The following is a 55,975-nucleotide window of genomic DNA, read 5'->3' as shown; positions in this document are numbered from 1 at the left end:
CTTGGTCACAGTGATCCGGAAGACGGGGTGCTTGTGCGCCGCGGCGAGCAACTCCTCGTCCGTGGACTTGGCGTTGACGTCGCCGAAGAACCGGCCGACCTCCCATCCCCAGCGCTCGAGGTAGGTGCGCAGTAGTGTGGGCTTCTCTTCGTCGGTCAACTCCACCGCGGTGAACTGCTGGGTCTTGCGGCCTACTTGGAGCTGCCCGCCGCCCGCGGCGCGCAGATTGCGGACCCACTGGGAGTGGCCGCGGGCGGAGATCAGATACGGGCCGCCCTCGTAGGGGAGCGGGTTGACCGGGATGCGTCGCCACTCGCCGCTGGTGCGGCCGCGCACGGAGAGCTCCGCGGTGCCCATCAGACTGACGCCGCGGCGGGCCAGCCAGCCGATGGCGCCGTTGACGATGTTGTCGAAGCGGCCGGGTTTCACGTAGTGCGCCTGCGTCATGGTGATCTCCACTGGTCGAGAGAGTCGTTGAGAGAGCAGTGCTCTCGCTTGAGAGCAGTGTGCCTCTGATCGGTGATCCAAAGCAAGAGCACTGCTCTCGTTGTTGGTCAGTGCTCCGAAACGTGAAAGACTGCACCCCATGACCACGATCCGTGGGGCCAGGGAACGTGCCCGTATCGAAGTCACCGCAGCCATCAAGGACGAGGCTCGCAGGCAGCTCGCCGCCGAGGGCGCGGCGAAGCTCTCCCTGCGCGCCGTCGCCCGGGAGCTCGGCATGGTGTCCTCGGCCCTCTACCGCTACTTCCCGAGCCGTGACGATCTGCTGACCGCCCTCATCGTCGATGCCTACGACGCGGTCGGCGCCGCGGCCGAGGCCGCCCTCGCCGCTGCCCGGGACCCCCACGACCACCCCGCCCGCTGGACCGCCATCTGTTCGGCCGTACGCATCTGGGCCCTCGCCCACCCCCATGAGTACGCCTTGATCTACGGCTCTCCGGTACCCGGCTACACCGCGCCCCAGGACACCGTCGGACCCGCCTCCCGCGTCGGCCTCGCGCTGATCTCCGTCAGCCGCGACGCCCACCGCTCGGGCGGCCTCGCGCTACCGCCGCTCGCCGAGGAACTGCGCCCCGAAGCGCACCGGCTCACCGCCGATATCGCTCCCGACCTGCCGCCGGCCGTCGTGGTGGCTCTGGTGGCCGCCTGGTCCCAGCTCTTCGGCCTCATCTCCTTCGAGCTCTTCGGCCAGTTCAACCGGGTCGTCGAGGATCGGGACGCCTTCTTCGGCCAGGCCGCCGCCCGCCTCGCGCACGAGGTCGGCCTGCGGCACCGCTGAGGTCACCGCCGCGGCCGGAATCCCCTCCCTCACCTTCGCCGTGTACGCAACGGTGGCCATGCGCGTCGCGGGCCGCGCCGACCGGTGGGCGCCCGGACCGCAGCGGCGGCTGCACTCCCGCGTCGGGCTCCGGAGGCGCCGGCTTCCGACGCCGTACTGCGCAGGGAGTACGCGTGATCGCCACGCCTGGCTGACGCCCACCGCCCCGGCCCCGGTTTAGCGTTGCCGTATGGAAGAGCAGCGCACCCGAAACTGCGGTGGTCCCCCCTGGCCGCGCGGCGGACCACCGCCGCTGCGTCACTGGGAGGAACGGCGGAACAACGCAAGGGTGCCCTGGCCCTCGACCCTCGTGCTGGCCGTGTTCGTGCTGGTGGGGTCGAATTTCGCCGCTCACGGCCAGCACCGTGAGCCGCTCGACGCCTTCGCGCAGGTGTTGCTGCTCGCGGGGCCGGCGTTCCTGCTGCTGCGCAACCGGTGGCCCGTCGTCGCCGTCTTCGGCACGGCCGCGACAGCGCTGGTCTACTTCGCCGCGGGCTATCCGTACGGTCCGGTCTTCCTCACCGTCGCGGTCGGGGCTTTCGCCGCCATCACCTCCGGGCACCGGCATGCCGCCTGGTGGGCCGTCGGTGGCCTCTGGGTGGGGCATCTGCTGATCGCCCACTGGCTTTACGCCGATCTGCCGCCGCACGGCGACAAAGCCGCGCCCTGGGGGCAGGAATTGGTCGTCGCCGCCTGGGTGGTGGCCGTCCTCGCGGCCTCGGAGCTCGTACGCATCCGACGCGAGGTCTGGGCCCGTGAGCGCGTCGAGCGCGCCGCCGCCGAGAAACGCCGCACCGACGAGGAGCGACTGCGGATCGCCCGCGAGCTGCACGACGTCCTCGCGCACTCCATCTCGGTCATCAACGTCCAGGCGGGCGTGGGCCTCGCGCTGCTCGACAGCAACCCCGAGCAGGCCCGCACCGCGCTCACCACCATCAAGGCGGCCAGCAAGGAGGCGCTGGGCGAAGTGCGGCAGGTCCTCGACACGCTGCGTACGCCGGGGGACGCCCCACGCGCGCCCGCGCCCGGCCTCGACCGGCTGCCCGAACTCGTCGAACAGGCCGCGGGCGCCGGACTGAGCGTCGAGGTCGAGACGGACGGCGACCGGATCGCGCTCCCGCCCGGCACGGATCTCGCCGCCTTCCGGATTGTCCAGGAGGCACTGACCAACGTCGTACGGCACTCGGGCTCGCGCACCGCACGGGTACGGATCGGCTATGCGCCCGGCCGCCTCGACCTCCGGATCGACGACGAAGGGCCGGCCACCGGCTCGGACGCGGACGGCAGCGGCAACGGCCTCGTCGGAATGCGGGAGCGTGCCGCAGCCCTCGGTGGCACGATCGAGGCGGGTCCGCGCCCTGACGGCGGCTTCGGGGTACGAGCCGACCTCCCTGTGCAGCCGAAGGAGACGATGTGATCCGCGTACTGCTCGCCGATGACCAGCTGCTGGTCAGGGCAGGATTCCGGGCGTTGCTCGACGCTCAGCCGGACATTGTTGTGGCGGGCGAGGCCGCTGATGGCGAGGAGGCGGTGCGGCTGGTGCGCGAACTGAGCCCCGATGTGGTGCTGATGGACATCCGTATGCCAGTGCTCGACGGTCTCGCCGCCACCCGCCGGATCACCGAGGACGAGCGGCTGAACGGGGTGAAGGTGGTCATGCTCACCACCTTCGAGCTCGACGAGTACGTCTTCGAGGCCATCCGCTCCGGTGCTTCGGGCTTCCTGGTCAAGGACACGGAGCCGGAGGAACTGCTGCGGGCGGTACGGGCAGTGGTGCACGGGGACGCGTTGCTGTCGCCGGGAGTGACGCGGCGTCTGATCGCGGAGTTCGCGGCCCGCTCCAAAGCGCCCACGGACGCCGCGGGCCTCGCCGAACTCACCGAAAGGGAGCGGGAGGTGATGGCCCTGGTGGGCATCGGCCTCTCCAACGAGGAGATCGCACGCCGGCTCGTCGTCAGCCCGCTCACCGCCAAGACGCATGTGAGCCGCACGATGGTGAAGCTCGGCGCTCGTGACCGGGCCCAACTCGTCGTGCTGGCTTATGAGTCGGGGCTGGTACGGCCCGGCTGGCTCGGCTGAGGCGGCGTACGCGGAAAGCGCCACAGCACAGTAACGACGCGCGCTACGAAGGCGACCGCGGCCGCCGCGGCGCCCGCGATGAGCAGCCCGCGCTCGGCGGCGTACGGCATGGCGAACATCAGCTTCGGTCCCGCGACCACTCCGAAAGCGACCGCGGCGACCAGGACCGCGCTGATGAGCGCGTATCCGGTCTCGATGGTCAAGGCGTCCCGCTCCGCCTGTGTACGTCGCCCCATGTCCGAAGTGTCACAGTGCGGCGGCCGGCGGGCAAGGAGCCCGCCGGCCGCCGTCCCCCTGGAGAGAGCCGCTGTGGGTCAGTCTCCGACCGCCACCGGCTCGGGCTCTTCCCGAACCGGCAGTCCGGCGGACTTCGCGACCAGGACGCTCGGCACCGCACGGCGGGCGCGCAGCCCGGTCAGCGTGATCAGCAGTCCTGCTGCCGCGACCGCGGTCACCACCACCAGGCCCGGCCGGAAGCTGTCGAGCACCTCCTGCGGTGAGCGGCCCGTGTCACCGCCCGCTGTGATCACCGCGGTGACGACCGCCAGGAAGATCGCGCCCCCGACCTGGATCGAGGTGTTGAGCAGGCCGGAGACCATGCCCTGCTCGTGGTCCTCCACCCCGTTGGTGGCCTGGATGTTGAGCGAGGGGAAGATCAGCGCGCAGGCCGCGCCGAGCAGCAGCATCGACGGCAGGATCACAGCGGCGTAGCTCGGCGTGAGGTCGATCTGGACGAAGAGCGCGTACCCGATCACCAGCAGCGTGAAGCCGGCGGCTATCACGCGCGGCGTGCCGAACCGGTCCACGACCGAGCCGATCTTCGTCGAGGAGAGCGCCACCAGAGCGCCCGCCGGAAGGAAGGCCAGCGCCGTTTGGAGCGCCGACCAGCCGAGCAGGGACTGCATGTACTGCGTGACGAGGAACTGGAAGCCGACGTACGAGCCGAAGAAGAAGGCCGCGCCGAGGTTGGCGCGGATCTGGCTGCCCGAGCGCAGCACACCCAGCCGGATCAGCGGGTGCGAGCTGCGCCGTTCGATGGTGACGAACACGGTGAGCAGCACGGCGACAGCGAGGAAGGAGAGCAGGGTGCGCGCCGAGGCCCAGCCCACCTCGGGGGCCTGGACGACGGTGAAGACGAGCAGCAGCATCGAGGCCGTGCCGGTGACGGCGCCCGGCAGGTCGTACCCCTTCCCCGAGTCCTCACGGCTGCTCCGCGGGATGAGCCTGATGCCGGCCAGCAGCGCGATCAGGGCGATGGGCGCCGGCAGCAGCATGGTCAGGCGCCAGCTCACCTCGGTGAGCAGTCCGGAGAGGACCAGGCCCATCGAGAAGCCGGTGGCGGCGCAGGTGGTGTAGATCGCCAGCGCACGGTTGCGCTGAGGGCCTTCCTTGAAGGTCGTCGTGATGATGGAGAGCCCGGCGGGCGCGGTGAACGCGGCACTCAGCCCCTTGATGAAGCGGCTGGCGATCAGCAGCGGACCGGAGTCGACCAGCCCGCCGAGCAGTGAGGCGAGCGCGAAGACGGCGAGCGCGATCAGGAAGACCTGGCGCCGGCCGAGGAGGTCGGCCGCACGGCCGCCGAGGAGCAGCAGGCCGCCGTAGCCGAGGATGTAGCCGCTGACGATCCACTGCAGGGTCGAGGTGGTCAGATGGAGGTCGGTCGCGATCGAGGGCAGGGCGACGCCGACCATCGAGACGTCGAGGGCGTCGAGGAACATCGCGGCACAGAGCACCAGGAGAGTGCCCCACAGCCGCGGGCTCCAGCGCTCCTGCACTACGGGGACGTTGAGCGGAGAGGTCATGAGCAGGACAATACATGCACACGCATTGAGTGCAAGTGCATTTAATTCCGGTGCAACAAAGTGCGGCTTCTCTGCTAACGTGCGGTCATGGCGGCGAAGAAGTCCGAGCGAGTGCTCGTCGAGGAGTGGCGGGACGTCCTTGCGCTGCATGCCCGTACGATCTGCGAGCTCGACCGCGAGCTGCATCAGCACGGGCTCGGCGCCAGTGACTTCGAGGTCCTCGACGTACTCGCCGAAGAGACGTCGGACGGCGGTGACTGTTCCTTCCGCGTCCAGGAGCTGGCGTCCCGGGTCCACCTGAGCCAGAGCGCGCTGTCGCGCCTGGTGGCGCGGCTGGAGAAGGACGGGCTTGTCACCCGCGGGATGTGCAGCGAGGACCGGCGGGGAGTGCGGGTAGCGCTCACCGACGCCGGCCGTGCCCGCCATGCCGAGGTGCAGCCGCTGCAGCGCGCGGTGCTCTCCAGAATGCTGTCGGGCCCGTCCAGGTAGATCTCCGTGGGCCCCGTATGTCGTGGCCTCCGTATGCCGTGGGCCTCCGCAGGGAGTGGCTAGGACCAGGTGATGGCGGACAGCTCGCGCCACAGCCGCGCGAGCTCCGCGTCGCCGGTGACGGACACGGTGGTGAGCGGCAGCCGGTTCCACAGCGTCAGATAGAGCTGCTCCGCCGTGCCGCTCAACTCACAGTCCGCAGGGCCTTCTTCGGTGCGCTCCGTGCGCGGAGCGTCGGCCGACAGCCGTACGGTCCACACCTCGTCCGTGTCGATCGTCCGTACGCGCAGGACACGCGGCTCCTCGGTGCGCACCCGGCTCCGGGAGCGGGCGTGAAAAGCGCCGAGCAGCTCGTCGATGCCGTCCAGCGCGAAGTCCGCGGCGACCGGCCCCGGCTTCCCGCCGAGCGCCGACTCGGCGTCCGCGCGGTGGACAGCCGTCTCGTGTGCCTGCCGCCTGGCCCAGAACGCCACCGGCGAGGGCGCGGGCAGAAAGGTCCAGCACTCCACATCCGCGGGTGCCTCGCTCAGCGCGGCCACCAGCAGACCGTGTCCCTCCCGGAACCACTCCAGCAACTCGTCTCCGTCGAGCTCGGGCTGGTCGTCGGCGGGATGGAAGCGTGTGTGGCCCTCGGTGATGAAGGCGGTCGCCCAGCGGTGAACCACGCCGACGTGCCGGAGCAGGTCCCGCACCTGCCAGCCGGGGCAGGTCGGCACGGTCGCCGCAGGGCCCGCCCCGGCGGCGGCCGCGGCCAGCAATTGACCCTCACGGACAAGGGACTTGATCAGCTCAGCGGTCTCCATGCGGGAGATTGTGCCAGCGCGGCCCGACCGGCGGCAGATCCGCCCGCGTACGGGTGCTCAGTCGCCTCGGGGTACGGAGGCGTTCCGGGCCGAGTAGCCGATGAGCGCCGCGCCACCCGCCAGCGCCGCCACCGTCGTCAGCGCCACCGGCAGCGAGAACCAGTCGGCGAGGAACCCGATCGTCGGGGGCCCCAGCAGCATCCCGCCGTAGCCGAGCGTCGACGCGGCTGCGACTCCGCCCGGACCGGCGAGCGCGCCCGCCCTGGCCACCGCCACCGGGAAGATGTTCGCGAGCCCCAGACCGGCCACGGCGAAGCCGAGCAGCGCGAGCCACGCCGTCGGGGCGAGCGCGCCGAGCAGCATGCCGGCCGCCGCCGTCGTACCGCCCGCGACGAGCGTGCGGGTCTGGCCGAGCCGCTCCAGCAGGGCCGTACCGGAGAGCCGGCCGGCCGTCATGGCCAGGGCGAAGAGGGAGTACCCGGCGGCGGCGATGCCCGGGTGGGCGTGCAGATCCTGCTCGAGATGGAGCGCTCCCCAGTCGGCCATCGCCCCTTCGCCGTACGCCGTGCAGAGCGCGATCACGCCGAAGAGAACGACGAGTTGGCGGGTGCGGCCCTGAAGGCGGCGCGGGCCGGGCGCCGTCGCGGTGCGCCCGGTGACGGGTGCGGCATGGCGCAGCAGCACGCGCCCGGCGGCTGCCGTGACCAGCAGGCCGATGCCGGTGAGGCCGAGCAGGTGCGCGGTGGGGGAGAGGCCGCCGGCGACCAGGCCGCCGAGGCCCGCGCCGATCATCCCGCCGAGGCTGAAGGCGGCGTGGAAGCTGGGCATCACCGGCCGCCGCATCGCCGCGACCAGATCGACCGCGGCGCTGTTCATGGCGACATTGATCCCGCCGTACGCCGCACCGAAGGCCAGCAGCACAAGGCCGAGGGTGAGCGCCGAATGCGTCAGTGGCGGGAGCGCGATGCTCAGCGCCAGCAGTGCGCCACTGGCGACCGTCACCGGATGGCTGCCGAAGCGGCGGCAGAGCCGGCCGGTGAGCGTCATCGTCACCACCGCGCCCGCCGAGACTCCGAGCAGAGCGAGGCCCAGATCGCTCGCGGACGAGCCGGTCTGCTCCTTGATGGCGGGGATGCGGACCACCCAGCCGGCGAAGATGAAGCCGTCGAGGGCGAAGAACAGGGTCAGCGCGGCACGGAGGGGGGACAGGGAGGGCGGGGCGGTGTTTCCGCCAGGTCCCCCCGGTACGGCCGTCCGTAGTTTGTTTAGAAGCGGCACAAACTCAGGATAGGGGTCGGCCCCGATCCGTACAAGACGGCAGCTCAGCCTCCGGATCATGGGAGACTCGCCAGCATGAACGGCAAGGCGATGACCATCAGGACGAGGCTGGAGAGAGGTCGCAGCGCGCTCGGCCCCGCGCTGGAACTGGTTCATACGGGCCGGGCGCCCACCCGCGCCGTGCTCACCGCGGAACTCGGAGTCACCCGCGCCACCGCCGGCGCGGTGGCCGCCGAACTCGAAGCGCTCGGGCTGATCCGGGTCGACTCGCGCCCGGGCGCCGCCGCCGGCTCGCAGGGTCGGCCCTCGCATCGCCTCTCCGTCGACGACACGGGCCCCGTCGTCCTCGCCGCGCAGGTGCACGCCGACGGGTTCCGGGCCGCGCTCGTCGGGCTCGGTGGCCGCACCGTCGCGACCGCGCCCGGCTGCGTCACCGTCTCCGAAGACCCGGCGCAGGTGCTCGGCGAGGTCGTCGAAGCGGGCGCGACCCTGCTGCGCGAGAGCGGTCGGCGATGCGTGGGCGCGGGTCTCGCCGTGCCCTCCGCAGTCGCCGAACCCGAAGGCACCGCCCTCAACCCGCTGCACCTCGCCTGGCCGGCCGGGGCTCCCGTCCGCGACATCTTCGCCGAACGCGTCCGCGCGGCGGGCATCCAGGGCCCCGCCTTCACCGGCAACGATGTCAACCTCGCGGCGCTCGCCGAGCACCGTCACGGCGCGGGCCGCGGCGCCCAGCACCTGCTCTGCGTCGCCACCGGCCACCGCGGCGTCGGCGGCGCGCTCGTCCTCGACGGTCGCCTGCACACCGGCAGTTCGGGTCTCGCCCTCGAGGTCGGGCATCTCACCGTCAACCCCGAGGGCCGGCCCTGCCACTGCGGCGGCCGCGGCTGCCTCGACGTCGAGGCCGACCCGCTCGCCTTCCTCACCGCCGCGGGCCGGCGGCCGGGCCCCGAAGTCTCGCTGCTGCAGCAGTCCCGGGATCTGCTGCGCTCGGAGTACGACGACCCGGCCGTGCGGAACGCGGGCGAGGAGCTCATCGACCGGCTCGGTCTCGGGCTCGCGGGACTCGTCAACATTCTCAACCCCGACCGCATCATCCTCGGCGGACTGCACCGCGAGCTGCTCGACGCCGATCCCGAACGGCTGCGCGCCGTGGTCGCCGAACGCAGCCTGTGGGGGCGCAGCGGCGGTGTGCCGATCCTCGCCTGCACGCTCGACCACAACAGCCTGGTGGGGGCGGCCGAGTTGGCGTGGCAGCCGGTACTCGACGACCCGCTGGGTGCGCTCAGCTGACGGTGGCCCGCGTATCGCCCGGCGGGCCGGGCGTCGGCGTAACCGGCTCGTACGAGGACGGGCGGGGACGGGGGGCGGGCGTCGACCGGTCGGCACGGACGGCCTCCGCCGATCGGCGGCGCCGGCTCAACGACCGGCCCACGGCACAGGCGGCGACACCCGTCCGGGGGCACAATGGACACCTCACCGTGCACTTTCGGGTAATCGACAACCTATGACCCACAAGCCCTCCGGCGCGGATCACCATGCGCACCGGCTTCAGGACCTGTCCCGCAGGTTTTACGCGTCTCCCATCGGCCTGGCCTGGGAGCGCGGCCGTGAGCTGGAACTGATGCACCGCGCCATGGGCTTCGCCGCACTGGGCTTTCTGACACTCGTCCCCCTTCTGGTCGTCGTCGCGGCGGCGGACCCGGCGAGTGGGCAGGGCTTCGCCCGCTGGCTGGGCCAGGCACTGGGGGTCTCGGAGTCATCCCTGGACGAGGTCGAGCGGCTGTTCGGCGTGCCCGGGCAGGCGCTGCAGCGCACGACCGCGTTCGGTCTCGCCGCCCTCACCGTCTTCGGTCTGACCTTCGGGTCGGCCGTTCAGACCGGCTACGAGAAGGTATGGGATCTGCCGACGGCCCGCTGGCACACCATGTGGAGACATGTCGTCTGGCTGGCCCTGCTCGTCGCCGCCAGCCTGGCCTTCGTCAGTGCGCCGCTGCCGGCCGACTCCGCCCCGGCCACGGTGTTCGGCGGCCTGGGAGATCTGATCGGCACCGTGCTGTTCTTCTGGCTTTCCCAGCGCGTGCTGCTCGGCGGCCGGGTGCGCTGGCGCGCCCTGCTGCCCGGGGCGGTGGCCACGGCCGTGGGCATGCTCGGCCTGCGGGTCTTCTCACAACTTGTCTTCTCGCCCCTGATCGCCTCCAACGCCGTCACCTACGGCCCGTTCGGGACCGTGCTCGTCATCCAGTCCTGGCTCGTGGGTGTCGGCTTCGTCGTCTACGGGGGCGCGCTCGTGGGACGCCTCATTCATGAAGCGCGCGTACGCCGACGGCTGGAACACGAGCTGGAAGACCTGGTCCAGGACCGGTAGAGGGCGAAGGCGCGGGCCGGATTCCGTACGAGGATCCGGTCCATGACGTCCTTGCCGAGGACCGGTTCGAGCCGCCCGCCGCAGTCTGCGCAGCAGATACGGCATACCCGGGGTTTCCGGAGTCGTCATGTCGCCGCCCAGCAACGGCTGATCCGCGTGACCCGCGTCCGCGAGCGCCGCCAGGTTGTCGGGCAGGCGCCGGTCCGTGGCGTGATGGGCTCGCGAGGGGCCGTCAAAGACGAGATACGCACCCGTCGCCACGCAGGAACAGATGGTCGTGCGCGTCGCAGGCCCCCAGCCCGCTTGCCGGGACGTCGCCGAGGACGGTACGGACGAGGCTCACCACTGCTGCCCCCGAGGCAGCTCCGCACGGTGCGGGGCACAGAGATGCAGCACCTGGAATACGTCATCGCTCGCCTCGGGCGCGTCCTGGGCCCACAGCGCGAAGTACAGCAGCTCCCAGTGCCGCGGATCGATGGCGACGGCGGCCGCGACCACCCCGTTCGCGCATGCGAGCTGCCGATGCGCGGCGAGTGCCTTCTCCACGGCGAAAGCGGGAGGTTCGTCCTCAGGTATCCGTGTCCGGCGACGCGTGGCGGACCGGGGCACGGCCGCGGCGGCCGGACCCTCCTCATACGCCAGCACTGTCCAGTGCTGGACCACCGGACGTCCGAAGTCGTTGACGATGCCCTGGAATCCGGGCCCCCGGAGGAAGGAGTTCATGCCTTCCGGCGTGGCCCACAGATACAGCGGCGCGTACTGGTTGACCGGCGAGCCATCGACGCGTTCGCGCATCAGATAGGCCTTCAGACCGAGGCCGGGAAAGCCGTCGAGCAGATGGCCCTTCGTCGCCACCCGCTTGCGGATGATCTCCATGTCGTAATCGGCGGGCAGAGTGATCTCGTACTGCATGGCATGCATAAAGGACTCCCGGTACGCGGTATCAGCGTGAAAGGTGCGCGGTGCGGCCCCCGCGCCTGTGCCGTTCGCCGGGGCCGGTCCGGACGGGGTCATCCGCTCGAATCGAGCCACATCGGACCGGTGACGACTCCGCGGGACCTCCCTGGCAGGCGGGACGATCGCCGCCGATGCGCAGCTTCGGTCGGTCCCCTTACGCGACAGTGGTGTTACGCGGCGCGAGCAGCGCGAGCAGCCCTCCAACCGCTGTGTCGAAGGCGTCCGGCGAGCCGGACGCACGGGCCAGCACGTAGCCGCCCTGCACCGTGGCGACGATCGCCGCCGCAGTCCCGGCCGGATCGACCGGGGCCGTGAACTCGCCCGCGTCCAGGCCCTCCTGGACGATCCCGGCCAGGCGTCCGCGCAGCCAGTCGAGCGTCTCCTCGACCGGGGCGCGCATCTCGTCGCTGGCGATGACGTCCGGGTCCATCGTGAGGCGCCCGACCGGGCAGCCGCGCAGTACATCGCGCTCGCGCAGCAGATACGCGCTGATCCGCTCGTACGCAGTGCCGTCGCCGGCGAGCGGCACTTCGGCGGCCGCGCGCATCTCGTCGGCGGTACGCCGGATCGCGGCCAGCGCCAGATCGGGCTTGCCCGCGAAGTGGTGGTACATGCTGCCCTGGCCGGCGCCCGCCTGCTGCTGGATCGCCTTGGGGCTGGTGCCCACGTAGCCGCGCTCCCACAGCAGCGCGCGGGTGGCTTCGATCAGCCGTTCGGGAGTACTCATGAATCAACTGTACATACTAGTAGGTACAGAATCCAGAAGGCCGGGAGCAACCGCGGAAACCCTGCGTACTCCCCAGGTGGTACGCGCACTGCCGCTGGCCGTACGACGACGTGAGCCCCGGTCGGCGGGAGCCTCGGAAACGACAGGGAACCACCCACCACCATCGCCACCGAGGAGCTGAACCGAGATGAACACACTTGCCTACGACGGGCCCGGCCCGTGGATTCTGTTCTTCCCGCTGATCTGGGCGGCCGTCGTCATCGGCGTCGTCTCCGTCCTGCGCCGCACCGTGTGGCGCGGCCGCCGCGGTCCCTGGCATCCGACCCGCGCGACGCACGGCGAGAGCTCTCCGATCGCGATGCTCGGCCGTCGCTTCGCCGCCGGCGACATCGACGAGGAAGAGTACTGGCGACGGCTGTCCGTCCTGGACGAGCAGTTCGGCCGTATCGGCAAGGACGGTGCCGCATGACCACCACCACGACGACCACGACCCGCACCGCAGCCCGAGTCGTCGACGCCGTGAAGATCTACGGCAAGGGCGACACCGAAGTGAGGGCCCTGGACGGGGTGAGCGTCGACTTCCCGGTCGGCCGCTTCACCGCGATCATGGGGCCCTCGGGCTCGGGCAAGTCCACGTTGATGCACTGCGCCGCCGGGCTCGACACCCTCACCTCGGGCTCGGCCCTCATCGGCGACACCGACCTCGGCGCACTCGACGACCGCAGGCTCACCCTGCTGCGCCGCGAACGCGTCGGCTTCGTCTTCCAGGCGTTCAACCTCATCCCCACCCTCACCGTCGCCGAGAACATCACGCTTCCGACGGACCTGGCGGGGGAGCGGGCCGACCGTGAGTGGTTCGACGCGCTCGTCGACACCGTCGGGCTGCGGGACCGGCTGCACCACCGGCCCAGCGAGCTGTCCGGCGGCCAGCAGCAGCGTGTCGCCGTGGCCCGCGCTTTCGCCGGCCGGCCCGACGTCGTCTTCGCCGACGAGCCGACCGGCAATCTCGACTCCCGCTCCGGGGAGGAGGTGCTGCGGCTGCTCGGCCGCGCCGTACGCCAGACGGACCGCACGGTGGTCATGGTCACTCACGACCCCGTCGCCGCCGCCCACGCCGACGAGGTCGTCTTCCTCGCCGACGGACGGCTCGTCGACCGGATGGAGGCCCCGACCGCCGAGCGCGTCCTGGACCGCCTGAAGGCCTTCGACGGCCAAGGGGCGACGGCATGAGCGGCAGCCGGGCATCGCTGCGCATCAGCCTCAATTCGCTGCGCGCCCACAAACGGCGCTTCGCCGGGACCTTCACCGCCGTACTGCTCGGCGTGGCCTTCCTGGCAGGCACGCTCGTCATGGGCGACACACTGCGCGGCAGCTTCGACACCATGTTCGCCGGTGCCAACAGCGGCACCGATGCCGTCGTCCGCAGCTCCAACGTGGTCACCGTCTCCGGCGAGGGCCAGGGCACCCGGCAGCCCGTACGGACGAATCTCGTCAGCCGGATCGAGAAGACACCCGGCGTCGCCGCCGCCGTGCCCAACATCCAGGGCGCCGGACAACTCGTCGGCTCGGACGGCAAACCCGTCGGCGGGCAGGGCCCGCCCACCGTGGCCGGCAACTGGATCGACGACCCGGAGCTCAACCCGTACCGGCTCGCCGAAGGCCGCGTCCCGGCCGCGTCCGGTGAGGTCGTGATCAACCGCGGCGCCGCCGACAAGGGCGGTCTGAAGGTCGGGGACCGGACCGTGCTGCGCACCCCCGACCCGGTCGGGGTCACCGTCGTCGGCCTCGCCACCTTCGGCGGCGAGGACGGCATGGGCCAGGTCACCTTCACCGGTATGACCTGGGCGGATGCCGAGAAGTACCTCACCCCGAAACCGGGAGGGGCGGCGTCCATCCAGGTGCGGGCAGGTCCGGGGACCGGCCAACAGGAGCTCGTGGACGCCCTGACACCCGTACTCCCCAAGGGGGTCGAGGCGATCACCGGACAGGAGTCCACCCAGGAGAACCAGGACATGATCTCCGGTCAGTTCCTGAATCTCTTCACCACACTGCTGCTGGTCTTCTCCGGCATCGTGCTGCTGGTCGCGACCTTCTCGATCCACAACACCTTCGCGATCGTTATCGCCCAGCGCACCCGTGAGAACGCGCTGCTGCGCGCACTCGGCGCCTCCCGCCGCCAGGTCGTCTCCTCGACGCTCATCGAGGCGGTCGTCGTCGCCCTGGCCGCGTCCGTGGCCGGACTGCTCGGCGGCATCGGCGTCGCCGCCGGACTGCAGACGCTTTTCCCGCTCATCGGATTCCCCTTCCCGGAGGGCAGCCTGGTGATCAGCGGCGTCTCGATGCTGCTGCCGCTCGCCGTCGGTGTGATCGTCTGCCTCGGCTCCGCGCTGCTGCCCGCCGTACGCGCCGGGCGCACCGCGCCGCTCGCCGCACTGCGCGAAACGGCCGTGGACCACTCCGCGGCCTCGCGGACGCGTGCGTACGCCGGCACGGGCGTGGCCCTGGCCGGAACCGGCCTCATTCTGACCGGCGTCGTGGCCAGTGGGCCGATCTGGCTCAGTGCGGCCGGCGCGGTACTGGCCCTCGTGGCCTTCGTGGTGCTCGGACCCGTCGCGTCCTCGTACGCCGTACGGATCCTGGGCCGGCCGCTCGACCGGCTGCGCGGCGTCTCCGGCAGCCTGGCCAAGCGCAACGCACTGCGCGGCCCCAAGCGGACCGCGGCCACCGCCACCGCGTTGATGACCGGCGTCGCCGTCGTGTCCCTCTTCACCGTCTTCGGCGCCTCGCTGAAGGCGACCATGGACCAGACGGTCTCCCGCTCCTTCGCGGGCGATGTCGCGGTGAGCGTGCCGGCGTTCGGTGCGGGCGGCAGCGGGCTCAGCCCGAAGCTCGCCCCTGCCATCGCCGCACAGCCCGGGGTGGAGACCGCGGTTGGCCTCGGCAAGGGAGTCGCGGAAGTCGACGGCGCGGGACGCGAGCTGACCATCACCGACCCGGCGGCGCTCGCCGAGGCCTTCGACCTCGGCACCGTACAGGGATCGCTCGACAAACTGGGCGCGGGCGGCATGGCCGTGGCGGACACGGAGGCCGGCAAGCGGGGCTGGAAACCCGGCTCCACCGCCGAACTCGCCTTCACCGACGGCAGGAAGCAGACGTTCACGGTCCGTGCCGTCTTCGACCGGTCCGAGTTGTCCGGCGACTATGTCGTCACCCGCGAGGCCTGGGCCCCGCATCGCGGACAGGATTCCGACACCCTCATCGCCGTCAGCTTCAAGGACGGCGTGTCCACTGCCGACGGCACGGCAGCGGTCGAGAAGACCGCGGCGGCGTACGGCGATCCCGAGGTGCAGACCCGCGACGAGTACGCGCGGACCGCGGCCGGAGCCATCGACATGATGCTCACCCTCGTCTATGCCCTGCTCGCCCTCGCCGTGGTGATCGCGCTGCTGGGCATCGCCAACACGCTCACTCTCGCCATCCACGAACGCACCAGGGAACTGGGCCTGTTGCGTGCCGTCGGACAGACCAGAAACCAACTACGCGCCATGGTGCGCTGGGAGTCGGTACTGGTCGCCGCATTCGGCACCGCGGGCGGCCTGGCGCTCGGCGGACTGCTCGGCTGGGTGCTCGTCAAGGCGTCCGAGGCCACGGGCGACACCGCCTTCGTGTTCGCCGTACCGCCGGTGCGGCTCCTGGTGGTCGGGCTGGTCGGCCTGGTGGCCGGTGCGGTCGCGGGCTGGCGGCCCGCGCGGCGCGCCGCACGTCTGGACGTACTGCGCGCCATCGCCACCGAGTAGTAGAGGTTACGAAGTGTCCGCCCGGTCAGCGCGCAACGGCCGACCGGGCGGAGGCACGTTGACGCGTCCCGTTCTGCGCCGTCGCCGAACTCGCCGTACTGGTGAAGGGCTCGTCGGCAGTCGACCCGTACACCACCGGATACGGCGGCAGAGCCACCGCGGGGGGAGGTGTGGAGAGCGTGAACCAGACGATCTTGCCCGTCTCGCCCTCGGGTCGTACACCCCAGCTGTCACTCACCGCCGCTATCAGCCCGAGCCCGCGCCCGGAAGTGGCGAAGAGATCTGCGTCCCCCACTGCCGGGAGACGTGGATCGTTGTCATGGACAGAGACCGTGAGCCGGTCGAGCAGCAACTCGATCTCCACCGTGCACATTTTGTCCGGCTCGGCGTGCCGGTGAACGTTGGTCAGCAACTCGGTGACGCCCAGCGCTGCCTGGTCGATCAAGGGATCGAGATGCCAGTAGCGCAATTGCGCCGAAAGGATTCTGCGGACCTGACCGATCCGCGACGGCAGGGCCTGGAGCTCCACCGTGCAGTGCCTGCTTGGCTGGCTGATCACGGCTGCGACTCCCCGAATGAGGTCCGGAAGAAGACGAAGATCGGATCCAGCAGTTGGCTGGCTGCTGATTTGTCCGGCGGGCTGGATCACAGCGTTACCGCCGGTGCACCCTGAGTGATGTGAGACAAGCGTGAACCACCGACCACGGCTCCGCAACTTGCAGCACCCGGGTGACTACTCTCAGCTCCGACGGCCGCCGGCCCCGCGCACCGCTTCCAGGAAGCGCCCGGCCACTGCCCGGCCCTCCGGCCTGCGGCTGCGCTGCCCCATCGTCAGCCGGTAGCGCTTGCCATTGAGTGTCGCCACCGTGCTCGCATCGTCGGCGAACCAGGGCTTACCGGCCCTGACCGCGCGGACCGGAGCGCTCTCGATCACTCGGCCGTAGCTGGTCAGGAGCGCCAGCCTGCCGTCCTTGATCAGCACTTGTCCGGCCCTCGTGAGTGAGCGTGGCCAGCGCTCGATCCGTACGCCTGTAGCGCTGAATTCGGGCTCTGCCATCCCCATCGTGTCGCTGCCCCCTTCGCACCGTTTCCTGTTGGCAGTCTGCACAACTACGGCCACATGCACCAGTACGTACGGTCCTACCGGCGCAAGTCCCGGCCCACAAGTGACCCCTATGGGTTCCCAAAGTGAACGTTTGTGCAGGTGGGGGGCTTACTGTTGCCAGTGGGGTCCGCATTTCGACAGGACGAGGAACGGCGCATGAGCACGAGTGAGAAGCCAGTGGCGGGTGAGGCGATTGCCACCATCGATGTGGACCGCACCGATCCGGTTTACCGGGCATGGCTGAAGGAGGCGGTGCGCAAGGTGCAGGCCGACGCCAACCGTTCCGCCGACACCCACCTGCTGCGATTCCCGCTGCCCGAGGAGTGGGGCATCGATCTCTACCTCAAGGACGAGTCCACCCATCCGACCGGCAGCCTCAAGCACCGGCTCGCCAGGTCGCTGTTCCTCTACGGCCTGTGCAATGGCTGGATCCGGCCGGGCAAGCCTGTCATCGAGGCGTCCAGCGGCTCGACCGCTGTCTCCGAGGCGTACTTCGCCAAGCTGATCGGTGTCCCGTTCATCGCCGTGATGCCGCGCACCACGAGCGCCGAGAAGTGCCGGCTGATCGAATTCCACGGCGGGCAGTGCCACTTCGTGGACGACTCGCGGAAGATGTACCAGGAGTCGGCCGCACTCGCGGAACGGACCGGCGGCCACTACATGGACCAGTTCACCTACGCGGAGCGGGCCACCGACTGGCGCGGCAACAACAACATCGCCGAATCGATGTACCAGCAGCTGCGGTTGGAGCGGTATCCGGAGCCCGCCTGGATCGTCGCGACGGCCGGCACCGGCGGCACCTCGGCGACCATCGCCCGCTACGTCCACTACATGCAGCACGACACCCGTGTCTGTGTCCCCGACCCGGAGAACTCCTGCTTCTTCGACGGCTGGACCCAGGGTGACCCTCTCGCCGACAGCGACTGCAGCTCCCGTATCGAGGGCATCGGCCGGCCGCGCATGGAACCGAGCTTCGTGCCCGGCGCCATCGACCGGATGATGAAGGTGCCCGACGCGGCGAGCGTCGCCGCCGTGCGAGCCCTGGACAAGGCCATCGGCCGCAAGGCGGGCGGCTCCACCGGAACCGGCCTGTGGAGCGCGCTGAAGATCATCGCCGAGATGGTGGCCAACGGGCAGAAGGGCAGCGTCGTCACCCTGATCTGCGACCCGGGGGATCGCTATCTCGACAAGTACTACTCCGACGCGTGGCTGGACGAGCAGGGCCTCGACATCGCCCCGTACAGCGCGACCATCGAGGAGTTCCTCACCACCGGCGTCTGGCCCGGCTGACCACCGCGGCCACTGCGCGGCGGACCGGCGAGCACTACCGCGGACCGGGCGGGCATGGAAGGCGCGAGCGCCGCTGCGCGGCGGACCGGGTGAGCTCTACTGCGCGCCGGACCGCGCGAGCCGGCGGTCCAGATGGCGCACCGCGCCCCGGAACGAGGCACCCAGGCCCGCCCGGCCCAGCCGCAGAGCGATACGCATGGGTGCGGGCGCGTCCGCCGCGAAGGTCCACCGCACCCGGGTGCCGGTAGCGGTGGGCGTCAGGCGCCACTCCTCCAACAGGGCGCGCAGACCGGGGGCGTTGGTCTCGTCGGCACGGTACGCGAAGCGCTCGTCCGGCTCGGCCGCCATGATCTTCTCGGCGAAGAAGATGCCGCCCCTGAGCCTGATCTCGCGGCCCGCGCCTCCGCCGGTTGACGTGGCCGAGGTGACGGCGGTGAACCAGGAGGGCCAGCCCGCCGCATCCTCGGCGAGCGCCCGGTACACCGCCCCCGGGGAGGCCGTCACCTCGGCCGAGAAGACCAGACGCAGCGGGGCGGACTCGACGAATTCGAGCTCCACAGGGCTCAGTCGGCGTGCCATGGGACCGTACCTCCAGCTGGGAGGGGTGGAGCGGGGCCCGCACACCATAGCTGGCGGGCCGTCAGTTGTCCGTAGCCGCCTCCGGTTTCACCGACTTCTCGCGCGCCCCGCGAGAAGTCCGTCCAGCGCACGGCCGAACACCAGCCGGCCCACCCGGCGGACGAGCGGATCGAACAGCCGCGGCAGCAGGCGGATCCACAGCTCCTCCACCCAGACCACCACGGAGCCCGAACCTTCCGGGCGCACCTCGATCTCGGCCCAGCCCCTGATGACCCGGCCGCGCTTCTCCAGTCGAAGGCGTCCGGTCCCGCCCTCCACGGGCGGCTCCCAGCGGACCACCTCCATCGGATCGTCGAAGCCGACGCGGCCCAGCCCGGTCCGCGCGACGAACACCGTCCCCACGCCCGGGGGAGGCGGTGTGACCACAGTGATCGACGTCAGCGGCACCTGCGCGGCATGCGCGGGCCAGTCGGTGACGCGCGGCCAGATCTCCTCGGCGGGCCGCGGGACTGGCCGCGTGATCCGGATGACGGCCACCCGGCGTCAGCCGTCCTGCCCGCCGGCGCTGTCCGGACCGCCCGCCACGACCAGCCCCGGCAGATGTTCCGCGATCTGTTCGCGTGCCTCGGCAGACAGCCCCGCGTCCGTCACCAGAGTGTCGACCTCTGCCAGCCGCGCGAAGGAACTGAGGCCTACCGTCCCCCACTTGGTGTGGTCGGCAACCACCACCACCCGGCGCGCGGCCTGCACAAACCGGCGGTTTGTCTCGGCCTCCGCCAGATTCGGTGTGGAGAGCCCGGCCTCCACCGAGATTCCGTGCACGCCGAGGAAGAGCACATCGAAGTGCAACGAGCGGATCGCCTGGTCGGCCACCGGTCCGACCAGCGAGTCGGACGGAGTACGTACCCCGCCGGTCAGGACCACCGTGGCCGCACCCGGACGCTGACTGCCCGCCGCACCCGCCCGCTGCGCCGCGTGGAAAACATCCGCGACCCGCACCGAGTTGGTGACCACCGTCAGATCCGGCACCTCCAGCAGATGGTGCGCCAGAGCATAGGTCGTGGTCCCACCGGAGAGCGCGATCGCGCTGCCGGGCACCGCCATACGCGCCGCCGCCCGTGCGATGTCCTCCTTGGCGCTCAGCTCCAGCGCCGACTTGGCCTCGAAGCCCGGCTCGTGCGTGCTCGCCTCGACCACCGGCACCGCGCCGCCGTGGACCTTCTCGACGACCCCCTGCCGGGCCAGGGCGTCCAGATCCCGGCGCACGGTCATATCGGAGACATTGAGCTTGCGGGTGAGCTCATTGACCCGTACTCCGCCGCGCCTGCGCACCTCGTCGAGGATCAGGGCACGCCGCTGCTCCGCGAGCAGGTTCTGGTTGTCGCTCACTGCCGGGGCCGGTCCTTCCATGTCGTCGTCCACCGCCTGCCACCAAGGGTTTCTCATCCTCGCACGGGCCCGGCGGAACACGGCTCGAGGAGATTCCGTGAGAGCCGTGCGGCGGACAGCCTTGATCCGGGATTCTGGTCCTGCACCGCCGCGCGACCCCGCGCCGACCGATCCTCCCATCGAGAGAGAGTCACAGAAGTGTCCCCTGGCACACCGGTCCCGCACGCGCTCGAGCTGCTCGTCCACGGCGTCGGCGGAGCCACCCCGCAGGACATGCTCGGCGACCCCAGAACGGTCCGGATCACCGGTGACGAGAAGGCCGCGGTGTTCCGCCGCACCGAGGACGCGGAGGCGGAACTCCACCCCGAGCGCTATCAGGACCGGCCCATTCCGGAGGCGTACTGCTGGTCCAACCTCACCTCGGGCAACGGCGCACGGGCCCTGTGGCTGCTGCTGCTCCCCTTCATGGTCGTCAACCTCGCGCACTGGATGCGTCCCCGGGCCAAGGGCCGCTCAGGAACCACACGGCTGTACGGAGTGCTGGTGCGGCTCGTCGCACTCAGCCTCACCGTGCTGCTGACGGCCGCCGCCTGCGAGGTCGCGCTCGACCTGGTGGCATGGCAGTGCGCCGGCTCGCCCGCATGCACCCGGGACAGGTCCTGGCTCGGCTTCATGTCGAGCGCTCAGCAGGGCTGGTGGTCGCATCCCGGCCGACGCCTTTCGCTCGCCGCGGTGGTGCCGGCCGCGCTCGTCGGCCTGCTCTGGTACCTCTCCAACCGCACCTGGAGCGCGTACGAGTCCCAGCGGCCGCCGACCGGCGCGGACGGGCCGGAAGGGGACGGGGCCACCGAGGACGACGAGGAGGAGTCCGAGGGGCCGAAGAAGCAGACCGTGCGGCCCGCCCTCGGCAGGCCGGGCTTCTGGTACGGCCGCCGGCTCGTCGCCCGGCTTCGCGCCGCGCACACGGCGGCCGGTTTCCTGACCGTCGCCGCCGCGGTCGCCGGGGCCGCCGCCCGTCACGACAGGGGCGCCGCCAGCGCCCCGCTGGAGATCTGCGGCCGGCTCCTCGAGGCAGCTCTCCTCGCGGGCGGCTCGGCTGTGGTGTGGGTGGTCTACCGCAGAGGCCGCAGCGAGCAGCGGATCGACGCCCGCCTCGACCGTGCGGCCGTCCGCTGTCTGCCCGGCGCCGCGCTCGCGCTGCTCGGCCTCTCGATGCTCTACGCCTGCTGGTCCCGCCCCGACTGGGTCTCCACCGCCACCCTCCCCGGCGATGTCACCTTCCGCGTCATCGCACTCGCCCAGGGCGCCCTGGTCATCGCACTCGCCGTCGCCGCCTGCCTGCTCCACCGTCGTGCGCCCCATGTGCGTACGGCTCTGGCGGGCCTCGGCGGGCCCGCCGTCGCGATGCTCGCCTGCGCCCTGGGAGGGGTGATGACCGGCGGCGTGGCCCAGCGCGTCGCCGACTGGCTCGACGGGCCCGGCACTCCGGGCATGGACGGCGAGGGCTCCATCCCAGGGCCACCGGTGCTGCTGAGCTGGCAGGCCTCCGTCATTCCGGTGCTGCTGATCGTCCTGTTGGGCCCGGCCGTCGTCCTTGCCGTGCGGACCTGGCTGACCGCCCGCCGACTCGCGGAACCGGTCGAGGCGGACTACGTGGAGGGGCGCCCGGATTCCGTCCGTACGAGGCGCATAGCGGGCACTCGGGCCCGCGCCGCCCTCACCGATGTCGCCCCCTGGATCGTCGGCATCGTCTCCGGCGCCACCCTTGTCCTGGGTGCCGGCGCGGTCGCGGGCGCGTGGGCGAGCGGTGAGGTACCGGGCGAGGCGTTCGGCGACAGCCATGACTTCGTGGCGTCCGCTGCGGAGACAGCGCAGGGGATCGGCTCCTGGCTGATCGGCTTAGGTTTCATACTCTTCGTCACCTGGGGCCGCCGCGCCTACCGCGACGCCTCGGCCCGGCGCACCATCGGCATCCTCTGGGACGTCGGCACTTTCTGGCCGCGCGCCGCACATCCCTTCGCGCCTCCTTGTTACGCGGAGCGTGCCGTGCCCGATCTGACCTGGCGGATGTGCACCTGGACCGCGGAGACCGCCGGGCGGCGGCTCGTCATCTCGGGTCACTCGCAGGGCAGTGTGCTCGCCGCGGCCGCCGTCTGGCAGCTGCCGGCGGCCACCCGTCGCCGCGTGGCGCTGCTGACGTACGGATCCCCGCTGGAGCGGCTGTACGGGCGGTGGTTCCCCGGGTACTTCGGGCCCGTCGCCCTGAGCGAACTCCGCAGCGAGGTGCACTGCTGGCGCAATCTGTGGCGGCGCACCGATCCGATCGGCGGGCCGGTGCTGATCCCCGCCGAGGGAGACCATCCCGAGGTGGACCGGGACGCGCTCAAAGACCCTGTGGTGTACGGACGTTCGGGGCGCCACCCGCTGCCGGAACCGATCCTCGGGCACTCCGACTACCAGGCCGACCCGGCCTTCGCCACGGAACGCAGGGAGCTCCTCGACCGGCTCAGCCCGGCCGTTCCGCGGCAGGTGCGGGGCAGTTCGGGGTAAGCGCGGGGTACGGGTGGCACCGAGCAGCCGGGGTGGTACCGAGCGGTCCGGCCGGGCCAGGGCGGACCGGCGCGAGGCCGGGAAGTGCGGCGCGAGGCCGGGAAGTCCGGCCCGGGTCAGGGCAGATCCGGCAGATCGTCCGGGTACAGCAGCGTCAGGTCGTCGGTGTTCGCCTCGGTGAGTTCCGCGACCCGGCCCGCGTGCCGCTCGACCATCGACTCGAAAGTCTGGCGCGCGGTACGGCCGTTGCCGAACGCGGGCCCCTTGGGCAGCACGGTGAAGTACTTCAGCAGTGCCTCACCCGTGCCCGTGCCCAGCCGGTACTCATGGTCATCGGCCTGCTGCTCCACGATCCGCAGCAGCTCCTCGGGCATATAGTCACTGAAGGTGATGGTCCGTGAGAAACGGGACGCCACACCGGGGTTGACCGAAAGGAACCGCTCCATCTCCGCGGTGTAGCCGGCGACGATCACCACCACCGCCTCCCGGTGGTCCTCCATCAGCTTCACCAGTGTGTCGATGGCCTCCTTGCCGAAGTCCCGACCGGAGTCCTCGGGGGACAGGGCATAGGCCTCGTCGATGAAGAGCACCCCGCCGCGCGCCCGGTCGAAGGCCTCCTGGGTGCGGATCGCGGTGGAGCCGATGTGCTCGCCGACCAGGTCCACCCGGGAGACCTCGACGAGATGGCCGCGCTCCAGAACTCCGAGGGAGGCCAGGATCTCGCCGTAGAGCCGGGCCACGGTCGTCTTTCCGGTGCCGGGTGAGCCGGTGAAGACCAGATGGCGGCGGACGGAGGCGGCCTTCAGGCCCGCCTCCTGGCGGCGCCTGCCGACCTCGATCATGTTGGTGAGCGTGCGGACCTCGCGTTTGACGCTGTCCAGGCCGACCAGCGCGTCCAGTTCACCGAGGACGGCGACGGAGGTGCGTACGGGCTCCGCGGCCGAGGCCGGCCCGGCCTCGGCGGGGCGCTGTCCGGGGACCGCGGAGAGCAGCCCGGGGGACTGGGCCGCGGTCAGCACGGCCGTGGTCTGCTCGCCCTTGGACCGTACGCCGCTCTCGTCACTGGTGCAGTCCTCGACGACCTGACCGTCGTCCTCGCCCAACTCGTAACCACCACGCGCACAGCGCTCGGTCCGGCAGCGACTCAGTGTCGTACGGCAGCCTTCCATCACGTGGAAGCCGTAGCCGCCGCTGCCCGTGACCCGGCAGCCGCGGAAGGTGCCCCGGCCCTCCGCCGAGACATAGAAGCCGGCCTCGGCCGGCGAAGTGACCGTGCATCGCTCGATCACCGGATCGGCGCCCTTGGTGACGATCACGCCGGTCTGCGCGGCGTCGATGGTGCAGCCGTTCAGTGTGCCGCCACTGCCGTGGTCGCGGAACCAGGCGCCGGTGGAGGCTTCCCGGATCCGGCAGTCGTCGAGCTGCGCCGTCGCGCCGTCGCTCACCGACACCGCGGTGTTGCGGACCTGCGAGAGATCGCTGTCGACGACATCGACGCGCGAGCCGCGGTCGAGGACGAAGAGCGCGTCCGGGACGTCGTGGACGCGGCACGAGTCGAGGACGGCGGTCGCTCCGTCGCTGACCCACACGGCCGGGTAGTCGCCCGTACTGTCGTGGATCTCGCACTGGTTGGCGTCCACGCGCGTGCCCGGGTCCCAGACGGACAGGCCATTGCGCCCGAAGCGGCGCACCGTGGTCCGGGTGAGGGTCAGTACGGACCGTGAGCGCAGATCGACCGCGTTCTCGGGGATCTCGTAGATGTCGCAGTCGGAGAGGGTCAGCACGGCGTCGGTGTCGAGGGTGATGCCGTCGGCCGAAGTGCGGTGCACGGTGGAGTCGGAGAGATGCGCCGAGGCGCGCGCGGCGATCTGCACACCGGCGCCCTTGATCTCGTACACCTCGCAGCCGATGGCCTCGAGGCCACTGCCCTCGCCGGTGACGGACAGGCCCGCGCCCGAGGCGTGGTGCACCCGGCAGCGCTCCAGCCGCGGATGGCCGCCGCCGCGCACGGAGACGCCCGACTGGCCGGCCGCCACCACCTCACACTCCTCGAACACGCCGCCTGCGCCGTCCAGTACGGCGATTCCGACGCCCGCCGGATTGTCGACGGTGCAGCGGCGGACGGTGGGACGGGCCGCACCGCGCACCTCCAGACCGGCCGCGGAGCGCGTGACGATCCGCAGATCGATCAGCTCGGGAGTCCCGTCCTCGACCAGGAGAGCGGGAGCGGCCGTGTCCTGGCCCTCCACATGGAGGTCCTGGACGGTGGCCGAGGCGCGCACGGTGAGCGGCACACCGTCGGCGGGCGCGATGCGCACCGAGCCGACCGCGCCCTCCGCGCCGCGCAGGGTGACCGCCCGCTGGACGATGAGGTTCTCGCGGTACGTCCCCGGGGCGACCGTGAGGATGTCGCCGTCGCCTGCGGCCTCCAGGGCTGCGGCGAGGGAGGGATACTCGCCTGTGCGGCGCCGCCACCGCGACGTGCCGGTGTGCGTCACCTGGACCGTGCCCTGTGCCATCGTGCTGCTCTGCCCCCACCTCGTGATTCTGTTCCGCCGCGCCTCTCTGCGGGGGGCGCCCCCTGACCCCCGAGGGAGTCGCACCACCGTAGCGCGAGCGAGCGTCGCACGTTGACGGGACGAGACCGGTCAGCTGCCCGCGCCCGTACGTCCCCAGTCGGGACCGGCCGCGGCCCAGGCCTCGTCCAGACGCGCGTATCTGCGTCGTACGAGGCGCCGGACGACCAGCCGTCTGGCGCAGGTGATGAGTCCCGCCGCGGTGAGTGCGGCGCCGATGCCCGCGAGGACGGCGTGCACCCGGGCGGTCGCCGCGTCCAAGGGGTGGCTGACGACCCGGCCCGCACGGTCGGTCCAGATGGTGAAGGTGTCCCCGGCGAGCGTGGTCCGCAGCACGGCGGAGACCGTGCCGGTGTGCCGACTGCCGTCCACCGCGGTCCATCTCGCGATGACCGGCCGACGTTTCTGATGGGCGGCCGAGGACTCGGGATCGTACGGGGCGGGCTTCGGCGCCGGAGCCGGTTTGAGCACCGTCGCGGTGACCGGATGACGCTGCTGGCGCTGGATGCGCACCGCCGCTCGCAGTGACTCGTCGGTCAGGGTGCCGGCTGCCCAGCCCACGGCCGGCGCGGCGGTGACGAGGAGGAGCGCGGCGACGAGCGCCACCCAGGCCTCGAAGAGATCGGTCGTACGGCGCAGGGGATTGTGGCGCCAGCGCCAGACTCCTTTGGCTGCTCGCACTTTCCCGCACCCCCTTCCGCGTCCGTCATAGCCCTGTACGGCACGGCATGAGCGCGGGTGGCACGAAGAGAGAGGAACGCCACTCCTGCCATTCGCCCGCCATTCGTACCGCCGTGCACCCCGGTGATCTGTCCAACGCGCGTGCGGGCACGCCAGGTTCCCGTGGAGAGGGACGAACGGGCGGATCCTGTCCGGTCCCGGCTACTCGACGACGGTCCCGGTTACTCGACGACGGTCACGGCGTCGCCGACCCGGATCAAGCCGGTCCGCTCCGGCACGAGGTACTGACCGAACACCAGTTGGTCGCCGAAGCGGCGGTGGCGGGCGAGGGTACGCAGCGGCTCCTTGCCGCGCTCGGCGGTGCGCTGGTCGGTGGTGGTGATGACACAGCGCCCGCAGGGCTTGGCCACCCGGAAGGTGGCTTCGCCGATCGCGATCCGCTTCCAGTCGTCCTCGGCCCAGGGAGCCGCGCCGTCCACGACGACATTCGGCCGGAACCGGGTCATGGGCAGCGGGCCCTCGTCGGCATGATCGCCCTGCGCGATGAGGGAGTTCAGTGCGTCCAGCGAGGCGAGGGTGGTGACGAGCAGCGGATAGCCGTCGCCGAGATTGACGGTCTCTCCGGGGAGCGCGTGCTCCGGGTCGATGGGGCGCCGGTGGGCCGGGTCGTCGAGATGGACGAGCCGCACCTCGGCGCCGAGGTAGTCGCTGAACCAGGCGTTCACGGGCCCGTCGACGGGCACCGCCTCGATCTTGTCGCGGAAGATCTCCACCGGCGTGGTGCTCACCGGCTCCGGGACGGCGACACTCTGTGGCTCACGCCCGGGCGTGGTGAGCCGGATCGCGCCGTCCGGCAGTGTCTCGGCGCGCGCCAACGCCAGCCGTGGCTGCTGGCGTTGCGTGATCACCTTGGCCGAGGAGTCGATCAGTGTCCACCGACGGTCCCCGGCAAGCCCCCACGGCTCCACAGCCACCTCGCCGGGTGCATACCCCGCCACCGATTTGACCGGGTGGACATGGATGGAACGGAGAACTGGGTTCGGCATGAAGCCATAGTGCCAGCCACCGATGACATCCGGCCTTTCAGTACCCCCGGCTCTGATACGGGCGGTTGTACGGGTCCTCGTACGCGGCGGGCGCCGGCGCGGGACGTGCCGCCGCGGGGCGCATCGCCTCGTAGCCGGTGGCCACCGGACGCTGCGGCTGGGCCTGGGGCTGAGGGCCCGGGTAGCCGCGCGGCACGGCGGTCTGCTGCGGGATGTACGGCGCGGGCGCGTGCTGCAGCGGCATGGGCTGCTGCATCTGCTGTGGGTAGCCGTAGGAGGGATTTCCGTAGGAGGGGTTTCCGTAGGAAGGGCCGGACTGCGAGGGAGCTGCCGGCAGTGCGGGCAGTGCCGCGGGAAGCGCCGGCAGGTAGCTGTTGGTGTAGCTGCTGCCGGTGTCATACGCGGAAGGCACTCGGATCGGAGCGATCTGAGGCGTGCCCCGCTCCGCGACCAGGGAGTCGTAGATAGGGGTGTCGGGGAACGACGGAGCGGAGTAGTAACCGCCGCCGTAGGTGGCGCGGGGGGAGGTCATGGCACATAAGTTAAGCCCACGATGTGCTGGTTGGGGAGCCCGATAAGAGGGTTGTTTCGGGAGATGCGAGTGACCACGGATCCCCAATGTGAGCGAATCTGGGGAAAACGGTCGCCGCGAAGCGTTCAGATCCGGTAAAGGGCAAGCTGAGAAGGGGTTACCGACGGGTCGGCCGGGGCGCCGGAGGCTCCCGGAGGATTAGGTTGGCCGCACGGTGAACTCTTAGGGCACCCCGACTCGCGATGGGGGCGAGCATGTCCATGCTTAAAGGAGCCAATACTCCGGTGCCGGCGCGGCAGGTGCGCGTCGAGTTGGGATGGCGTTCAGGCCCCGGGGTGCCGGATGTCGACGCCTCGGCGCTCCTCCTGGCATCAGGAAAGGTCCGCTCCGACGCGGACTTCGTCTTCTACAACCAGCCGGCGCACGCCTCGGGCGCGGTACGCCACGAAGGGAAGCGGACCGCGGCGGGGGGCGTGACGGACGAGGTTTCGGTCGACCTCGCGCGCGTGGAGCCCGCGATCGAGCGGATCGTGCTGGCCGCGTCGGCGGACGGAGGCAGCTTCGGGCAGGTACCGGGGCTGTACATCAGGGTGCTCGACGCGGCGTCCGGGGCGGAGATCGCCCGGTACGAGAGCCAGGACGCGACGGTCGAGACGGCCTTCGTGCTCGGCGAGCTCTACCGGCGACAGGGCGCCTGGAAGTTCCGGGCGGTGGGGCAGGGCTACAGCACCGGACTCGGGGGCCTCGCGACGGACTTCGGCATCACGGTCGACGAACCGCAGAAGCCGGCCCCGGTGCAGGCCGCCCCACCGGCCCCCGTTGCCGCTCCTGCCGCCGCCGTGCCCGTGACGCCCTCGGCGCCCCCGCCCCGCCCCACGGCCGCGCCGTCCGCGCCCGTGCGTCTTACCAAGGTGACGCTGACGAAGGACACCCCGTCCGTCTCCCTCAGTAAGCAGGGCGGCACCTCCGGTGCCATGCGCGTCAACCTCAGCTGGCAGGTGCGCAAACAGTTCCAGGGCTGGGGCGCCAAACTGGGCCGCGCCGTCGCCATGCACGGTGACCTCGATCTCGACCTGTGCGCACTCTACGAACTCACCGACGGCCGCAAGGGGGTCGTCCAGGCACTCGGCAACGCCTTCGGCGCGCTCCAGCAGCCCCCGTACATCCACCTGGACGGCGACGACCGCACCGGTGGAACGTCCGGCGAGAACCTCACCATCAACCTGGACCACAAGGACCGGATTCGCCGGGTCGTCATCTTCGTCACCATCTACGAGGGCGCGCGCAGTTTTGCCGACCTGGACGCGACCGTCACCCTGCAGCCGCAGCACGGCGCCGCCATCGACTTCTCGCTCGGTGAGTGCACTGTGCCGTCCACCGTCTGCGCGCTGGCGCTGATCACCAACACCGGCTCCGACCTCGTCGTCCAGCGCGAGGCCCGTTTCCTCGTGCCCGAGCGCGGCGTGAGCCCGCAGCGCACCGTCGACTATGCCTACGGCTGGGGCATGAACTGGACACCGGGCAGGAAGTGACGTCCCCGGCCGGCATCCCGGGTGGACGTCCCCGGTGATGACGTCAGCGGTCCGGCGCGGCCTCCGGACGGGCGTACGTACGCCCCTTCCACGCCGCGCCGCGACCGCGGTAGTGCTGCACCGCCGAATCGACCGTCATCAACAGATAGAGGAGAGCGGTGAACGGCAACAGGGGCGCGAGGAGCGGCGGCTGCCGGTAGTAGCGCAGCATCGGCAGATACGTCCCGGTCATCACCGCCCATGCCAGGCCCCCGGCCCAGGCGGCGGCCGCGTCCTGGGTCAACACGCCGGCGCACAGCGTGGCGGGCGGCGCGAGATACACCAGCGCGAGCCCCACCACCGTGCCGGCGAGCAGCAGAGGACTGTGCAGCAGCTGTGCGTACGCACTGCGCGACACCATCCGCCACAGGTCCGCCAGCCGCGGATACGGACGCACACTGTCCACCCGCTCCGCCAGCCCCAGCCAGATCCTGCCGCCGGTCCGCTGCACCGCGCGCGCCAGTGACACATCGTCGATCACCGCCTGCCGGATCGACTCCGGTACGCCCGCCCGCTCGGCGGCCTCCGCGCGCAGCAGCACACAGCCGCCCGCCGCGGCCGCCGTGCGTGCCGCCGGCCGGTTGACCCACCGGAAGGGGTAGAGCTGCGAGAAGAAGTAGACGAACGCCGGCACGACCAGCCGCTCCCAGCCGCCGATGACCCGCAGCCGCGCCATTTGCGAGACAAGGTCCAGCCCGTTGGTGCGGGCCGCGGCCACCAACTCGCGCAGGCTGTCCGGCTTGTGCGCGATGTCGGCGTCGGTCAGCAGCAGATACTCCGGCCCGCGCGCCCGGGCGAGCGCCACGCCGTGCCGCAGCGCCCACAGCTTTCCGGTCCAGCCGGGCTCCGGCTCGCCGGGAGAGACCACCCGAAGCGGCAGCCCACCGTGCCGTGCGGCCAGTGCACGCGCCAGCTCTGCCGTGCCGTCACTGCTGCCGTCGTCGACGAGCACGATCTCCGCCCGGCCCGGATAGTCCTGCGCAAGCAGCGAGGGCAGGCTGACCGGCAGTACCTCGGCCTCGTCCCTGGCGGGCACGACAATGGCCACATCCGGCCACTTCGAAGAAGCTTCGCGCCGGGGCAGCCGCTGGTCCGTACGCCAGAAGAAGCCCTGTCCCAGCAGCAGCCATCCCCATGCGGCCAGCGATCCGAAGGCGATCCAGGCAAGGGCGCTCATTCGCCGCAGTCTGCCCCACTGCACCGGTACCGCAAGGGCAGTCGACTATGGTGACCGGGTGAAGATCGCGCTCATCGACTCCGGAATCGGACTGCTGGCGGCGGCCGCCGCGGTACGTCGGCTGCGGCCGGACGCGGATCTCGTTCTCTCCTCCGACCCCGACGGCATGCCGTGGGGGCCGCGTACACCGGACGATGTCACCGCCCGCGCGCTCGCCGCCGCTTGCGCGGCCGCCGCGCACCACCCCGACGCACTGATCGTCGCCTGCAACACCGCATCGGTGCACGCGCTGCCCACGCTCCGTGCGGAGCTGGAGCCCGGTCTCGCGGTCATAGGCACGGTCCCCGCGATCAAACCGGCCTCGGCCGGCGGCGGGCCCGTCGCCATCTGGGCCACCCCCGCCACCACCGGCAGCCCCTACCAGCGCAGCCTCATCCGGGACTTCGCCGACTCGGTCACCGTCACCGAGGTTCCCTGCCCCGGTCTCGCGGACGCCGTTCAGCAGGCCGACGAGGCTGCCATCGACCGTGCCGTGGCCGCGGCGGCCGCCCTCACACCACACGATGTAAGGGCCGTTGTCCTGGGCTGCACCCATTACGAGCTGGTCGCCGAACGCATCCGCGCCGCAGTGCAGCCGCCCGGTCTGCCACCGGTCGTGTTGCACGGTTCGGCCGGGGCGGTCGCCGCTCAGGCGCTGCGCCGTATCGGCGAGCTGCCCGCCCCCGACGCCGAGCCGAACTCCCGGCTCACAGTGCTGCTCAGCGGCCGTGATTCCGCCCTGCCCGACCAGGCCCTCAGCTATGCCGAAGGCCGCCTGCTCCAGGCCGTCAGCCCGGCGCTCTGAGCGCTCCAGCCCCTGCCACGCCCGGTCCGCGGACCCGGCGGCAGGCGCGATCCCTAAGGTTGATCCTTGTGGCCGGGACCATACCCAGCAGGCGGAACGTGAGTACGCTGCTAGCCATGAGGGACCACTTCCGCGTCGAGGGGCACGCCGCAGAGCCCCTTCCCGCCGTCTGGACCGGCCGGGCGACCAACCGTGCTCAGTGGCTGCTTGCCGCCGTGGGCGCCGCTTGCCTGGCGCTCGGCATCGAGCTCGCCGTCGACTCCGCCTGGACCTCGGGCATCGCCCCGCTGCTGATGTCGGTGATCGGCTGCGTGGCAGCCGGCCTGCTGATCCTCTTCGGGACTCTCGCCTTCGTCCATGTGGCGGTCAGGGTCGACAGCGACGCGGTCGAGGTGCGCTGCGGTCATATCGGTCTGCCGCGCCGGCGCATCCCGCTCGACCATGTGGTGGGCGCCGAGTTCGCTCCGAAGGTCACCCCGCGACAGTGGGGCGGCTGGGGCTACCGCTGGCGTCCGGAGCGAGGCACAGCGGTTGTCGTGCGCCGGGGTGAGGGCATCGTCGTCACGCTGGGCGACGGCAGGACCTTCACCGTGACCGTGGACGACGCGGAGGCCGCCGTACGAGCCATCCGCGGCCGACTTGGACTCGCGGGGACCAATAAGGCCGTCGGGATCTGAGCCACCGCTCCCTCTGGAGCCACCGTTCCCGCAGAGGCACGGCTACCGGCTGTCCGCCGCGTCCGCCCACCGGTCCGTGCGCGCACCGCGCTCTGCCGAGCCCTCTCCCGCCGTACGCGCCGTCGCCAGTCCCGCGAGCAGCCCCGCGCCCGCCGTAACAGGCGTGAAGCTCAGCGCGTTGCCGACGCTCGCCAGGACCGCCAGCGCCGTGAGCGCGGCTCCCGCGCTCAGCACGACCTGGGTGGAGCGCGGCGAGCGCCACAAGCCGTACAGCATCCAGCCGAACGCCGCACCCAGCAGGGCCACGCCCACCACGCCCTGCTCGGCCGCCTGCTGCAGGGGTGCCGAGTGCGGCTTGCCGTCGGAGCCCAGCGACTGGTACGCGGTGGCGCTGAGCTTGCCGAACCGGCCGGGGCCCGCACCCCGTACCGGATCGTCCTTGGCGAGAGTGATCGCGTCCCGCCACAGAGCCACCCGGTTCTGGGTGAGCTGGCCCTGCAGTGAGACCGACAGCCCGTCCGGAAGGGTGTCCTCGGCCACGCCCCATGAGGCGGCCACCACCAGACCGGTGGCAAGGGCGAGGCCGGCGAGCGCCACCGTCCGATGACGCATCCGTACTGCCGCGAGCGAGCAGAGCAGTACGCCGACGGCCACCGCGGCCCCGGCGACGGAACCGAGCGCCGCCGCGGTGCAGGCGACGGCGAGAGCGAGCATCCGCAGCGCGAGGCGCAGCGCGGCCGGACGGGCTGCCGCGGCGGCGCAGCAGGCCGCACCGGCACCGAGGACCAGCAGCGCCGCAGCCGCACCCGTGTGCCCCGGCTGGATGGGCGTCCCGGCGATCGCGCCGGGCACACCTTGGCGTGAGGCGATCGCCAGGCCGAGCGCGGCCAGCGCGGCGGCCGAGGCGGCCGCCACCGGCAGGAGCGTGCCGCAGATACGGCCGCAGGCATAGCCGGCGGCGACGGCGAAGACGGCGAGCAGCACGCCCTCGGGCCGTGCCTCGCGTCCGGTCGCGCTGATCAGCGACCACACGGCGCAGCCGCTGAGGACGACAACGCCGGCCACATCGGTCGCGCGGCCGCGCTCCCGCGTGGCGGACCGGCCGTCCGGTGCAGCCATCCCGTCGACCCCCCGACCCTGTGACGGGCCCTGCCGCAGCAGCTGAATCGCTTCGGGTGGCAGGGCTGGCGCACACGGTAACGGCAGTGGCAGGTGTTTGTGGATGGATTGCGCAGGAACGATCCGGCAGTCGGTGTCCGGGGCCCGTGCGGCGTCGGTGCGGGAGCGGGTGCGGCCGGTCTGTGTGTCGGCCGACGAAGGACCGGACTGCCGGGGCACAGCCCGGCGCCGTAGAATCCGCCGGGTGAGCGCCACCATCACCACCGTCGACGCCCGACCGTCCGCCCCCGCCGCCGACCGACCGCTGCCGCGGCGCTTTCTGCGGCCGGGTGCCGCCGTCCTGTCCGGGGTGCTGCTCTTCGCGAGCTTCCCGCCGCGTCCTCTGTGGTGGCTGGCCCTGCCGGGCCTCGCTCTGCTCGGCTGGACCCTGTACGGACGCCGGCTGCGGCCCGCGTTCGGCCTGGGCTACCTCACCGGCCTCAGCTTTCTGTTGCCGCTGCTCATCTGGACGGGCGAGGAGGTCGGCCCCGCGCCGTGGGTGGCGCTGGCCGCGGTGGAGGCGGTGTTCGTCGCGCTCGCCTGCATGGGTGTCGCCGCGGTCTCCCGGCTCCCGGTGTGGCCGGTGTGGGGCGCGGCCGTCTGGATCGTGAGTGAGGCTCTACGGGCGCGCGTGCCGTTCGGCGGCTTCCCCTGGGGCAAGATCGCCTTCGGACAGGCGGACGGCTTCTTCCTGCCGCTCGCGGCGCTGGGCGGAACACCGGTGCTGAGTTTCGCGGTCGTACTGTGCGGCTTCGGACTGTACGAGACAGTCCGCCAAATCCGTGCCCACCGGCGTACCGGCGAGCTCCCGCGCGGCGCCGCGGCGTCAGCGCTTCTCGCCGTTCTCCTCCCGGTCACGGCGGCCCTCGCCGCTCTGCCGCTCGTCGACGACTCCGCCGAGGACGGCACCGCGAACGTAGCCGTTATCCAGGGCAATGTGCCGCGACTGGGGCTCGACTTCAACTCCCAGCGCCGCGCGGTCCTCGACAACCACGTCCGCCGCACCGAGCAGCTCGCCGCCGATGTGAAGGCGGGCAAGGTGGCCAAGCCGGACTTCGTCCTGTGGCCGGAGAACTCCTCGGACCTGGACCCGTACCGCAACGCCGACGCCAAGCTGGTCATCGATGAAGCGGTGAGGGCGATCGGCGTGCCGACCGTCGTCGGCGCGGTCGTCACTCCCGACACGGGCAAGCTGCGCAACACCCTGATCGAATGGGACCCCACGCGTGGCCCCGTCGACACCTACGACAAGCGGCATGTCCAGCCGTTCGGCGAGTACATCCCGATGCGCTCCTTCGTACGCCTCTTCAGCTCCGACGTCGACCGGGTGCGGCGGGACTTCGGACCTGGGGGCAAGGTGGGCCTCTTCGACCTGGCGGGCACCAAGGTGGGCATGGTCACCTGCTTCGAGGCGGCGTTCGACGACGCGGTGCGTGACACCGTCACCAGCGGGGCCCAGCTCATCTCCGTACCGAGCAACAACGCCACCTTCGGCCGCAGCGAGATGACGTATCAGCAACTGGCGATGTCGCAGGTGCGGGCCGTCGAGCACGGGCGCTCCGTCGTGGTCCCTGTGACCAGCGGTGTCAGTGCCGTGATCATGCCGGACGGGAAGATCGTCCAGAAGACGAAGATGTTCACGCCGGGCGCGCTGGTCGCCGAAGTGCCGCTGCGCTCCTCGCTCACGCCGGCGACACGGCTGGGAACCTGGCCCGAAGGCATCCTGGTGCTGGTCGCGGCGGGCGGTGTGGGCTGGGTCGTCACACGGGCGGTGCGGGCCGGGCGGCAGCGGAAGGCCGGGCAGGGCGGCGCTGAGCAGGGCACGACCGAGCACGGCACGAGCGAGCGGGGCACGGTCGACGCCGGTTAGGGTCGAAGTCATGGCAACCCCCGACTTCATCCGTGAGCTCCGGGCCACCGCAGGCCACCAGCTCCTCCTCCTGCCGGGTGTCAGCGCGGTCGTCTTCGACGGCCAGGGGCGGGTGCTGCTGGGGAGACGTGCCGACACCGGCAAATGGTCCGTCATCGGCGGGATTCCGGAGCCGGGGGAGCAGCCTGCGGTGACGGCCGTGCGCGAGGTGTACGAGGAGACCGCGGTGCGCTGCGTCGCGGAGCGGGTCGTGCTGGTCCAGGCGCTGCGGAAGCCGGTCACCTACCCCAACGGCGACCAGTGCCAGTTCATGGACATCAGTTTCCGCTGCCGCGCGGTGACCGGCCAGGCACGTGTCAACGACGACGAGTCGCTGGAGGTGGGGTGGTTCTCCGTGGACGCGCTGCCGGAGCTGAAGGAGTTCTCGCTCTTCCGGATCAAGCAGGCGCTCACCGAAGGACCGGCATGGTTCCAACCCACCGTCGAGCAGTGAAGTATGGGCGCTGACCACATCGGTCGGGGGATGACCACTGCCTAGGGTGCGAAGCATGACCGCGCCCACCACACCAGGTACCCCAGCTCGTCCCGATGCTTCTCCCGTCGCCCTCGACCTCGGCGGCCGTACCGCACTCGTCACCGGCGCGGCGGGCGGCATAGGCCGTGCCTGTGCGCTGCGGCTCGCGGCCGCCGGTGCGAAGGTCACGGCCGTCGACCGGGACTACGAGGGCCTCGAATCCCTCGCCGCGCACTCCCCGGGACTGGCCGGGGCCGTCGAACCGCAGCTCCTGGACCTCACCGACCTCGACGCGGCGGAGGCCGCCGCCGCCGGAGCGGACATCCTGGTCAACAATGCCGGGCTGCAACTGGTCCGCCCCATCGAGGAATTCCCGCCCGACGTCTTCCACACCATGCTCACGGTGATGCTGGAAGCGCCGTTCCGGCTGATCAGGGGCGCGCTGCCGCATATGTACGCGCAGGGCTGGGGCCGGATCATCAATATCTCGTCCGTCCATGGGCTGCGCGCCTCGGCCTTCAAGTCCGCGTATGTGGCCGCCAAACACGGTCTCGAGGGGCTCTCGAAAACCGCGGCCCTCGAGGGCGCTCCGCACGGGGTGACCTCCGTCTGCGTCAATCCCGGCTATGTGCGTACGCCACTGGTCGAGAAGCAGATCGCGGACCAGGCGGCGGCCCACTCGGTGGCCGAGGACCGAGTCCTCGTGGACGTACTGCTCAAAGACTCCGCGATCAAGAGGCTCGTCGAGCCGGAGGAGGTCGCCGAAGCGGTGCTGTATCTGTGCACGCCGCAGGCATCCTTCATCACCGGCACGTCGCTCGCCCTCGACGGCGGCTGGACCGCCCACTAGGTCCCTCATTTGTCCACAACGGCTTCGTTGTCCACAGGGCTGGTGCGAACGCCCGTACGGCAGGAATCCTGTGTTCATGTCCCACGATCAAGCCTCCTACCTGGAGCTCCTCGCACGCGGCGCCGACGCAGAGGCGTATGACCGGCCGGCGCTGCTCGCCCGCGCGAGCGGAGCCGGGGCCGAGACTCTCGCCTCCCTCGAGCACGCCAAACAGCTCGCGCTGCGGGTGCGGGCCGAGCTGGAGGGGCGGCGGCGCCGCGAGGCCGAGCTCTCCGCGCTCTTCGAGACCGCGCACGACCTGGCAGGTCTGCGTGATCTCGACGCCGTGCTGCGAGCGATCGTGCAGCGCGCCCGCTCGCTGCTGGGCACGGAAGTCGCTTATCTGAGCCTCAACGACCCGGCAGCGGGCGACACCTACATGCGAGTCACCGAGGGGTCGGTGTCGGCGCGCTTCCAGCAGCTGCGGCTGGGCATGGGGGAGGGACTCGGTGGCCTCGTCGCCCAGACGGCCCGTCCTTATGTCACCGACAGTTATTTCGACGACGAGCGGTTCGAGCACACAAGGACGATCGACACGGCCGTGAGCGACGAGGGCCTGGTGGCCATCCTTGGAGTGCCGCTGATGCTCGGCAGCCAGGTCATCGGCGTGCTCTTCGCCGCCGACCGCCGCGCCAGGGTTTTCGAACGGCAACAGGTCGCGCTGCTCGGCTCCTTCGCAGCCCATGCCGCCGTCGCCATCGACACCGCGAACCTGCTGGTCGAGACCCGCTCGGCACTCGCCGAGCTGGAGCGGGCCAACGAGATCATCAAGGACCACAGCGGCGTCATCGAGCGTGCCTCGGAGGTCCACGACCGGCTGACCGAGGTGGTGCTGCGAGGCGGAGGTGTTCATGACGTGGCCGCCGCGCTCTCCGAAGTCCTGGACGGTACGGTCGAGTTCACCGAATCCGGCCTCGAAGCCACCGGCACCGACGGCCGGGCGGTTCGGCACGGGCAGGACTGGGTGGCCGCCGTATCGGCGGGCGGTGAGCTGCTGGGCGCCCTGTTGCTCCGCAGCCATCCCGACCTCGACCCCGTCGACCGGCGCACCATGGAGCGTGCGGCCATGGTCACCTCCCTCCTGCTGCTCGCCCGGCGCTCCGCCCACGACGCCGAACAACGAGTACGGGGTGAACTGCTCGACGATCTGCTCGACGCACCGGACCGCGACCCCCGGCTGCTGCGGGAACGGGCGGCGCGGCTGCAGGCCGACCTCGACGCACCGCATGTGGTGCTGGCCGCCAGGATCGACGGACCCGACCCGGGCACCTCGGACACCTCCGGCCGGGAGACCGCAGACCGCCGGACCGCCGACCGGCAGCGCCTGTGGTCGGCCGCCTCTCACCTGGCCGCGACCCGCTCCGGCCTTGCCGCGGCCCGTGACGGCGGCACTGTACTGCTGCTTCCGCTCGGCCCCGATGACAGCGCGGCCGAGCTCGCCCGCCAGACCTCGAGACAACTGAGCGGGACGGTACGGGAGTCGGTCACCGTCGGCGCGTCCTCGCCCGTCATGGCGCCCGTCGGCGATCCGAGCCCGATAGCCGGGGCGTACGCACAGGCGCGGCGCTGCCTCGATGCCCTGCGGCTGCTCGGCCGCTCCGGCCAGGGCGCGGCGGCACAAGACCTGGGATTCCTCGGCCTGCTGCTGGCCGACCCCGGCGACATCGACGGTTTCGTACGGCGCACGATGGGCGAGGTCGTCGACTACGACCGGCGGCGCGGCACCGACCTGGTGCACACGCTCGACGCGTACTTCGCGAGCGGTATGAGCCCGGCCCGTACGAAGGACGATCTCCATGTGCATGTGAACACCGTGGCCCAGCGCCTGGAACGCATAGGCCGGCTGCTCGGCCCCGACTGGCAGTCCCCGGCCAGGTCGCTGGAGATCCAGCTCGCGCTGCGCCTGCATGCGATGTCCGCGGCCGTCGCCCACTGAACGCGCCACCGCGCCGACCCCCTTCGGGGCCCGCGCGGTGCGTTCGATCCGTACAACTGCCGGCCCTCAGGCAGTCCGTGCATCCGCCGGACGGGTCGCCGGAGTGCTCTCCGCCGGCTCGGGCTCGACAGCGGTCAGATCGCGATGCCGGGTCTCCCGGGCGCAGCCGATGGCCACCACGGTGAGCAGTGCCGCGGCGATGACGTACAGGGCGATCGGCGTCGACGAGTCGTAGTCGGCGAGCAGCGCGGTCGCGATCAACGGCGCGGGCGCACCGGCCGCGACGGAAGAGAACTGCGCACCGATGGAGGCCCCGGAGTATCGCATGCGCGTCGAGAACATCTCGGCGAAGAAGGCCGCCTGCGGCGCGTACATAGCCCCGTGCAGGACGAGTCCCACCGTGACGGCGAGCAGCAGACTGCCGAAGCTCCCCCTGTCGATGAGCGCGAAGAAGGGGAACATCCAGGCACCGACCCCGATCGCACCGATGAGATACACGGGCCTGCGCCCGATGCGGTCCGACAGAGCGCCCCACGCCGGGATCACCACGAAGTGCACGGCAGAGGCGATGAGTACGGCATTCAGCGCGGTCTGCTTGCTCAGTTCCACAGCGGTCGTCGCGTACACCAGGATGAACGCGGTGATCACGTAATAGCTGATGTTCTCCGCCATCCGGGCCCCCATGGCCACCAGCACATCGCGCCAGTGGTGTCGCAGCACGGAGACGAGCGGCATCTTCTCGACCTGGCCCGCTGCCGCCTTGCGCTCCTCGGCCTGCGCCAACGCCGCCTTGAAGACCGGTGATTCATCGACAGAGAGACGAATCCACAAACCGACGACCACCAGAACACCGGAGAGCAGGAACGGTATGCGCCAGCCCCACGAGGTGAACGCGGCGTCCGACAGCAGCGCTGTGAGCGCGGAGAGCACCCCGGTGGCGAGCAACTGCCCGGCCGGCGCGCCCGTCTGCGGCCAGGAGGCCCAGAACCCGCGTCGCTCGGGATCACCGTGCTCCGACACCAGTAGCACGGCTCCACCCCACTCACCACCGAGTGCGAATCCCTGCACCAGCCGCAGCACGGTCAGCAGTACGGGCGCGGCGCTGCCGACGGTCGCGTGCGTCGGCAGCAGCCCGATGGCGAAGGTCGCCCCGCCCATCAGCAGCAGACTCAGCACCAGCAGCTTCTTTCGGCCGAGCCGGTCGCCGTAATGCCCGAAGACGAGCGCACCGAGCGGACGGGCGGCGAACCCGACGGCGTAGGTGAGGAACGACAGCAGGGTTCCGACGAGCGGGTCGGAGCCGGGAAAGAACAGCTTGTTGAAGACCAGCGCGGCGGCCGATCCATAGAGGAAGAAGTCGTACCACTCGATGGTGGTGCCGATAAGGCTCGCGGCGACGATGCGCTTGAGTGAGCTGGGTGCTGGTGGAGCGGTTGCGGGGGCGGCCATGGACACCACTTCCGGACAGTTGGCGGGGACGTTTGCGTGTCGCCACACCGTAGGAAGCCGCAGGTCAGGGGCACATGTGGTGGGACACCACAGTTCGGAGGGTCAGTGTGCGCGCGACCACCATGATGGGAGTATGGGGGCTGAGTCAGGGCGCGAAAATTGGAGTGGGGAAGGAGCCTGCCGGAGTTGCGTGATTCACCATGGTTTGGCGGCCCGGTGCTGATTCCCGTGCTGGTTTGGTGCTGACCTGAAATCCCACGTCAGCACCCCTGATCACCTCTCCGGTGCTGACTTGGTGCTGACTATGCAGCGTTGAACGGCGACATTCCGCATGGATCGGGCGCGGCTGCTCTTCGTGTCCGCCCTGTGCCTGTGGTGGGCGATGGAGCTGCCCCTTGTCGTGGGTCTGGACGGATCGGAGTCCAGCCTGGGGGCTGTGGACTGGGCGGTGGAGGAGGAGGCTGCTCGCCATGGAATTCCGCATGGCGGTGCCCTGCGCACGAGACGACTGACCTCCCCTTGCTCGCCGGCGACGCCGCGAAATTCCACGAGATGAGGGCCACCTTGCTCGACGAGGCACTGGGCAGGGCTGCGGGGATCCCCGCGGTCCAGGTGGGCCGCGCCACCGTGGAGGGCCCGGCCCGAAAGGTGCTGCTCGAGCGTTCGGCCGCCGCGGAGCTTCTGATCGTCGGAGCCGAACGCCGTCCGGGACACTTCGGTCTCCAGCTCGGCCGGCTGGCCCACACAGCACTCCACCACGCCGCCTGCCCCGTTGCCGTCGTACCGCAGCGGGTGTGAGCCCGTGATTGCCGCGCTGCGGGCTGTGGGAGCGGTGGTCCACTCCCGCGTTGGTGACCGCGCCGTCGAGTGCGGTCTCGACCTCGAAGTCACCGGACCAGTTCTCGGCCGTGAACTCGGTACGCAGGGCCGCCAGATGAGGTTGCGCCAAATGTACGAGGCGCAGCCGCCGCACGAGCGTTGTGCGCCCCACGGCGTCCTCGATCCTCCATCCTAGAAGCCGAGGAGACATCGTCAATCGCTTCCGCAAATCTTTCGAAGGAGACATCGCCGACCTGCAGGGTGGGACCACAGGCGAAGTAATCCACCTGGGCGCGATGGCAGGCACCCTCGACCTCGTGCAACGCGGACTGACCGGCCTCGAGACACGGGCCGGGGCACTGTGGCCGGACCCGTACCCCTGCCCGAACTCAGCGAATACGGCTTCGCCCTGCGGCTACCGAGGGCACTGGGGCGTTCGGCTGCGGATGCGGCCAGGACAATCTCGAGGTCAGCGTGCCCGAGTCCGACCGTTCGCCGATCGCCATCGAGCTCCCCGACCGTGCGGTCTCCGTCGAACCCGGGGAATCCTGTCGGCTGACACTGCGGGATCACTGATCCACTGGCCGACCCCGGACTCGGGTGCCGCCCTGCTGCTCACCGGTGCGCGATGACAGCGACGGGCGCGGCCGAGTGATGCAGGACCGCGTGGGTGACCGGTCCGATATGACCTGTGCGCGGCCCGTGGTGGAACGCCGCCCGACGACCACGAGTTCGGCGTCTTGGGACGCGTGCACCAGTTGCTGAGAGGCTCCACCGAACAGTGCTTGCTCGACGACATTCACGGATGGGAACTTCTGTCGCCACGGCATCAGCAAATCGCTGAGCGCCTGCGCGACCGCTTGGCCGGCGTCGACAGCTGCGTACTGGGTGTAGACCAGTGGCGTCGTCCAGCCGTGCACGACTCGGAGACCGGCGGCACGCCTGGCTGCCGCATCGAAGGCGAACGCGATGACCGCGTCGCAGTCCTCGCGGATATCGACCCCGAGGACGACGTCACGGTAGGGGCCCGACGCCTCGGTCGGTACGGAATCGGAGGAGCCGGTCACCCTGGTCAGCGGCGCATCGTGCACGCGGGCGGTCCACGAGCCTCTGGCCGAGCTCTTGGCCGCGGATTTTACAGGGTTCACTTACGATCGCCGGGGCCGCGGAGACCGCGGGGACACACTTCCTTACGGAGTCGAGTGGGAAATTGAGGACCTCGGCGCTGTGATCGCCGCAGCCGGCGAAGAAGCGGCGGTCTTCGACAATTCCTCCGGCGCCGTTCTTGCCCTGCGTGCCGCTGCAGCTGGCCTGCCCAGCTCGTCGAACGTTCCCGATTCAACGGCCGGGCCGGCCCGGACAATGGTGACGCGGTCGCACAGCGCCTCGACCTCGGAGAGGATGTGGCTGGACAGCAGCACGGTGCGGCCCGCCTCCCGCAGTTCCTGGACCACCTCCTTGAAGACCCCCTCCATCAGCGGGTCGAGGCCGGACGTCGGCTCGTCCAGGAGGTGCAGCTCGACGTCGGACGCGAAGGCCGCCACAAGCGCCACCTTCTGGCGGTTGCCCTTGGAGTAGGCGCGGCACCTCTTGGCCGGGTCGGGCTGGAACCTCTCCAACAGGTCGGCATGGCCTGCCCGGCCGAGTCCGCCGCGCAACGCGCCCAGCAGATCGATCACTTCGCCGCCACTGAGGTTGGGCCACAGATTCACCTCGCCCGGCACATAGGCCAGCCGGTGGTGCAGCGTGACCGCGTCTCGCCACGGATCTCCAACAAGCAGGGTGACCGTCCCGCCGTCGCGGCGCAGCAGTCCCAGCAGGACCGGACGGTGGTGGTCTGCCGGCGCCGTTAGGACCCAGGAAGCCGTGCACCTGCCGGTCCGGACAGTGCGGTAGAGGTGATCGAGGGCCCGCGTCGAACCGAAGTCCTTGGCCAGACCGGACACCGCAATCGCTGACGCCATCGTCCCTTCACCTCATCGCGCGCACATCTCCAGGCCCCCCACGAAGAGCAGCGGGGGATAGGGCCGGACCGCCCCGGCATGGGGGACCGGATCCTGGAAAGAGAGCCCGGGTGAATCCGGGGCACCCGAATGACCTCGGCCGCTGTGCTCGAGGGGTTGCACTTGGCGATCTTCTTGATCTCGTGGCGCTCGCGCAGAGTGAAGGCTTTCGACCGGCCGCGCTTGTACTCCGGGCACGCGCACGCGTCATCTCGCGACTGTCGGCAGATTCGGCCGTGGCACCTCACTCCGTGCGGGCGACGAGAAAGTCCGCGCTGCCGGACAGCGTGGTGAGCTGTGGCGTGTCCTCGTCCTCGATGCGGACACCGGTCCGTTCACTGAGGGCCTCGATGAAGCTGAGAAAGTCCAGCGAGTCCATCTCGAGTGCGTCGCGGAACGTCTCGTCGGGTGCCAGAGTGGCGAAGTCGGCGTCGGGGAGGACACGGGCGATTGACTCCTTGACCATGTCCAGTGCTTCGGTTCGGTTCACAGCTGCTCCGGGTTCTGCAAGAGGCGGTCGACCGCCGTCAGATACCGGGCCCCGACGGCTCCGTCCGTCGCTCGGTGGTCCGCTGACAGGGTGGCTGTGACGACGGGTCGTACGCCGAGCAGGCCGTCGACGGCACACGGCCGGTCGATGACCTGTCCGAAGCCGACCAGGGCAACTTGCGGGGGGTAGATGACCCCGAGGACGCTGTCCACGCCCTGATCCCCGAGGTTGGTGACGGTGATCGTGGAGTCGGACACCTCGGAGCCGCGCAGCCGGCCCGTGCGGGCACGGGCGACCAGATCCTTCAGGGCGGTCATCAGTTGGGAGAGTTCGATGGTGTCCGCGTCGTGCAGCGCAGGGGCGACGAGCCCGCCGCCGCGCAATGACACGGCCACCCCGAGGTGTACGCCGTCGCCCGCCGTGAAGTGGTCGTCGGTCCAGAAGCCGTTGAGCTCGGGGACCTCCCGAGCTGCGCGGGCCGCAGCCTTGAGTAGCAGGGCTGCGGGAAGCAGTCGCTCGGCGACCGGGCTGCGCCGGTTGTGCTCGTGCAGCCAGTCCATGGCGGCGGCCATGTCGACGGTCGTGGACAGGTAGTAGTGCGGGATGTCGCGGTTGGCGCGGGTCATCAGGCCTGCAATCGCCTGGCGCATGGCCGCCGCCCGGTCCTCGGAAGGACGTGCAGGTGCGGCAACGTGGCGCGAGCGTGGGGCCGCGGTCGCCGGGCCGGGGGCTGCGTTGCGCACGTCCGCGGCACGCACGGCGGAGTCTTTGCCGGTCCCCGTCACCGCGGCCAAGTCGACGTCAAGTTCGGCGGCGAGCCGCCGGGCGAGGGGGGTGGCCCGTACGCGCAATGGCTGGGCAGCACTCGCGGCGGCCGCTGCCCGCTCGATGTCGGTTCGGCTGACCCGCCCTCCGGGCCCGGATCCGTGGAGGGCCTCCAGGTCGACGCCGCTGCGCTCCGCGAGGTGCCGGCTCAAGGGGCCCGCTTCGGTGTGCCCGCGTTCGTGGGCATTAGACGGTACCGCAACCCGGGCGGGTTCGGGCCGGGTGGGGGGCGTCGCGCGGCTGGGCGCCGACGGGACCGGTTGTCTCCCCTCGGCCTTCTCGGGCTTTCGACGCGCCTCGCGTTTCTTGGGTCCTTCTGAGGTCGGCTCGATCAGCGCGAGCGGCGTGCCGACCGGCACCATCGTGCCCGGCTCGACGAGCAGCTGCCCTATCGTCCCTGTCTCGAAGCACTCCACCTCGATCGAGGACTTCGCGGTTTCGACGACCGCGACGGGATCGCCTTTATGGACCAGGTCACCGGGCTGTACCAGCCATTCCTGGAGCCTGCCCTCGTCCATGTCGGCGCCCAGGGACGGCATGGTGAACTGGGCCATGGTCAGTCCACCGCCCGGTGCGCTGCCGCAACAATGTCGGCGGTCTGCGGCAGGGCCGCCTCCTCAAGCCGCCGGGCGTACGGAATGGGTACTTCCGCGCTGCACACCCGCTCCACGGGGGCGTCCAGTTCGTAGAGCGATCGCTCGGCGATGCGGGCGGACACCTCCGCGGCGAGGCTTCCGGTGCGCCAGGCCTCGTCGACGACCACGACTCTGTGCGTACGGGCTACGGAGGAGGTGATCGCCGCGTCGTCGAGCGGCCGGAGCGTGCGCAGGTCGATCACCTCTGCGCTGATGCCTTCGGTGGACAGCACCTCCGCCGCCGCGAGGGCCTTGGGTAGCGACCCCCCGTACGTGATCAAGGAAATGTCGGTGCCGGGCCTGCGGATCGCAGCGTGGTCCAGGTCCACCGGGGCGGTGGACGGGGCGAGTTCCCCCGAGGCGTTGTAGAGGCTTCCGTGCTCGAAGACCAGTACCGGGTCGGGGTCGGCCAGCGCCGGGGCCAGCATGTGGCGCGCGTCCTCGATGGTGGCCGGTGCGAGGACGCGGATGCCGGGGATGTGCGCGTACCAGCCCTCCAGGCTGTGCGAGTGCTGTGCGGCGAGCTGGCGTCCCGCGCCCGTCGTCATGCGGATCACCAGCGGCACGGGGAGCTGGCCGCCCGACATGTGCAGCAAGGTGGCGGCGTTGTTGAGGATCTGGTCGAGGGCGAGCAGGCTGAAGTTCACGGTCATGATCTCGACGATGGGCCGCATCCCCGCCAAGGCGGCACCGATGCCCGCGCCCACGAACGCGGATTCCGACAGCGGGGTGTCGCGGACCCGTTCCGGTCCGAACTCCTCCAGCAGGCCGAGGCTGACGCCGAAGCATCCGCCGTACCGGCCCACGTCCTCGCCCATGAGAAAGACGCGGTCGTCGGAGCGCAGTGCCTCGCGCAGGGCCTCACGCATCGCTTCCCGGTAGGTGGTCTTCCGCTCCTGCTGCTGCCCGCCGGTGCCCATGGTCAGCTCACCTCCACCGGAGCACTGGTGACATGGCGGAGCAGGTTTTCGACCGGTTCCTCGGGCGCCTGTTCGGCCGTTTCGACGGCGCGGTCGATCTCGTCGGTGACCTGGTGCTCGATCCGGGCGAGCTCCTTGTCGCCCAGCTCATCGTTCTCGCGCATGCGGTCCACGAGGCGGGTGATCGGGTCCCGGGTCTTCCACTGTTCGACCTCCTCCTTGTCCCGGTAGCGGTCCGGGTCGTACATGGAGTGGGCGCGGAAGCGGTAGGTGCGCAGCTCCAGGAAGTGAGGTCCGGCTCCGGCCCGGATGCTCTCGGCGGCCCGGCGGGCGGCTTGCTCGACGGCTTCGACGTCCATGCCGTCCACGGCCCAGGCCACCATGCCGTACGAGGCGGCGCGCATGGCCAGGTCGGCCTGTGCCTCGTGCCGCTCGATGGCTGTGCCCATGGCGTAGAGGTTGTTCTCGCAGACGAGCAGCAGCGGCAGATCCCAGAGGGCTGCGAGGTTCGCCGTCTCGTGGAACTCGCCTTCGGCGAAGGCCCCGTCGCCGAAGAAGCAGCACGTGACGCGGGGCTGTGCGCGCATGCGGTCGGCGAGCGCGAGGCCGGCGGCCAGGGGGAGCCCGCCGGCGACGATCGCGTTGCCGCCGTAGAAGCGGCGGCTTGCGTCGAACAGGTGCATCGATCCGCCGCGGCCCCCGCTGCAGCCGGTTGTCCTGCCGTACATCTCGGCCATGACGGCTTCGGCCGGGATGCCACGGGCCAGTGCGTGGCCGTGCTCGCGGTAGGTGGAGACGACCGCGTCCTCGGGGGTCAGTGCCTCGTTGACGCCGACGGCGACGGCCTCCTCTCCGATGTAGAGGTGGACGAAGCCGCGGATCTTGGCGGCGCTGTACAGCTCGGCGCATCGCTCCTCGAAGCGCCGGATGCGCATCATGGCCTCCAGCAGGTTCACCTTGTGCCTGGTGGCAGGCCGGTCGGCGGGAAGCTCTGTCCTCGTGCTCTGCTTGCTCGTCGTGGCCTTCTTCGGGGTGGCCGGGGTCTTTCGGGTGCGGGTGCCGCGTGCGGGGCTCATGCGGATCCCTCCAGGGTGGACAGGTCGCCGGTGGGCAGGCCGAGTTCGCGGGCGCGCAGCACTCGGCGCATGACCTTGCCGCTGCGGGTCTTGGGCAGGTTCTGGTCGAAGGCGATCTCCCGGGGTGCGACGGCGGGGCCCAGCCTGCGGCGGGCGAAGGCCATCAGTTCGCGTTCCAGATCCGGGGCCGGCTCGATGCCGGGGCGCAGCGACACGAATGCCTTGACGATGTTTCCGGCGACGGGGTCCGGCCGTCCGATGACACCGGCTTCGGCGACCGCCGGGTGTTCCATGAGCGCGCTCTCCACCTCGAACGGGCCGATCAGGTGGCCTGCCGACTTGATGACGTCGTCGGCGCGCCCCACGAACCAGTACCAGCCGTCCGCATCCCGCCTGACCAAGTCGCCGGTCAGGTACCAGCCGTCGGCGAACGCGGCCTCGTACCGCTCCTTGTCGTGCAGATAGCCGCGGAACATGGACGGCCAGCCCGGCCGCAGCGCCAACTCGCCCTCGACGTCCGGGTTCTGCACCTCCGTGACCCCGCCGCCGGTGATCAGCGCCCGGCCGTCCTGGCCGCGCTTGAGCACGGCCGCCTCGACACCGGGCAGCGGCCGCCCCATCGAGCCGGGCCGGATGTCGCATGCCGCGAAGTTCGAGATCATGATGCAGCCGGTCTCGGTCTGCCACCAGTTGTCGTGGACCGGCAGGCCCAGCACCTCCTGGCCCCACACCACGGCCTCGGGGTTGAGCGGCTCACCGACGGAGGCGATGAACCGCAGGGCCGACAGGTCGTACGAATGCGGCAGGTCGTACGGGCCTTGGCGGGGTGTGGCGCGCATGAGCATCCGCAGGGCTGTGGGCGCGGTGTACCAGACGCTGACCCGCTGTTCACCGAGGATCCGGTACCAGCGCCGGGCGTCGTAGTCGCCCTCGTCGACGACGACCGTCACTCCGTGGGCGAGCGGGGCGATGATGCCGTACGACATGCCGGTGACCCAGCCGGGGTCGGCGGTGCACCAGTACACGTCCTCGGGGTGCAGATCGAGCGCGTACGCGGCCGTGGCGTGATGGGCGACGACCGCTTCGTGGACATGGATCGCACCCTTGGGGGTGCCGGTGGTGCCGCTCGTGAAGTGCAGCAGAGCCATGTCCTCCGGCGAGGTCAGCGGGATGGTGAATCGGTCGGACGCGGCGGACATCCGATCTTCGAAGGAAACCGTGCCGGGCAGCTCCTCGGCACCCGGCCCCACGATGAGCACCTGCTCAAGCCCGGGCAGCGACGCCCGGCGCTCGGCTACCTTCCGCCGGTACAGAGCCGCGGTGGTGACCAGGACCCGGGCATCGCCGAGACGCAGCCGCTGCTCCACCGGGTCAGGGCCGAATGCGGAGAAGAGCGGGCACAGCACGCTGGTGTTCTTCAGCGTGCCCAGCACGGCCGTGTAGAGCTCGGGACAGCGGCCGAGCAGGGTGAAGACCCGGTCCCCATGGCTGACGCCGAGCGACCGCAAGACGTTCGCGAAGCGGGCCGTACGGCGGGCCAACTCGGCGTAGGTAACTGTCGAGACGGCGTTGTCGCGGGCGATGCACCGCAGCGCGACCTTGTCTCCTGATGCGGAACCCGCGTGCTGGTCGACCGCCTCGTGCGCCATGTTCAGCCCGCCCCCGGGCAGCCCGGCCAAGGCCTCACGCGCCTGCAACCAGGTGAAATCGGAACGAGCCTGGTCATAGTCGGCGAGATTCGGTGTGGCGCTGACCCCCGGTGCGGCGCCCTTACGGATCGTCTCCCAGTGCATGGGCGCTCCTCCCGACGCCTGCCTCTGCCTCTGCCTCCAGAGTCGCCGAGCGTGGCCCGGGCCGCACTGCGACTGACCCCGATCGGGACCCGAGACCGGCCTCGGTAACTGTCCACAGCCGTAGCGCGAGGCATTCATGGAGCCCGGGGCCGCCCGCTTCTCGCGGGCCCGAATTGCACGGTGCGTTTGGCACCGCTTCGCCGGGTCTGAGGGGTTGCCCTCGGCTCACTTCCATAGCATCACTGCTCGCCCGGCGAATTGCAGGGCCGAACGGTCCAGGCCGAGGTCCGACCAGCCCTGTTCAAGCTGTGGGGCCGTCTTGCATCCAGGGCGGATAAAGGATCGCCGTTATCCGGAGGAGACGATGCGGAGGCCCAGGTCGCGGCTGCCCTCGGCCTGGGCCCTTCACCCGCAGGAAGAGACGGACGACACGATCACCTGCTCCCCGGGGACGATCGTGTGGACTCGCGGCCGACTTCCATCACCTCGCCGAAGGCCTCGTGGCCAAGGACCGTCCCTGGCTTCACGCTGGAGAGGTCTCCGCGCAGGATGTGCAGATCACTGCCGCAGATGATGGTCCTGTCGACGCGCACGATCGCGTCGGTCGCCTCCTCGATCACGGGATCCGGGATCGTGTCCCAGGAGGTCTTTTCGGGGCCGTGGTAGACGAGTGCACGCATGGTACTCACTCCCTCGCTACCCCCTCTGCACCGTCGCCCTCCAAGAACTTGCGGGCAACAGGGACCGTCAGGCTGTTTCAAGGGAAGATGGGCCCGTTCAAGGGGGAGCCCGCTCAGCTCACCTGGGCCCTCCTGAGCAGGCCGTCCATTCGGGTGAGCAGGCCGCTCCCGTATCGTCGCAACTCACCTCAGTCCGGCTCCATGTAGGAGCGGCGGAAGACCGGGGCCTGGCCGGTGCCGTACGGGCGTACGGCCGCCATCGCCTGGGACGACCGCGGCCTCCAAAGGACCGCTGGTGTCGACCGTGACGGCCTCATTCCACGGCGGCTCCGCGGCTGCCATGGCCGTGGCCACGTCGAGGTTGGCGTCGGATGCCCCAGGCGCGCGGGTGCTCAGGCGGGCCGCCGACACGTCGCCCGGAACCCGGCAGTGCAGGGCCACAAGGTCGGCGCTGGTGCGTTCGGCCATGCGCAGGGCGGCTTCGCGCTGTCCCGCGTCGGACCAGGTGGCGTCCAGGACAACGGACTCGCCGCAGGACAGCAGTGCGGATGCGCGGTCGAGCAGGGCCGCGTAGGACTTGTTGGTCCACTCGGGCGTGTACATGCCTTCGCCGTATCCGGCGGCTGCGGACTCCTCCACCGGGATGCCTGCCAGCTCCTTGTGGAGGCGGTCGCAGCTGAGCAGCGTGACGCCCAGGCGATCGGCCAGTGCGCCGGAGAGCGTGGACTTCCCGCTGCCCGGGAGCCCGCCGACGAGAGTCAGGCCGACAGCAGAGGTACGCAGGTGGCGCAGCGCCGTCATGACCAGTCGCCGTGACGCCGCCTGCGCGCCGGGCGCGCCCTGGCGCGCCTGGATCAGGGAGACCTTGGCGCGGACGAACGCGCGGTAGGCGACATAGTGGTGCCACAGGGACGGCGGTGCGGGGTCGCCGGAGTACTCGCTGTACTGGGCGAGGAAGAACGCCGCGGCCTCCGGGGCACCCAGCTGTTCCAGGTCCATGGCGAGGAAGGCGACGTCGTCGAGACCGTCGACGTAGCGAAGGCGCTCGTCGAACTCCAGACAGTCCAGGACGCGGGGGCCGTCGTCGAGGCAGAAGATGTCCTCGGCGAGCAGGTCGCCGTGGCCGTCGACCACCCGTCCCTGCTCGATGCGCGTGTCGAACAGTTGCTCGCGGCCGGCGAGATAGCGGCGCACCAACCTCTCGACCTCCTCCACGCCGTCTGGCACGCGGCTGTCGTCGGCCAGCGCGCGGACTTGCGCGAAGCTCGCTTCCCAGCGTGACGACAGGGCGTCCCGAGTGCCCTGCTCGTCGACGTCCGGGCTGCGGGGCGCGTCCGCGTGACGGGCGGCGAGCAGCCGGGCGACAGTCCGCAGGACACCGTCGACGTCGGCGCCTTCACTCACAAGCCGGGAGAGGCGGCGCTCCGTCGGCATGCGGCGCATCACCACGAGGAGTTCGGGTATGCCGGTGTTGGGGCTGCGAAATTCTCCCAGGCCGAGGTAGACGTCGGGAGCGAAGCGACGGTTGAGAGCGACTTCCCGCTCGCACGCGGCCCGCCGAGCCGCCACGGTCGTGTAGTCGAGGAACCCCAGGTCGACCCGTTTCTTGAGCTTGTAGACGCGGTCACCGACGAAGAACACGACCGCGGTATGCGTCTCGCGCACCTCGGCGCGCGGGAGCGCCGAAACATCGAGGCCGGTGCCGGTACGGAGCACGGACGCGTCGGCCTGCCGTACCGACACCATTGGCTCCCTGCGGTGGCTCGGCTCAGGCATGGGGGACGACGGCGACAGGGCAGCGCGCGTGATGGATGGCGGCCTGTGCCACGGGACCCAGACGAGGTGCCCGGGCGGGACGACGCTTGCGTCGGCCGACCACCAGCAGCCCGGCACCCTCGGCGGCCCGTACCACGGCCTTGGCAGGGCTTTCGAGACCGATGCTGTCATCCACCTCCACGCGCGGAAACTTCTCGCGCCAGGGGCGGAGGGCCTGGCTCAGGTGCTTCTGCGCGTCCTGCGTGATCTCCTGGGTCACTTCGTGGTCCACGCCCCAGGGAACGTGTGCATGGAGCGGCACGCTTCGGCCATGGACGGCCCGAAGCGGCATGCCCCGCGCTGCGGCGGTGGCGAAGGAGAATTCGAGCAGGTCGTCGCATGAGCCGTGCAGTTTCAGTGCCACCACGACGCCGCCTGCCGTACCTGGAGTGGGTGGTGGCCCTTCCTCGCGCGTTTCGGCACGTACCAGGACCACCGGCCGCTCGGCCCGTGCCACGACGGGCATGCTGATGTCGCCCAGGAAGTAGCTCTCGACGGGCTCCAGCCCCCGCGAACCGAGCACGATCATCACGGACTCCGATGCCGCTTCGAGCAGTGCGTTCTGGGCGTCGTCGGAGACCAGGTTGTCGATAATAGAGAGGCCCGGGTGGCGCGCTTGGAGTTCTGCCCGCGCGTTGTGCACGATCCGCTTCGCCCAGTAGTTCTGATCCATCTCCGCGGGGATGCCGGTCGGTTCCGGCACCAGCAGGGGCCACGCGTGCAGCAGGCGCAGCGTGAGCTTGCGGCGCTCGGCTTCGTCGGCGGCCCAACGGGCTGCGGCGAGGCTCTCGGGTGAGCCGTCGAGGCCCACGGTGACGACTTGCTCCATGGCGACTGCCTCCGTCTCGTAGGAAGCTGGAATGACGGTGAGCGAGTCCGCTGTCCGGACTGCTGTCGTCCCTGTGCCCTCGTCAGTAGCCGTGCAGCGACCGTGAGGGGTACTCGATAGAGCATCTGCGCCGACTGCGCCGAGCCCCGCCGCTTCTTCGAGGAGTACCCCACATCTTCCTGCGCCGCATGCGGACTCCGATGTGGCAGGGCTCGGACAGGCGCGGAATCCGGCACGAGGAGGAGCAAGAGCAGTGACGATTCCTCTGGTGGTTGGCATCGACGGATCCGAGGCGAGCCTTGAGGCGGTGGACTGGGCCGCCGACGAGGCGGTCCGACACGAAGTGCCGCTCCACCTCGTGCATGCGGCGCCGCTGCACCACGAGGCACCCAGCCTGATTGCCGCTGCCTCGGAACGGGCCAGCAGGAGCGCGCCAGCGGTTCGGTTGTCGAGCGAGGTGCTGCACGGGGACGCGGCGTCTGCCCTGGTCGACAAGGGGCGCAATGCTTTCGCGTTGGTTCTCGGGTGCAGGGGGCTCGGAGATCTCGCCGGGCTGCTCCTGGGCTCGGTCAGCCTGGCCGTGGCCGCCCGTGCCGACTGCCCAGTCGTCGTGGTGCGCGGTGGAGTGGAGTACCGGAACGCCCGGTTCGGGAGCGTCGTCGTCGGCGTTGAGAACGGGGAGGGCAGCGGCACGGCAGTACAGTTCGCGTTCCGTGAGGCCCACGTGCGGCGCTGCCGGCTGGTGGCGGTGCACGCCTGGAGTGCCCCGTTCGAGCACTCCGAGCCTCCGCCCCTCTCCGGCTACGCCCTCGAGGCCCACCGGCGCCCGCTGGCGCAGGTGCTCGACGACGCTCTGCGCGGTCCCGCTGAGAGGTACGGGCACATCGCGGTGAGCCGCCAAGCGGTGGAGGGACCGGCACGTCGGGCGCTCCTGGAGGGGCCGGGTCAGGCGCTGACCTGCTCGTCGTCGGAGCTCGCAGGCGAAGTGGGCATGTCGGTCTCCAGCTGGGGCTTGTCAACCACGCGGTGCTGCATCACGCGCCGTGTCCGATCGCGGTGGTTCCACAGATATGACTGCCACGGGCCGGGGGACCAACACCGTCGGGGCAGCCCGTGGGGCCCGAGGGGGCGCCCGCCGGGGACCCTCGGCCCCGTGACCGGGAACTGCCGTCGTTTGATCGTGGGGGGAACGGACCAGCAGTAGCTGGAGGCCGGACCATGAGGGGCAATCGACGAAAAGACCTGATCAGGGACCATGTCGAGCGCCTGGAGATCATTTCCCGCGGCCCTGGTCCACTGCGTTCCCACATGTCTGCGCATCGCCTCGATGCAGGCAGCCTGGCGCGGTTCAGCGACGGGCGGCGGGGACGTTCCGTTCAGGCCGCTGCCCTGGTGGCGGCCGGTTAGCGCAGAGTCCGGCATCCTCGCGCAGGCGCAGCACGACGCTGAGGATTGCCGTCGCGTCATGGTCGTGGACGCCGCGCTCGTATTCCCTCGTCGTACGCCGCTACCGCGGCCTGCCGTACGACGGCGGGCAGGTCGCCTCCCGACAGGGCTTCGGCGCCGTGCTCCGACAGGAGCCGCGCGGCGAGGTGTTCCGACCGGTAGGCCTCGGGCGACTCGGACGGCAACGGCTGCGTCCAATAGGGGCGGGTGTCTGTGAACTCGGGGTCGGTAACGGCAGTGCGGTAGTCGGTGCCGGTTAGCGCGAACGCCAGGCCGTCCCCGTGCGGGACGAATGTGAGTTCCGGCGCCTGTGTGGTGACGGCGAAGCGGTGACGTCCCAGCCGGATCGTCCCGCTGCCGTCCGCGAACAGCTCGGTACGGTCGCGCGGCGAGCCGGTCGCGCAGCACCTCGTATGTACCGGCGTCCATGCCGGTCACCGCCGGCAACGTTGTCGCCGTCGCCATGGGAATACTTTCCTGGTCCTCAAGGGTGGTCCTGCGGCCGCTGACCCCCGTTCGGCAGCCAGCAGGCCCGGTAGGTGCCCGCGCTCAGGCCGTGACGGAGCCGTTGAGCGCGGTGAGCGGGGTGTCGGCGAGGCCGAGTCGCCCGCCTTGTCGAGCAGCTGGCTCAGCTGGGCCGTGGGCGCGACGCCGCTGTTCATCAGCTTCAGCAGCAGCGCGGAAACGGTCAGGTTCTGCGCATCGGCTTTGGAGACGGTGCCGGCCCCGTGCTCCACGCGGCCGATCTCCTGGTCTGCCCGGTCCTCACCCGCGACCGGCAGGCCATAGCCGACCTCGTACAGTCCCCGGACCGCTCCAGCACGCCCGCGGCGGAGCCCAGCCCGCTGATCGACACCCTCACCGCCTACTTCGACACGGGCTGCGTGGCTGCCGAGGTGGCCCGGCGGCTGTCGCTGAGTGTGCGGGCGATGACGTACCGACTGGAGGGTATCCACAAGCTCACGGGTGCCGATCCGGGCGACCGTGTCAACCGCTACGCGCTCGAGACGGCTGCGGTCGGCGCCCGCCTCCTGGACCGGCCGGGCCAGGATCTCTGACGGTTCAGGCCGAGCGGGATTCGGGCCGCCGTCCGAGGAGTTCGGCCAGTCCGCGGCGTGTGGCGGCGAGGACGACACGGTCCTCGGGGCGCAGGACGTAGCCGGGGTGGAGCTCCCACAGCAGCCCGGCGGCAGTCCGGTCACCCCCGTACGGACGGGAGGCGGCAAGGTCGGGGCGACGATCGGCGGGCTCCGCGGTGTCCAGCGCAATCACGCGCCATGCGCCGGGCCGGAACGCCTCGGCGACGGTGCGGCCCTCGAACTGCGGGTGTCCGGCGACATCGAGGGCGGCGAAGAGCAGCACTTTGCGCTCGGCCGGGATGGCGCCGAGGACCTGACGGCCCATCATCGCGCCGGCGAAAGCGGGGGCGGCGAGCGTGGACACACTGCGGCTACGGGTCAGCGCCTCGGGGTGGGCGGCGCGCAGGGTGCGGTAGACGGCGGTGGCGAAGTCGTCGTCGTACAGCCGCAGCGCCACCCGCAGATCCGGCTTCACGGTACGGGCATAGAGAGCAGCCTCAAGGTTCGTCGTGTCGACGCTGGTCAGGGCCAACAGGGCGCGCGCCCGATGGATTTTGGCCGCTTCCAGCACACCCTCGTGTGTGACATCGCCCAGCACCACGGGCACGCGCAGCCGACGCGCGAGTGGGATGCCACGCGACTCAGGGTCCCCCTCCACGCACACCACCGGGATGTCGAGCTCACGCAGCCGCGCCAGTACCCGGGTGCCGACCTTGCCGAGGCCGAGCAGCACAACGTGCCCGGACAGCCCGCGCGGCGCGCGGCGAAGCGCCGCTGCCCCGCGGAAGGCGCCGAGAGCTTCCAGAGCACCGGCAACAAGAACCGGCAGCAGCGCGAGCCCCACCAGGCCGGAGAGGAGCTGGAGCACCTGGCGGGCGGTGGGTTCACCGACGGCCGGGTCCCCGATGGCGAACAGATCGAGCAGCGTGATGTAGACGGCGTGCAGCGGGTGCTCGCCGGTCGTGAGCCACGAGGCGACGGCCAGCGCGACCACGGCTGCCGCGGCACCGACAAGGGCCCAGCGCAGCCGGCGCGAGAAGATCTCCCTGAGCGGAGCACTGCGGCCGGCCAGACGGCGGGGCGGCAGCGGAGGCCCGGCGTGCGAAATGGCTTCCAGCACCAAAGTGCCTCGCCCGGTGGCGGCCGTGACCGTGGCGTCGTCGGGCAGCAGCAGGGGTCCTTGCGGCCCGCTGCCGTCCGAACCCTCCGCGCCCGCCGGGTCGTTGATTGTGGACGAAAGCACGGCAAGAGTGCACAGGCCGGGATCGGGGACTTCACCGCGCCCCGGCGGTGTGCGCTCCACGGCACGGAGCAGCAGCCCGTCGGCCTGCACGACCTTGCTCGTACCGGCCACGGCGGTCGCCGCCAGCGCGGGCGCCGCGGTGTCCGCGTCGGACAGCACGGTGGTGGAGGCGTCCAGCGAGGCGGTGTCCAGACCGGGCATCGCGAGCACAGCGGCCTGGTCGAGCAGTTGCTCGAGGTGCTGGCCCAGCTTGCGGTTGTAGAGCCGGATCACCAACCGCAGCCGGGGGTTGAGCCGGCGGGCGGCCAGCGCGGCCCTGATGTTGGTCTCGTCATCGTCGTACACAAGGGCCAGAGCAGCGGCCCGCTCCACACCGGCCTGACGCAGTGCCTCCTCTGTCGGCTCGGCTGCCTCCGTCTCCCGTACCGGGAGGAGGAATTCGCCACTGGAGCCGACATCGTCGGCACCGCCCGGCCGGTTCATCGCGGCGGACGCCCGCCCGAACAGCGCGGAGGCCCGGATGCGGTTCGGCGCTGCGGCAGGCTGTCTGCCCGGGGAGGCGGCTGGCGGGACGAGGAGCGTCACCCGCTCCCCGTAGACGTCGTGCAGTTCGGCGGCGAGACGGGTGGCCAGCGCATCGTCACCGCAGACGATCATCTGCCCGGCCGGTGCGGCGTGCTGAGCCTGTTGAGGAAAAAGTGAGGACACAACCCAAGACTCCCTTGCGGCAAAGGCGAGTTGTACCCCCCGGGGGCACGCGGCGGGACCGAACTGGACGGGACCGGCGGAAGACGGCGATCCCTGCGATCAGTCTCGCGTCGTGGCGCCGTTGCCGCCCGCTGCACCGAGGAGCTCGTGCAACAGATGGGAG

Annotated in this window: 46 protein-coding genes and 11 pseudogenes (2 of these 57 cut by a window edge); 23 read left to right on the top strand and 34 right to left on the bottom strand. The window is 70.8% G+C overall.

The window, feature by feature from the left end; genetic code table 11:
• Positions 1 to 447, bottom strand: the 5' portion of a protein-coding gene (locus OG966_RS05240; RefSeq protein ID WP_326648209.1) for a nitroreductase family deazaflavin-dependent oxidoreductase. It extends 3 nt beyond the left edge of the window; only the first 447 of its 450 coding nucleotides appear in the window; the start codon lies at positions 445 to 447; the stop codon falls past the left edge of the window.
• 139 nt (positions 448 to 586) lie between these two features.
• Between OG966_RS05240 and OG966_RS05235 the strand changes: the two genes are divergently transcribed.
• From OG966_RS05235 to OG966_RS05225, 3 genes are all read left to right on the top strand, one after another.
• Positions 587 to 1,282, top strand: coding sequence for a TetR/AcrR family transcriptional regulator (locus OG966_RS05235; RefSeq protein ID WP_326648208.1), 696 nt, complete (start codon positions 587 to 589; stop codon positions 1,280 to 1,282).
• A gap of 229 nt (positions 1,283 to 1,511) precedes the next feature.
• A complete protein-coding gene (locus tag OG966_RS05230) occupies positions 1,512 to 2,738 on the top strand; it encodes a sensor histidine kinase (RefSeq protein WP_326648207.1) in 1,227 nt (408 codons plus the stop codon).
• Positions 2,735 to 3,400, top strand: a complete 666-nt coding sequence (locus tag OG966_RS05225) for a response regulator transcription factor (protein ID WP_326648205.1) — start codon at positions 2,735 to 2,737, stop codon at positions 3,398 to 3,400. Before OG966_RS05230 ends, OG966_RS05225 begins: the two co-directional genes overlap by 4 nt.
• On the opposite strand, the gene OG966_RS05220 is transcribed toward OG966_RS05225, so the two are convergent.
• Complete coding sequence (locus tag OG966_RS05220; protein ID WP_326648204.1) at positions 3,361 to 3,636, bottom strand: DUF6332 family protein; 276 nt, start codon at positions 3,634 to 3,636, stop codon at positions 3,361 to 3,363. The genes OG966_RS05225 and OG966_RS05220 overlap by 40 nt on opposite strands.
• A 78-nt stretch (positions 3,637 to 3,714) precedes the next feature.
• On the bottom strand, positions 3,715 to 5,202 hold the full coding sequence (locus tag OG966_RS05215) for an MFS transporter (RefSeq protein ID WP_326648203.1): 1,488 nt from the start codon (positions 5,200 to 5,202) through the stop codon (positions 3,715 to 3,717).
• A gap of 87 nt (positions 5,203 to 5,289) precedes the next feature.
• On the opposite strand from OG966_RS05215, the gene OG966_RS05210 reads away from it, so the two are divergent.
• Positions 5,290 to 5,691 (top strand): MarR family winged helix-turn-helix transcriptional regulator, encoded by a 402-nt coding sequence (locus OG966_RS05210; protein ID WP_326648202.1) that lies wholly within the window; start codon positions 5,290 to 5,292, stop codon positions 5,689 to 5,691.
• A gap of 59 nt (positions 5,692 to 5,750) precedes the next feature.
• Here the strand turns inward: OG966_RS05210 and OG966_RS05205 are convergent, their stop codons facing one another.
• Both OG966_RS05205 and OG966_RS05200 read right to left on the bottom strand, forming a co-directional pair.
• The gene (locus OG966_RS05205; RefSeq protein WP_326648201.1) at positions 5,751 to 6,494 is read right to left on the bottom strand and encodes a maleylpyruvate isomerase family mycothiol-dependent enzyme; all 744 of its coding nucleotides are present in this window, start codon (positions 6,492 to 6,494) and stop codon (positions 5,751 to 5,753) included.
• A 57-nt stretch (positions 6,495 to 6,551) separates the two neighbouring features.
• A complete protein-coding gene (locus OG966_RS05200) occupies positions 6,552 to 7,772 on the bottom strand; it encodes an MFS transporter (protein WP_326648200.1) in 1,221 nt (406 codons plus the stop codon).
• A 75-nt stretch (positions 7,773 to 7,847) separates the two neighbouring features.
• On the opposite strand from OG966_RS05200, the gene OG966_RS05195 reads away from it, so the two are divergent.
• Together OG966_RS05195 and OG966_RS05190 are read left to right on the top strand one after the other, a co-directional pair.
• Positions 7,848 to 9,062 carry an ROK family protein gene (locus OG966_RS05195; protein ID WP_326648199.1) on the top strand — a complete coding sequence of 405 codons (1,215 nt, stop codon included), beginning with the start codon at positions 7,848 to 7,850 and terminating at the stop codon, positions 9,060 to 9,062.
• Between the two features lie 214 nt (positions 9,063 to 9,276).
• Positions 9,277 to 10,137, top strand: a complete 861-nt coding sequence (locus tag OG966_RS05190) for a YhjD/YihY/BrkB family envelope integrity protein (protein ID WP_326648197.1) — start codon at positions 9,277 to 9,279, stop codon at positions 10,135 to 10,137.
• Here the strand turns inward: OG966_RS05190 and OG966_RS05185 are convergent.
• The 3 genes and pseudogenes from OG966_RS05185 to OG966_RS05175 all read right to left on the bottom strand — a co-directional run.
• Positions 10,074 to 10,389, bottom strand: a pseudogene (locus OG966_RS05185) (hypothetical protein); the annotation flags it as partial. The gene OG966_RS05190 and the pseudogene OG966_RS05185 sit on opposite strands and share 64 nt — an antisense overlap.
• Before the next feature lie 87 nt (positions 10,390 to 10,476).
• On the bottom strand, positions 10,477 to 11,058 hold the full coding sequence (locus tag OG966_RS05180) for a DUF4865 family protein (protein WP_326648196.1): 582 nt from the start codon (positions 11,056 to 11,058) through the stop codon (positions 10,477 to 10,479).
• A 190-nt stretch (positions 11,059 to 11,248) separates the two neighbouring features.
• Positions 11,249 to 11,821, bottom strand: coding sequence for a TetR/AcrR family transcriptional regulator (locus tag OG966_RS05175; RefSeq protein ID WP_326648195.1), 573 nt, complete (start codon positions 11,819 to 11,821; stop codon positions 11,249 to 11,251).
• Positions 11,822 to 12,008: 187 nt separating this feature from the next.
• Here OG966_RS05175 and OG966_RS05170 point away from each other — a divergent pair, with 187 nt between their 5' ends.
• The 3 genes from OG966_RS05170 to OG966_RS05160 are packed head-to-tail and all read left to right on the top strand — an operon-like array spanning position 12,009 to position 15,618.
• Entirely contained in the window at positions 12,009 to 12,290 is a 282-nt protein-coding gene (locus tag OG966_RS05170; protein ID WP_326648194.1) for an SHOCT domain-containing protein, read from the top strand.
• Entirely contained in the window at positions 12,287 to 13,051 is a 765-nt protein-coding gene (locus OG966_RS05165; protein ID WP_326648193.1) for an ABC transporter ATP-binding protein, read from the top strand. Before OG966_RS05170 ends, OG966_RS05165 begins: the two co-directional genes overlap by 4 nt.
• Complete coding sequence (locus tag OG966_RS05160; protein ID WP_326648192.1) at positions 13,048 to 15,618, top strand: ABC transporter permease; 2,571 nt, start codon at positions 13,048 to 13,050, stop codon at positions 15,616 to 15,618. Before OG966_RS05165 ends, OG966_RS05160 begins: the two co-directional genes overlap by 4 nt.
• 25 nt (positions 15,619 to 15,643) lie before the next feature.
• Here the strand turns inward: OG966_RS05160 and OG966_RS05155 are convergent, their stop codons facing one another.
• Complete coding sequence (locus OG966_RS05155) at positions 15,644 to 16,177, bottom strand: ATP-binding protein (RefSeq protein WP_326648191.1); 534 nt, start codon at positions 16,175 to 16,177, stop codon at positions 15,644 to 15,646.
• A gap of 180 nt (positions 16,178 to 16,357) precedes the next feature.
• Positions 16,358 to 16,681: a hypothetical protein gene (locus OG966_RS05150; protein ID WP_326648190.1), complete on the bottom strand. Its 324-nt coding sequence runs from the start codon at positions 16,679 to 16,681 to the stop codon at positions 16,358 to 16,360.
• A gap of 198 nt (positions 16,682 to 16,879) precedes the next feature.
• Between OG966_RS05150 and OG966_RS05145 the strand changes: the two genes are divergently transcribed.
• Positions 16,880 to 18,013, top strand: coding sequence for a PLP-dependent cysteine synthase family protein (locus OG966_RS05145; RefSeq protein ID WP_326648189.1), 1,134 nt, complete (start codon positions 16,880 to 16,882; stop codon positions 18,011 to 18,013).
• Positions 18,014 to 18,109: 96 nt separating this feature from the next.
• On the opposite strand, the gene OG966_RS05140 is transcribed toward OG966_RS05145, so the two are convergent.
• The 3 genes from OG966_RS05140 to OG966_RS05130 all read right to left on the bottom strand — a co-directional run bounded on the left by OG966_RS05140 (position 18,110) and on the right by OG966_RS05130 (position 19,981).
• Positions 18,110 to 18,592 (bottom strand): SRPBCC family protein, encoded by a 483-nt coding sequence (locus OG966_RS05140; protein ID WP_326648188.1) that lies wholly within the window; start codon positions 18,590 to 18,592, stop codon positions 18,110 to 18,112.
• Between the two features lie 87 nt (positions 18,593 to 18,679).
• The gene (locus OG966_RS05135; protein WP_326648187.1) at positions 18,680 to 19,129 is read right to left on the bottom strand and encodes an SRPBCC family protein; all 450 of its coding nucleotides are present in this window, start codon (positions 19,127 to 19,129) and stop codon (positions 18,680 to 18,682) included.
• Positions 19,130 to 19,135: 6 nt separating this feature from the next.
• Positions 19,136 to 19,981, bottom strand: coding sequence for a DeoR/GlpR family DNA-binding transcription regulator (locus OG966_RS05130; protein ID WP_326648185.1), 846 nt, complete (start codon positions 19,979 to 19,981; stop codon positions 19,136 to 19,138).
• Between the two features lie 198 nt (positions 19,982 to 20,179).
• Between OG966_RS05130 and OG966_RS05125 the strand changes: the two genes are divergently transcribed.
• Entirely contained in the window at positions 20,180 to 22,531 is a 2,352-nt protein-coding gene (locus OG966_RS05125; RefSeq protein WP_326648184.1) for a hypothetical protein, read from the top strand.
• A gap of 116 nt (positions 22,532 to 22,647) precedes the next feature.
• On the opposite strand, the gene OG966_RS05120 is transcribed toward OG966_RS05125, so the two are convergent.
• The 4 genes from OG966_RS05120 to OG966_RS05105 form a co-directional block, all read right to left on the bottom strand.
• Positions 22,648 to 25,050 carry a right-handed parallel beta-helix repeat-containing protein gene (locus OG966_RS05120; protein ID WP_326648183.1) on the bottom strand — a complete coding sequence of 801 codons (2,403 nt, stop codon included), beginning with the start codon at positions 25,048 to 25,050 and terminating at the stop codon, positions 22,648 to 22,650.
• 129 nt (positions 25,051 to 25,179) lie between these two features.
• On the bottom strand, positions 25,180 to 25,788 hold the full coding sequence (locus OG966_RS05115; RefSeq protein ID WP_326648182.1) for an Rv1733c family protein: 609 nt from the start codon (positions 25,786 to 25,788) through the stop codon (positions 25,180 to 25,182).
• A gap of 221 nt (positions 25,789 to 26,009) precedes the next feature.
• Entirely contained in the window at positions 26,010 to 26,834 is an 825-nt protein-coding gene (locus tag OG966_RS05110; RefSeq protein WP_326648181.1) for an MOSC domain-containing protein, read from the bottom strand.
• Between the two features lie 37 nt (positions 26,835 to 26,871).
• Positions 26,872 to 27,366, bottom strand: a complete 495-nt coding sequence (locus tag OG966_RS05105) for a DUF6643 family protein (RefSeq protein ID WP_326648179.1) — start codon at positions 27,364 to 27,366, stop codon at positions 26,872 to 26,874.
• Positions 27,367 to 27,620: 254 nt separating this feature from the next.
• Here OG966_RS05105 and OG966_RS05100 point away from each other — a divergent pair, with 254 nt between their 5' ends.
• Entirely contained in the window at positions 27,621 to 28,898 is a 1,278-nt protein-coding gene (locus OG966_RS05100; RefSeq protein ID WP_326648177.1) for a TerD family protein, read from the top strand.
• A gap of 43 nt (positions 28,899 to 28,941) precedes the next feature.
• Here OG966_RS05100 and OG966_RS05095 read toward each other — a convergent pair whose 3' ends face one another.
• Positions 28,942 to 30,114 carry a glycosyltransferase gene (locus OG966_RS05095; protein ID WP_326648175.1) on the bottom strand — a complete coding sequence of 391 codons (1,173 nt, stop codon included), beginning with the start codon at positions 30,112 to 30,114 and terminating at the stop codon, positions 28,942 to 28,944.
• 58 nt (positions 30,115 to 30,172) lie between these two features.
• Here OG966_RS05095 and OG966_RS05090 point away from each other — a divergent pair, with 58 nt between their 5' ends.
• Positions 30,173 to 30,958 carry a glutamate racemase gene (locus tag OG966_RS05090; protein ID WP_326648173.1) on the top strand — a complete coding sequence of 262 codons (786 nt, stop codon included), beginning with the start codon at positions 30,173 to 30,175 and terminating at the stop codon, positions 30,956 to 30,958.
• Positions 30,959 to 31,074: 116 nt separating this feature from the next.
• Entirely contained in the window at positions 31,075 to 31,635 is a 561-nt protein-coding gene (locus tag OG966_RS05085; RefSeq protein ID WP_326648172.1) for a hypothetical protein, read from the top strand.
• Between the two features lie 42 nt (positions 31,636 to 31,677).
• On the opposite strand, the gene OG966_RS05080 is transcribed toward OG966_RS05085, so the two are convergent.
• A complete protein-coding gene (locus OG966_RS05080; protein ID WP_326648170.1) occupies positions 31,678 to 32,754 on the bottom strand; it encodes an O-antigen ligase family protein in 1,077 nt (358 codons plus the stop codon).
• 244 nt (positions 32,755 to 32,998) lie between these two features.
• On the opposite strand from OG966_RS05080, the gene lnt reads away from it, so the two are divergent.
• From lnt to OG966_RS05060, 4 genes are all read left to right on the top strand, one after another.
• Positions 32,999 to 34,663, top strand: a complete 1,665-nt coding sequence (gene lnt / locus OG966_RS05075; RefSeq protein ID WP_326648169.1) for an apolipoprotein N-acyltransferase — start codon at positions 32,999 to 33,001, stop codon at positions 34,661 to 34,663.
• A 10-nt stretch (positions 34,664 to 34,673) separates the two neighbouring features.
• Entirely contained in the window at positions 34,674 to 35,156 is a 483-nt protein-coding gene (locus OG966_RS05070) for an NUDIX hydrolase (RefSeq protein WP_326648168.1), read from the top strand.
• Between the two features lie 55 nt (positions 35,157 to 35,211).
• Positions 35,212 to 36,027, top strand: coding sequence for a 3-hydroxybutyrate dehydrogenase (locus OG966_RS05065; protein WP_326648167.1), 816 nt, complete (start codon positions 35,212 to 35,214; stop codon positions 36,025 to 36,027).
• A 76-nt stretch (positions 36,028 to 36,103) separates the two neighbouring features.
• Positions 36,104 to 38,002 (top strand): helix-turn-helix domain-containing protein, encoded by a 1,899-nt coding sequence (locus tag OG966_RS05060; RefSeq protein ID WP_326648165.1) that lies wholly within the window; start codon positions 36,104 to 36,106, stop codon positions 38,000 to 38,002.
• Positions 38,003 to 38,068: 66 nt separating this feature from the next.
• On the opposite strand, the gene OG966_RS05055 is transcribed toward OG966_RS05060, so the two are convergent.
• Positions 38,069 to 39,451, bottom strand: a complete 1,383-nt coding sequence (locus OG966_RS05055) for an MFS transporter (protein ID WP_326648164.1) — start codon at positions 39,449 to 39,451, stop codon at positions 38,069 to 38,071.
• A gap of 480 nt (positions 39,452 to 39,931) precedes the next feature.
• Between OG966_RS05055 and OG966_RS05050 the strand changes: the two are divergent.
• Positions 39,932 to 40,249: pseudogene (locus OG966_RS05050) on the top strand (universal stress protein); the annotation flags it as partial.
• Positions 40,250 to 40,289: 40 nt separating this feature from the next.
• On the opposite strand, the pseudogene OG966_RS05045 reads toward OG966_RS05050, so the two are convergent.
• Positions 40,290 to 40,436 (bottom strand): annotated as a pseudogene (locus OG966_RS05045) (hypothetical protein); the annotation flags it as partial.
• A gap of 70 nt (positions 40,437 to 40,506) precedes the next feature.
• Between OG966_RS05045 and OG966_RS05040 the strand changes: the two are divergent.
• Positions 40,507 to 40,846 (top strand): annotated as a pseudogene (locus OG966_RS05040) (glycosyl hydrolase family 65 protein); the annotation flags it as partial.
• Here the strand turns inward: OG966_RS05040 and OG966_RS05035 are convergent.
• Complete coding sequence (locus OG966_RS05035; RefSeq protein WP_326648163.1) at positions 40,840 to 41,361, bottom strand: universal stress protein; 522 nt, start codon at positions 41,359 to 41,361, stop codon at positions 40,840 to 40,842. The pseudogene OG966_RS05040 and the gene OG966_RS05035 sit on opposite strands and share 7 nt — an antisense overlap.
• A gap of 31 nt (positions 41,362 to 41,392) precedes the next feature.
• On the opposite strand from OG966_RS05035, the pseudogene OG966_RS05030 reads away from it, so the two are divergent.
• Positions 41,393 to 41,620: pseudogene (locus tag OG966_RS05030) on the top strand (hypothetical protein); the annotation flags it as partial.
• Here the strand turns inward: OG966_RS05030 and OG966_RS05025 are convergent.
• From OG966_RS05025 to OG966_RS04985, 9 genes and pseudogenes are all read right to left on the bottom strand, one after another.
• A pseudogene (locus OG966_RS05025) lies at positions 41,536 to 42,234 on the bottom strand (ABC transporter ATP-binding protein); the annotation flags it as partial. The pseudogenes OG966_RS05030 and OG966_RS05025 sit on opposite strands and share 85 nt — an antisense overlap.
• 283 nt (positions 42,235 to 42,517) lie before the next feature.
• Positions 42,518 to 42,763: an acyl carrier protein gene (locus OG966_RS05020; RefSeq protein ID WP_326648162.1), complete on the bottom strand. Its 246-nt coding sequence runs from the start codon at positions 42,761 to 42,763 to the stop codon at positions 42,518 to 42,520.
• Positions 42,760 to 44,142, bottom strand: coding sequence for a 2-oxo acid dehydrogenase subunit E2 (locus OG966_RS05015; protein WP_326648161.1), 1,383 nt, complete (start codon positions 44,140 to 44,142; stop codon positions 42,760 to 42,762). The genes OG966_RS05020 and OG966_RS05015 overlap by 4 nt, the downstream gene beginning before the upstream one ends.
• A 2-nt stretch (positions 44,143 to 44,144) precedes the next feature.
• Positions 44,145 to 45,143 carry an alpha-ketoacid dehydrogenase subunit beta gene (locus OG966_RS05010; protein WP_326648160.1) on the bottom strand — a complete coding sequence of 333 codons (999 nt, stop codon included), beginning with the start codon at positions 45,141 to 45,143 and terminating at the stop codon, positions 44,145 to 44,147.
• A gap of 2 nt (positions 45,144 to 45,145) precedes the next feature.
• Positions 45,146 to 46,219: a pyruvate dehydrogenase (acetyl-transferring) E1 component subunit alpha gene (gene pdhA / locus OG966_RS05005; protein ID WP_326648159.1), complete on the bottom strand. Its 1,074-nt coding sequence runs from the start codon at positions 46,217 to 46,219 to the stop codon at positions 45,146 to 45,148.
• A complete protein-coding gene (gene acsA / locus OG966_RS05000) occupies positions 46,216 to 48,012 on the bottom strand; it encodes an acetate--CoA ligase (RefSeq protein WP_326648158.1) in 1,797 nt (598 codons plus the stop codon). Before acsA ends, pdhA begins: the two co-directional genes overlap by 4 nt.
• Before the next feature lie 408 nt (positions 48,013 to 48,420).
• Positions 48,421 to 48,692: pseudogene (locus tag OG966_RS04995) on the bottom strand (alcohol dehydrogenase catalytic domain-containing protein); the annotation flags it as partial.
• Positions 48,693 to 48,880: 188 nt separating this feature from the next.
• Positions 48,881 to 50,357, bottom strand: a pseudogene (locus OG966_RS04990) (bifunctional aminoglycoside phosphotransferase/ATP-binding protein).
• A gap of 103 nt (positions 50,358 to 50,460) precedes the next feature.
• Entirely contained in the window at positions 50,461 to 51,336 is an 876-nt protein-coding gene (locus OG966_RS04985; protein ID WP_326648157.1) for a universal stress protein, read from the bottom strand.
• Between the two features lie 253 nt (positions 51,337 to 51,589).
• Here OG966_RS04985 and OG966_RS04980 point away from each other — a divergent pair.
• Positions 51,590 to 52,410, top strand: a pseudogene (locus OG966_RS04980) (universal stress protein).
• A gap of 322 nt (positions 52,411 to 52,732) precedes the next feature.
• Here OG966_RS04980 and OG966_RS04975 read toward each other — a convergent pair.
• Positions 52,733 to 53,168: pseudogene (locus tag OG966_RS04975) on the bottom strand (hypothetical protein); the annotation flags it as partial.
• 339 nt (positions 53,169 to 53,507) lie between these two features.
• On the opposite strand from OG966_RS04975, the pseudogene OG966_RS04970 reads away from it, so the two are divergent.
• Positions 53,508 to 53,840: pseudogene (locus OG966_RS04970) on the top strand (helix-turn-helix domain-containing protein); the annotation flags it as partial.
• 4 nt (positions 53,841 to 53,844) lie between these two features.
• On the opposite strand, the gene OG966_RS04965 reads toward OG966_RS04970, so the two are convergent.
• Together OG966_RS04965 and OG966_RS04960 are read right to left on the bottom strand one after the other, a co-directional pair.
• On the bottom strand, positions 53,845 to 55,761 hold the full coding sequence (locus OG966_RS04965; protein ID WP_326655089.1) for an NAD-binding protein: 1,917 nt from the start codon (positions 55,759 to 55,761) through the stop codon (positions 53,845 to 53,847).
• 150 nt (positions 55,762 to 55,911) lie between these two features.
• Positions 55,912 to 55,975, bottom strand: partial view of a CBS domain-containing protein gene (locus OG966_RS04960; RefSeq protein WP_326648156.1) — the 3' portion only. 422 nt of this gene lie beyond the right edge of the window; only the last 64 of its 486 coding nucleotides appear in the window; its start codon lies beyond the right edge, outside the window — the gene reads right to left on this strand; it ends in the stop codon at positions 55,912 to 55,914.

This window comes from Streptomyces sp. NBC_01750, from assembly GCF_035918095.1.
In the GTDB taxonomy this organism is placed as follows: Bacteria; Actinomycetota; Actinomycetes; order Streptomycetales; family Streptomycetaceae; genus Streptomyces.
The sequence above is the reverse complement of the archived record's forward strand: the minus strand, read 5'-3'. Positions and strand labels throughout refer to the sequence as shown.

Excerpts from the sequence above, each read along its gene's own strand:
- OG966_RS05235 (WP_326648208.1), top strand. The coding sequence starts at position 587 with ATGACCACGATCCGTGGGGCCAGGGAACGTGCCCGTATCGAAGTCACC.
- OG966_RS05230 (WP_326648207.1), top strand. The coding sequence starts at position 1,512 with ATGGAAGAGCAGCGCACCCGAAACTGCGGTGGTCCCCCCTGGCCGCGC.
- OG966_RS05220 (WP_326648204.1), bottom strand. The coding sequence starts at position 3,636 with ATGGGGCGACGTACACAGGCGGAGCGGGACGCCTTGACCATCGAGACC.
- OG966_RS05215 (WP_326648203.1), bottom strand. The coding sequence starts at position 5,202 with ATGACCTCTCCGCTCAACGTCCCCGTAGTGCAGGAGCGCTGGAGCCCG.
- OG966_RS05210 (WP_326648202.1), top strand. The coding sequence starts at position 5,290 with ATGGCGGCGAAGAAGTCCGAGCGAGTGCTCGTCGAGGAGTGGCGGGAC.
- OG966_RS05205 (WP_326648201.1), bottom strand. The coding sequence starts at position 6,494 with ATGGAGACCGCTGAGCTGATCAAGTCCCTTGTCCGTGAGGGTCAATTG.
- OG966_RS05195 (WP_326648199.1), top strand. The coding sequence starts at position 7,848 with ATGAACGGCAAGGCGATGACCATCAGGACGAGGCTGGAGAGAGGTCGC.
- OG966_RS05190 (WP_326648197.1), top strand. The coding sequence starts at position 9,277 with ATGACCCACAAGCCCTCCGGCGCGGATCACCATGCGCACCGGCTTCAG.
- OG966_RS05180 (WP_326648196.1), bottom strand. The coding sequence starts at position 11,058 with ATGCATGCCATGCAGTACGAGATCACTCTGCCCGCCGATTACGACATG.
- OG966_RS05175 (WP_326648195.1), bottom strand. The coding sequence starts at position 11,821 with ATGAGTACTCCCGAACGGCTGATCGAAGCCACCCGCGCGCTGCTGTGG.
- OG966_RS05170 (WP_326648194.1), top strand. The coding sequence starts at position 12,009 with ATGAACACACTTGCCTACGACGGGCCCGGCCCGTGGATTCTGTTCTTC.
- OG966_RS05165 (WP_326648193.1), top strand. The coding sequence starts at position 12,287 with ATGACCACCACCACGACGACCACGACCCGCACCGCAGCCCGAGTCGTC.
- OG966_RS05160 (WP_326648192.1), top strand. The coding sequence starts at position 13,048 with ATGAGCGGCAGCCGGGCATCGCTGCGCATCAGCCTCAATTCGCTGCGC.
- OG966_RS05150 (WP_326648190.1), bottom strand. The coding sequence starts at position 16,681 with ATGGGGATGGCAGAGCCCGAATTCAGCGCTACAGGCGTACGGATCGAG.
- OG966_RS05145 (WP_326648189.1), top strand. The coding sequence starts at position 16,880 with ATGAGCACGAGTGAGAAGCCAGTGGCGGGTGAGGCGATTGCCACCATC.
- OG966_RS05140 (WP_326648188.1), bottom strand. The coding sequence starts at position 18,592 with ATGGCACGCCGACTGAGCCCTGTGGAGCTCGAATTCGTCGAGTCCGCC.
- OG966_RS05120 (WP_326648183.1), bottom strand. The coding sequence starts at position 25,050 with ATGGCACAGGGCACGGTCCAGGTGACGCACACCGGCACGTCGCGGTGG.
- OG966_RS05110 (WP_326648181.1), bottom strand. The coding sequence starts at position 26,834 with ATGCCGAACCCAGTTCTCCGTTCCATCCATGTCCACCCGGTCAAATCG.
- OG966_RS05105 (WP_326648179.1), bottom strand. The coding sequence starts at position 27,366 with ATGACCTCCCCCCGCGCCACCTACGGCGGCGGTTACTACTCCGCTCCG.
- OG966_RS05100 (WP_326648177.1), top strand. The coding sequence starts at position 27,621 with ATGTCCATGCTTAAAGGAGCCAATACTCCGGTGCCGGCGCGGCAGGTG.
- OG966_RS05095 (WP_326648175.1), bottom strand. The coding sequence starts at position 30,114 with ATGAGCGCCCTTGCCTGGATCGCCTTCGGATCGCTGGCCGCATGGGGA.
- OG966_RS05085 (WP_326648172.1), top strand. The coding sequence starts at position 31,075 with ATGAGGGACCACTTCCGCGTCGAGGGGCACGCCGCAGAGCCCCTTCCC.
- OG966_RS05080 (WP_326648170.1), bottom strand. The coding sequence starts at position 32,754 with ATGGCTGCACCGGACGGCCGGTCCGCCACGCGGGAGCGCGGCCGCGCG.
- OG966_RS05070 (WP_326648168.1), top strand. The coding sequence starts at position 34,674 with ATGGCAACCCCCGACTTCATCCGTGAGCTCCGGGCCACCGCAGGCCAC.
- OG966_RS05065 (WP_326648167.1), top strand. The coding sequence starts at position 35,212 with ATGACCGCGCCCACCACACCAGGTACCCCAGCTCGTCCCGATGCTTCT.
- OG966_RS05060 (WP_326648165.1), top strand. The coding sequence starts at position 36,104 with ATGTCCCACGATCAAGCCTCCTACCTGGAGCTCCTCGCACGCGGCGCC.
- OG966_RS05055 (WP_326648164.1), bottom strand. The coding sequence starts at position 39,451 with ATGGCCGCCCCCGCAACCGCTCCACCAGCACCCAGCTCACTCAAGCGC.
- OG966_RS05015 (WP_326648161.1), bottom strand. The coding sequence starts at position 44,142 with ATGGCCCAGTTCACCATGCCGTCCCTGGGCGCCGACATGGACGAGGGC.
- OG966_RS05010 (WP_326648160.1), bottom strand. The coding sequence starts at position 45,143 with ATGGGCACCGGCGGGCAGCAGCAGGAGCGGAAGACCACCTACCGGGAA.
- pdhA (WP_326648159.1), bottom strand. The coding sequence starts at position 46,219 with ATGAGCCCCGCACGCGGCACCCGCACCCGAAAGACCCCGGCCACCCCG.
- acsA (WP_326648158.1), bottom strand. The coding sequence starts at position 48,012 with ATGCACTGGGAGACGATCCGTAAGGGCGCCGCACCGGGGGTCAGCGCC.
- OG966_RS04985 (WP_326648157.1), bottom strand. The coding sequence starts at position 51,336 with ATGGAGCAAGTCGTCACCGTGGGCCTCGACGGCTCACCCGAGAGCCTC.
- OG966_RS04965 (WP_326655089.1), bottom strand. The coding sequence starts at position 55,761 with ATGATCGTCTGCGGTGACGATGCGCTGGCCACCCGTCTCGCCGCCGAA.